Annotated in this window: 51 protein-coding genes and 5 tRNA genes (2 of these 56 running past the window's edge); 39 read left to right on the top strand and 17 right to left on the bottom strand. The window is 61.9% G+C overall.

The window, feature by feature from the left end:
• From alaS to mgtE, 8 genes are all read left to right on the top strand, one after another.
• Positions 1 to 1,280 carry the final stretch of an alanine--tRNA ligase gene (gene alaS, locus JYG36_RS19870; protein WP_045200177.1) on the top strand. It extends 1,339 nt beyond the left edge of the window, so only the last 1,280 of its 2,619 coding nucleotides appear in the window; its start codon lies beyond the left edge, outside the window; the stop codon is at positions 1,278 to 1,280.
• Positions 1,281 to 1,368: 88 nt separating this feature from the next.
• Positions 1,369 to 2,604, top strand: a complete 1,236-nt coding sequence (locus tag JYG36_RS19865; protein ID WP_010226665.1) for an aspartate kinase — start codon at positions 1,369 to 1,371, stop codon at positions 2,602 to 2,604.
• A gap of 185 nt (positions 2,605 to 2,789) precedes the next feature.
• Positions 2,790 to 2,978 carry a carbon storage regulator CsrA gene (gene csrA / locus JYG36_RS19860; protein WP_010226667.1) on the top strand — a complete coding sequence of 63 codons (189 nt, stop codon included), beginning with the start codon at positions 2,790 to 2,792 and terminating at the stop codon, positions 2,976 to 2,978.
• A gap of 72 nt (positions 2,979 to 3,050) precedes the next feature.
• A tRNA-Ser gene (locus JYG36_RS19855) sits at positions 3,051 to 3,141 on the top strand.
• Positions 3,142 to 3,249: 108 nt separating this feature from the next.
• A tRNA-Arg gene (locus JYG36_RS19850) sits at positions 3,250 to 3,326 on the top strand.
• A 77-nt stretch (positions 3,327 to 3,403) separates the two neighbouring features.
• Positions 3,404 to 3,480: transfer RNA gene (locus JYG36_RS19845), tRNA-Arg, on the top strand.
• A 76-nt stretch (positions 3,481 to 3,556) separates the two neighbouring features.
• Positions 3,557 to 3,633: transfer RNA gene (locus tag JYG36_RS19840), tRNA-Arg, on the top strand.
• Between the two features lie 387 nt (positions 3,634 to 4,020).
• Positions 4,021 to 5,463 carry a magnesium transporter gene (mgtE, locus tag JYG36_RS19835; protein WP_045200179.1) on the top strand — a complete coding sequence of 481 codons (1,443 nt, stop codon included), beginning with the start codon at positions 4,021 to 4,023 and terminating at the stop codon, positions 5,461 to 5,463.
• 53 nt (positions 5,464 to 5,516) lie between these two features.
• Here the strand turns inward: mgtE and JYG36_RS19830 are convergent, their stop codons facing one another.
• Together JYG36_RS19830 and JYG36_RS19825 are read right to left on the bottom strand one after the other, a co-directional pair.
• On the bottom strand, positions 5,517 to 6,824 hold the full coding sequence (locus JYG36_RS19830) for an NtaA/DmoA family FMN-dependent monooxygenase (protein WP_093385713.1): 1,308 nt from the start codon (positions 6,822 to 6,824) through the stop codon (positions 5,517 to 5,519).
• Between the two features lie 33 nt (positions 6,825 to 6,857).
• A complete protein-coding gene (locus JYG36_RS19825; RefSeq protein ID WP_213602074.1) occupies positions 6,858 to 8,945 on the bottom strand; it encodes a TonB-dependent receptor in 2,088 nt (695 codons plus the stop codon).
• Between the two features lie 182 nt (positions 8,946 to 9,127).
• Here JYG36_RS19825 and JYG36_RS19820 point away from each other — a divergent pair, with 182 nt between their 5' ends.
• Positions 9,128 to 9,919, top strand: a complete 792-nt coding sequence (locus tag JYG36_RS19820; protein ID WP_093387648.1) for an IclR family transcriptional regulator — start codon at positions 9,128 to 9,130, stop codon at positions 9,917 to 9,919.
• On the opposite strand, the gene JYG36_RS19815 is transcribed toward JYG36_RS19820, so the two are convergent.
• Entirely contained in the window at positions 9,907 to 10,701 is a 795-nt protein-coding gene (locus JYG36_RS19815) for an ABC transporter ATP-binding protein (protein WP_045200183.1), read from the bottom strand. The two genes, JYG36_RS19820 and JYG36_RS19815, sit on opposite strands and share 13 nt — an antisense overlap.
• Positions 10,702 to 10,858: 157 nt before the next feature.
• Between JYG36_RS19815 and fepB the strand changes: the two genes are divergently transcribed.
• From fepB to JYG36_RS19800, 3 genes are read left to right on the top strand one after another with little or no spacing between them, the layout of a single operon-like run.
• Positions 10,859 to 11,785 (top strand): Fe2+-enterobactin ABC transporter substrate-binding protein, encoded by a 927-nt coding sequence (gene fepB / locus JYG36_RS19810; protein WP_502937476.1) that lies wholly within the window; start codon positions 10,859 to 10,861, stop codon positions 11,783 to 11,785.
• A gap of 3 nt (positions 11,786 to 11,788) precedes the next feature.
• Positions 11,789 to 12,829, top strand: coding sequence for a FecCD family ABC transporter permease (locus JYG36_RS19805; RefSeq protein ID WP_249744367.1), 1,041 nt, complete (start codon positions 11,789 to 11,791; stop codon positions 12,827 to 12,829).
• Positions 12,826 to 13,854, top strand: coding sequence for a FecCD family ABC transporter permease (locus JYG36_RS19800; protein WP_195883354.1), 1,029 nt, complete (start codon positions 12,826 to 12,828; stop codon positions 13,852 to 13,854). Before JYG36_RS19805 ends, JYG36_RS19800 begins: the two co-directional genes overlap by 4 nt.
• 59 nt (positions 13,855 to 13,913) lie before the next feature.
• Here JYG36_RS19800 and JYG36_RS19795 read toward each other — a convergent pair whose 3' ends face one another.
• Positions 13,914 to 14,240 (bottom strand): Arc family DNA-binding protein, encoded by a 327-nt coding sequence (locus JYG36_RS19795; RefSeq protein ID WP_010226671.1) that lies wholly within the window; start codon positions 14,238 to 14,240, stop codon positions 13,914 to 13,916.
• Positions 14,241 to 14,354: 114 nt separating this feature from the next.
• Between JYG36_RS19795 and JYG36_RS19790 the strand changes: the two genes are divergently transcribed.
• On the top strand, positions 14,355 to 14,546 hold the full coding sequence (locus tag JYG36_RS19790) for a hypothetical protein (protein ID WP_213604506.1): 192 nt from the start codon (positions 14,355 to 14,357) through the stop codon (positions 14,544 to 14,546).
• A 36-nt stretch (positions 14,547 to 14,582) separates the two neighbouring features.
• On the top strand, positions 14,583 to 15,179 hold the full coding sequence (gene phnN / locus JYG36_RS19785; RefSeq protein WP_093385699.1) for a phosphonate metabolism protein/1,5-bisphosphokinase (PRPP-forming) PhnN: 597 nt from the start codon (positions 14,583 to 14,585) through the stop codon (positions 15,177 to 15,179).
• 3 nt (positions 15,180 to 15,182) lie between these two features.
• On the opposite strand, the gene JYG36_RS19780 is transcribed toward phnN, so the two are convergent.
• Complete coding sequence (locus JYG36_RS19780; protein WP_195883356.1) at positions 15,183 to 15,380, bottom strand: hypothetical protein; 198 nt, start codon at positions 15,378 to 15,380, stop codon at positions 15,183 to 15,185.
• Positions 15,381 to 15,673: 293 nt separating this feature from the next.
• Here JYG36_RS19780 and JYG36_RS19775 point away from each other — a divergent pair.
• Positions 15,674 to 15,750, top strand: a tRNA-Arg gene (locus JYG36_RS19775).
• A gap of 131 nt (positions 15,751 to 15,881) precedes the next feature.
• Positions 15,882 to 16,502: a DUF8453 domain-containing protein gene (locus JYG36_RS19770; RefSeq protein ID WP_213602073.1), complete on the top strand. Its 621-nt coding sequence runs from the start codon at positions 15,882 to 15,884 to the stop codon at positions 16,500 to 16,502.
• A 98-nt stretch (positions 16,503 to 16,600) separates the two neighbouring features.
• Here JYG36_RS19770 and JYG36_RS19765 read toward each other — a convergent pair whose 3' ends face one another.
• A complete protein-coding gene (locus JYG36_RS19765) occupies positions 16,601 to 16,825 on the bottom strand; it encodes a phage head closure protein (protein ID WP_195883358.1) in 225 nt (74 codons plus the stop codon).
• Positions 16,826 to 16,857: 32 nt separating this feature from the next.
• Here JYG36_RS19765 and JYG36_RS19760 point away from each other — a divergent pair, with 32 nt between their 5' ends.
• The gene (locus JYG36_RS19760; protein WP_213602071.1) at positions 16,858 to 17,235 is read left to right on the top strand and encodes a cytochrome c; all 378 of its coding nucleotides are present in this window, start codon (positions 16,858 to 16,860) and stop codon (positions 17,233 to 17,235) included.
• A gap of 40 nt (positions 17,236 to 17,275) precedes the next feature.
• Here JYG36_RS19760 and JYG36_RS19755 read toward each other — a convergent pair whose 3' ends face one another.
• Positions 17,276 to 18,298: an LLM class oxidoreductase gene (locus JYG36_RS19755; protein ID WP_213602069.1), complete on the bottom strand. Its 1,023-nt coding sequence runs from the start codon at positions 18,296 to 18,298 to the stop codon at positions 17,276 to 17,278.
• A gap of 21 nt (positions 18,299 to 18,319) precedes the next feature.
• Positions 18,320 to 18,946, bottom strand: coding sequence for a glutathione S-transferase family protein (locus JYG36_RS19750; protein WP_093385680.1), 627 nt, complete (start codon positions 18,944 to 18,946; stop codon positions 18,320 to 18,322).
• A 117-nt stretch (positions 18,947 to 19,063) separates the two neighbouring features.
• Here JYG36_RS19750 and JYG36_RS19745 point away from each other — a divergent pair, with 117 nt between their 5' ends.
• Positions 19,064 to 19,954: a LysR substrate-binding domain-containing protein gene (locus tag JYG36_RS19745; RefSeq protein WP_093385675.1), complete on the top strand. Its 891-nt coding sequence runs from the start codon at positions 19,064 to 19,066 to the stop codon at positions 19,952 to 19,954.
• On the opposite strand, the gene JYG36_RS19740 is transcribed toward JYG36_RS19745, so the two are convergent.
• Entirely contained in the window at positions 19,906 to 20,499 is a 594-nt protein-coding gene (locus JYG36_RS19740) for a hypothetical protein (RefSeq protein WP_176794287.1), read from the bottom strand. The genes JYG36_RS19745 and JYG36_RS19740 overlap by 49 nt on opposite strands.
• A gap of 237 nt (positions 20,500 to 20,736) precedes the next feature.
• On the opposite strand from JYG36_RS19740, the gene JYG36_RS19735 reads away from it, so the two are divergent.
• The gene (locus tag JYG36_RS19735; RefSeq protein ID WP_045200204.1) at positions 20,737 to 21,750 is read left to right on the top strand and encodes a sensor domain-containing diguanylate cyclase; all 1,014 of its coding nucleotides are present in this window, start codon (positions 20,737 to 20,739) and stop codon (positions 21,748 to 21,750) included.
• 55 nt (positions 21,751 to 21,805) lie between these two features.
• Here the strand turns inward: JYG36_RS19735 and lpdA are convergent, their stop codons facing one another.
• From lpdA to JYG36_RS19715, 4 genes are read right to left on the bottom strand one after another with little or no spacing between them, the layout of a single operon-like run.
• Positions 21,806 to 23,191, bottom strand: coding sequence for a dihydrolipoyl dehydrogenase (gene lpdA / locus JYG36_RS19730; RefSeq protein ID WP_213602067.1), 1,386 nt, complete (start codon positions 23,189 to 23,191; stop codon positions 21,806 to 21,808).
• A gap of 2 nt (positions 23,192 to 23,193) precedes the next feature.
• Positions 23,194 to 24,465, bottom strand: a complete 1,272-nt coding sequence (locus tag JYG36_RS19725) for a dihydrolipoamide acetyltransferase family protein (RefSeq protein ID WP_093385667.1) — start codon at positions 24,463 to 24,465, stop codon at positions 23,194 to 23,196.
• Positions 24,466 to 25,524: an alpha-ketoacid dehydrogenase subunit beta gene (locus tag JYG36_RS19720; RefSeq protein ID WP_045200208.1), complete on the bottom strand. Its 1,059-nt coding sequence runs from the start codon at positions 25,522 to 25,524 to the stop codon at positions 24,466 to 24,468.
• A gap of 1 nt (position 25,525) precedes the next feature.
• Positions 25,526 to 26,758 carry a 3-methyl-2-oxobutanoate dehydrogenase (2-methylpropanoyl-transferring) subunit alpha gene (locus tag JYG36_RS19715; protein ID WP_045200210.1) on the bottom strand — a complete coding sequence of 411 codons (1,233 nt, stop codon included), beginning with the start codon at positions 26,756 to 26,758 and terminating at the stop codon, positions 25,526 to 25,528.
• 201 nt (positions 26,759 to 26,959) lie between these two features.
• Here JYG36_RS19715 and bkdR point away from each other — a divergent pair, with 201 nt between their 5' ends.
• From bkdR to JYG36_RS19700, 3 genes are all read left to right on the top strand, one after another.
• Complete coding sequence (gene bkdR / locus JYG36_RS19710) at positions 26,960 to 27,445, top strand: Bkd operon transcriptional regulator BkdR (RefSeq protein ID WP_045189126.1); 486 nt, start codon at positions 26,960 to 26,962, stop codon at positions 27,443 to 27,445.
• 217 nt (positions 27,446 to 27,662) lie between these two features.
• Entirely contained in the window at positions 27,663 to 28,904 is a 1,242-nt protein-coding gene (locus JYG36_RS19705; protein WP_176794338.1) for a glutamine synthetase family protein, read from the top strand.
• A gap of 170 nt (positions 28,905 to 29,074) precedes the next feature.
• Positions 29,075 to 30,412, top strand: coding sequence for an MFS transporter (locus JYG36_RS19700; protein WP_045200559.1), 1,338 nt, complete (start codon positions 29,075 to 29,077; stop codon positions 30,410 to 30,412).
• 45 nt (positions 30,413 to 30,457) lie between these two features.
• Here the strand turns inward: JYG36_RS19700 and JYG36_RS19695 are convergent, their stop codons facing one another.
• From JYG36_RS19695 to flgA, 4 genes are all read right to left on the bottom strand, one after another.
• Positions 30,458 to 31,201 carry a flagellar brake protein gene (locus tag JYG36_RS19695; protein WP_045200217.1) on the bottom strand — a complete coding sequence of 248 codons (744 nt, stop codon included), beginning with the start codon at positions 31,199 to 31,201 and terminating at the stop codon, positions 30,458 to 30,460.
• 80 nt (positions 31,202 to 31,281) lie between these two features.
• A complete protein-coding gene (locus tag JYG36_RS19690) occupies positions 31,282 to 31,749 on the bottom strand; it encodes a flagella synthesis protein FlgN (protein ID WP_045200219.1) in 468 nt (155 codons plus the stop codon).
• 45 nt (positions 31,750 to 31,794) lie between these two features.
• A complete protein-coding gene (flgM, locus tag JYG36_RS19685; RefSeq protein ID WP_045200221.1) occupies positions 31,795 to 32,112 on the bottom strand; it encodes a flagellar biosynthesis anti-sigma factor FlgM in 318 nt (105 codons plus the stop codon).
• Positions 32,113 to 32,279: 167 nt separating this feature from the next.
• Positions 32,280 to 33,032, bottom strand: coding sequence for a flagellar basal body P-ring formation chaperone FlgA (gene flgA / locus JYG36_RS19680; protein WP_045200223.1), 753 nt, complete (start codon positions 33,030 to 33,032; stop codon positions 32,280 to 32,282).
• A 69-nt stretch (positions 33,033 to 33,101) separates the two neighbouring features.
• Between flgA and JYG36_RS19675 the strand changes: the two genes are divergently transcribed.
• The 17 genes from JYG36_RS19675 to JYG36_RS19595 all read left to right on the top strand — a co-directional run.
• The gene (locus JYG36_RS19675) at positions 33,102 to 34,031 is read left to right on the top strand and encodes a chemotaxis protein CheV (RefSeq protein ID WP_010224956.1); all 930 of its coding nucleotides are present in this window, start codon (positions 33,102 to 33,104) and stop codon (positions 34,029 to 34,031) included.
• A 52-nt stretch (positions 34,032 to 34,083) separates the two neighbouring features.
• The gene (gene cheR, locus JYG36_RS19670; protein ID WP_038996410.1) at positions 34,084 to 34,911 is read left to right on the top strand and encodes a protein-glutamate O-methyltransferase CheR; all 828 of its coding nucleotides are present in this window, start codon (positions 34,084 to 34,086) and stop codon (positions 34,909 to 34,911) included.
• Positions 34,912 to 35,131: 220 nt separating this feature from the next.
• Positions 35,132 to 35,539, top strand: a complete 408-nt coding sequence (flgB, locus tag JYG36_RS19665) for a flagellar basal body rod protein FlgB (protein ID WP_038996408.1) — start codon at positions 35,132 to 35,134, stop codon at positions 35,537 to 35,539.
• A gap of 3 nt (positions 35,540 to 35,542) precedes the next feature.
• Positions 35,543 to 35,986 (top strand): flagellar basal body rod protein FlgC, encoded by a 444-nt coding sequence (flgC, locus tag JYG36_RS19660; protein WP_045200230.1) that lies wholly within the window; start codon positions 35,543 to 35,545, stop codon positions 35,984 to 35,986.
• 15 nt (positions 35,987 to 36,001) lie between these two features.
• Positions 36,002 to 36,745 carry a flagellar hook assembly protein FlgD gene (gene flgD, locus JYG36_RS19655; RefSeq protein ID WP_045200232.1) on the top strand — a complete coding sequence of 248 codons (744 nt, stop codon included), beginning with the start codon at positions 36,002 to 36,004 and terminating at the stop codon, positions 36,743 to 36,745.
• Positions 36,746 to 36,775: 30 nt separating this feature from the next.
• The gene (flgE, locus tag JYG36_RS19650; RefSeq protein WP_045200234.1) at positions 36,776 to 38,101 is read left to right on the top strand and encodes a flagellar hook protein FlgE; all 1,326 of its coding nucleotides are present in this window, start codon (positions 36,776 to 36,778) and stop codon (positions 38,099 to 38,101) included.
• Positions 38,102 to 38,173: 72 nt separating this feature from the next.
• A complete protein-coding gene (locus JYG36_RS19645; RefSeq protein WP_213602066.1) occupies positions 38,174 to 38,362 on the top strand; it encodes a hypothetical protein in 189 nt (62 codons plus the stop codon).
• Positions 38,363 to 38,551: 189 nt separating this feature from the next.
• On the top strand, positions 38,552 to 39,292 hold the full coding sequence (locus JYG36_RS19640) for a flagellar basal body rod protein FlgF (RefSeq protein WP_045200237.1): 741 nt from the start codon (positions 38,552 to 38,554) through the stop codon (positions 39,290 to 39,292).
• A 45-nt stretch (positions 39,293 to 39,337) separates the two neighbouring features.
• Positions 39,338 to 40,123 (top strand): flagellar basal-body rod protein FlgG, encoded by a 786-nt coding sequence (gene flgG, locus JYG36_RS19635; RefSeq protein ID WP_045200246.1) that lies wholly within the window; start codon positions 39,338 to 39,340, stop codon positions 40,121 to 40,123.
• A gap of 54 nt (positions 40,124 to 40,177) precedes the next feature.
• Positions 40,178 to 40,873 carry a flagellar basal body L-ring protein FlgH gene (gene flgH, locus JYG36_RS19630; RefSeq protein WP_045200248.1) on the top strand — a complete coding sequence of 232 codons (696 nt, stop codon included), beginning with the start codon at positions 40,178 to 40,180 and terminating at the stop codon, positions 40,871 to 40,873.
• A 12-nt stretch (positions 40,874 to 40,885) separates the two neighbouring features.
• Positions 40,886 to 41,995, top strand: a complete 1,110-nt coding sequence (locus tag JYG36_RS19625) for a flagellar basal body P-ring protein FlgI (protein ID WP_010224970.1) — start codon at positions 40,886 to 40,888, stop codon at positions 41,993 to 41,995.
• An 11-nt stretch (positions 41,996 to 42,006) separates the two neighbouring features.
• On the top strand, positions 42,007 to 43,206 hold the full coding sequence (gene flgJ, locus JYG36_RS19620) for a flagellar assembly peptidoglycan hydrolase FlgJ (protein WP_045200250.1): 1,200 nt from the start codon (positions 42,007 to 42,009) through the stop codon (positions 43,204 to 43,206).
• A 10-nt stretch (positions 43,207 to 43,216) separates the two neighbouring features.
• Complete coding sequence (gene flgK / locus JYG36_RS19615; RefSeq protein WP_045200252.1) at positions 43,217 to 45,265, top strand: flagellar hook-associated protein FlgK; 2,049 nt, start codon at positions 43,217 to 43,219, stop codon at positions 45,263 to 45,265.
• A 13-nt stretch (positions 45,266 to 45,278) separates the two neighbouring features.
• Positions 45,279 to 46,853, top strand: coding sequence for a flagellar hook-associated protein 3 (locus JYG36_RS19610; RefSeq protein ID WP_093385639.1), 1,575 nt, complete (start codon positions 45,279 to 45,281; stop codon positions 46,851 to 46,853).
• A gap of 72 nt (positions 46,854 to 46,925) precedes the next feature.
• The gene (locus JYG36_RS19605) at positions 46,926 to 50,492 is read left to right on the top strand and encodes a glycosyltransferase (RefSeq protein ID WP_213602065.1); all 3,567 of its coding nucleotides are present in this window, start codon (positions 46,926 to 46,928) and stop codon (positions 50,490 to 50,492) included.
• 57 nt (positions 50,493 to 50,549) lie between these two features.
• Positions 50,550 to 53,345 carry a glycosyltransferase family 2 protein gene (locus tag JYG36_RS19600; protein ID WP_213602064.1) on the top strand — a complete coding sequence of 932 codons (2,796 nt, stop codon included), beginning with the start codon at positions 50,550 to 50,552 and terminating at the stop codon, positions 53,343 to 53,345.
• Between the two features lie 211 nt (positions 53,346 to 53,556).
• Positions 53,557 to 56,409: the 5' portion of a glycosyltransferase family 2 protein gene (locus JYG36_RS19595; RefSeq protein WP_213602063.1), read on the top strand. The gene runs 732 nt beyond the window's last position; only the first 2,853 of its 3,585 coding nucleotides appear in the window; its start codon is at positions 53,557 to 53,559; its stop codon lies beyond the right edge, outside the window.

Raw genomic sequence — 56,409 nt, 5'->3', positions numbered from 1 at the left:
AGGTCGACGTGGCCACCGAGTTCACCGGCTACAACGCCACCGAAGGCAGCGCCAGCATCGTTGCTCTTTATAAGGACGGCAAGGTTGTCGAGCAGCTGGGCGAAGGCGAGGAGGGCGTGGTCATCCTCGACCGCACGCCGTTCTACGCCGAGTCCGGTGGCCAGGTGGGCGACACCGGCTACCTGCAGGCCGACAACGTGCGCTTTGACGTGCGCGACACCACCAAGACCGGCGGCGCCTTCCTGCACCACGGTGTGGTGGCCAGCGGCACCCTGACTGTCGGCACCCAGGTGCAGACCCGGGTCGATGCCGACGTCCAGCACGCCACCTCGCTGAACCACTCTGCCACCCACCTGCTGCACGCTGCGCTGCGCCAGGTGCTGGGCGATCACGTACAACAGAAGGGCTCGCTGGTCGATAGCCAGCGCCTGCGCTTCGACTTCAGTCACTTCGAGGCGGTCAAGCCGGAGCAGCTCAAGGCCCTGGAAGACATCGTCAACCGCGAAGTGCGCAAGAACTCCGAGGTGAAAACCGAAGAGACCGATATCGAAACCGCCAAGCAGAAGGGCGCCATGGCGCTGTTCGGCGAGAAGTACGGCGACAGCGTGCGGGTGCTGAGCATGGGCGGCGATTTCTCCGTCGAGCTGTGCGGCGGTATCCACGCCAAGCGTACCGGTGATATCGGCCTGCTCAAGATCATCAGCGAAGGTGGCGTGGCCTCCGGCGTACGCCGGATCGAAGCAGTCACCGGCGCTGCCGCACTGGCTTACCTGAACGCTGCCGAAGAGCAGCTCAAGGAAGCCGCGCAACTGGTCAAGGGTAGCCGCGAAAACCTGATCGACAAGCTCTCGGCAGTGCTGGAGCGCAACCGCCAGCTGGAAAAACAGCTGGAGCAACTGCAGGCCAAGGCCGCCAGCGCTGCTGGTGACGACCTGTCCAGTGCAGCCGTCGAGGTCAAGGGCGTGAAAGTCCTGGCCGCGCGTCTGGATGGCCAGGATGGCAAGGCGCTGCTGGCGCTGGTCGATCAACTGAAGAACAAACTCGGCCGCGCAGTGATCCTGCTCGGCAGTGTCCATGAGGAAAAGGTCGTACTGGTTGCCGGTGTGACCAAAGACCTGACTGGCCAACTCAAAGCCGGTGATTTGATGAAGCAAGCCGCTGCCGCGGTGGGTGGCAAGGGCGGTGGTCGTCCGGACATGGCGCAAGGTGGTGGCGTAGACACCGCCGCGCTGGACAACGCGCTGGCCTTGACCGTGCCATTCGTGGAGCAGGGCGTTTAAGGCGTACATCGGCCCGCCGTCCAGTGGCGGGCCATGGCGTCGTTTGAATGTTTATTGGGTGCCCTTCATGGGCTGAGGCGGCTTTGAAATGGCGTTGATCGTACAGAAATTTGGTGGTACCTCGGTCGGCACAGTCGAGCGAATCGAGCAGGTTGCCGACAAGGTCAAGAAGTTCCGCGAAGCCGGCGATGACCTGGTGGTAGTACTGTCGGCGATGAGCGGCGAAACCAATCGCCTGATCGACCTGGCCAAGAAGATCAGCGATCAGCCGGTTCCGCGTGAACTGGATGTGATCGTCTCCACTGGCGAGCAGGTGACTATCGCCTTGCTGGCCATGGCCCTGATCAAACGTGGTATTCCGGCAGTGTCCTACACCGGTAACCAGGTGCGGATCCTCACCGACAGCGCGCACAACAAGGCGCGCATCCTGCAGATCGACGACCAGAAGATTCGTGGCGACCTCAAGGCCGGCCGCGTGGTGGTGGTTGCAGGTTTCCAGGGGGTCGACGAGCACGGCAACATCACCACCCTCGGTCGCGGTGGCTCCGACACCACCGGCGTGGCCCTGGCGGCAGCGCTCAAGGCGGACGAGTGCCAGATCTACACCGATGTCGATGGTGTCTACACCACCGACCCGCGCGTGGTGGCCCAGGCCCAGCGCCTGGACAAGATCACCTTCGAAGAGATGCTGGAAATGGCCAGCCTCGGTTCCAAGGTGCTGCAGATCCGCGCCGTCGAGTTCGCCGGCAAGTACAACGTCCCGCTGCGCGTGCTGCACAGCTTCCAGGAGGGTCCGGGTACCCTCATTACCATTGATGAAGAGGAATCCATGGAACAGCCGATCATTTCCGGCATCGCCTTCAATCGCGATGAAGCCAAGCTGACCATCCGTGGCGTACCGGATACCCCGGGCGTTGCTTTCAAGATCCTCGGCCCTATCAGTGCCGCGAACATCGAAGTCGACATGATCGTGCAGAACGTTTCGCACGATAACACCACCGACTTCACCTTCACCGTGCATCGCAACGACTACGACAAGGCCCACAAGGTCCTGGACAAGACCGCCGCCGAGCTCAACGCTCGCGAAGTGGTAGGTGACACCAACATCGCCAAGGTCTCGATCGTCGGCGTCGGCATGCGTTCCCACGCCGGTGTTGCCAGCCGCATGTTCGAAGCGCTGGCCAAGGAGAGCATCAACATCCAGATGATCTCCACCTCCGAGATCAAGGTCTCGGTGGTAATAGAAGAGAAGTACCTGGAGCTGGCAGTGCGCGCCCTGCACACCGCCTTCGAGCTGGACGCCCCTGCCCGACAGGGCGAGTAAGGCGGCTGCCTCTGGGGGCGCGGCCATGCCGCGCCCTTCGTGTTTCTGGCTGGCGTGAGAAATCTGTGCTTTTGCTCGCGCTAGTCAATACTTAGGCGTAGGTCAGCAGCCGTCACGGGTTGTAGGCTGAAGCCCTTTTTTTTGCAGACTGTTATCCCTGAACTGAATTGCGTGAGGAGAAAGCTATGTTGATTCTGACTCGTCGGTGCGCCGAGAGCCTGATCATTGGCGACGGCGAAATCACCGTGACCGTGCTCGGCGTCAAAGGAAACCAAGTGCGGATAGGGGTCAACGCCCCTAAAGAAGTGGCCGTCCACCGTGAGGAAATCTACCTGCGGATCAAGAAAGAGAAGGACGAAGAACCAACCCATTAATTTTTATCGAGTTTTTTTCAAAAAAGAGTTTGCAAACGGGGAAGGGTCTGGTTATTATACGCCCCGTGTTGCGGAGAGGTGGCCGAGTGGCCGAAGGCGCTCCCCTGCTAAGGGAGTATACCTCACAAGGGTATCGGGGGTTCGAATCCCCCCTTCTCCGCCATTATTCATGTAGGACGCTGTAATCTGCCTGAATCGCCTAAGTCGTTGAAATTAAACGAAAAAGTGGTTGGCAAAATGATTTAGCGGCCTATAATGCGCGGTAACAAATGCACTCATAGCTCAGCTGGATAGAGTACTCGGCTACGAACCGAGCGGTCGGAGGTTCGAATCCTCCTGAGTGCACCATACGACGAAGCGGTTTTCAACTTGAATGCTGCTTCAGCTGCAACCAGAGGTGATCTGGTCCATCAAGCGCCAACCCTGCACTCATAGCTCAGCTGGATAGAGTACTCGGCTACGAACCGAGCGGTCGGAGGTTCGAATCCTCCTGAGTGCACCATACACCGAAGCAGTTTTCAGTTTGAAAGTTGCTTTAGCTGTAACCAGAGGTGATCTGGTCCATCAAGCGCCAACCTGCACTCATAGCTCAGCTGGATAGAGTACTCGGCTACGAACCGAGCGGTCGGAGGTTCGAATCCTCCTGAGTGCACCATACAACAGAAAGCCCGCCTATCAAGGCGGGCTTTTTGCTTTCCGGCATTCATCTTCCGGTAAGGCGTGATGAATAGACTGTCATCGTTGCCGTGCCAGCCCCGCGCTATTTTATGCCGATCCCGATGTGTTTTTTTTCGCGCTACCGCCGTCGCACTGTTGCCTGCATACGTTGTCACAAGTATGTCTCGCAAACGATTGTTCTAGCCGCGATTTTTTCAGCACCCTGACAGCTCAAGCGGTGTATGATTGCGCCCGTCAGCCCCGCCGGGGCTTGTGGAATACCACCATGGACTTACCCAGTAGTTACTCAATAGCAAGTTTTGCCAATCAAGAATTGACTGATTGATCTCCCGGCGTGCTCCGCTGCTGGGAGTGGAGTTCGCCTATGACTGAAGTAGAAGTAAAAAAGACGCAAGAAAGCCTGCAGGATCGCCTGGCCCAGGTGGTCGAACTGCTGCAGCGTCAACGCGTGGTCGAAGACCTGACCCACCGTCAGGAAGGTCATCACCATGACCTGGTAGAAAACCTCGTTCACCGCCAGAACCTGGTCGAGCTGCAACGCAAGCTCGACGACCTGCACTCCGCCGACGTTGCCTACATTCTCGAAGCCTTGCCGCTGGACGATCGTCTGACCGTCTGGCAACTGGTCAAGGCCGAGCGCGACGGTGACATCCTCCTCGAAGTGTCCGACTCGGTCCGCGAGACCCTGATCGCCGACATGGACGATCACGAGCTGCTCGCCGCTGCCAAGGAAATGGACGCCGACGAACTGGCTGACCTGGCGCCCGAGCTGCCCCGTGACGTTGTCCACGAGCTGATGGAAAGCCTCGATGCCCAGCAGCGCGAACGCGTGCGTTCGGCCCTGAGCTACGACGAGGACCAGGTCGGTGCATTGATGGACTTCGAGATGGTCACCATCCGCGAAGACGTCAGCCTCGAAGTGGTATTGCGCTACCTGCGCCGGCTCAAGGAGCTGCCAGGCCACACCGACAAACTGTTCGTGGTCGATTACGACGGCATCCTCAAGGGCGTGCTGCCGATCAAGCGCTTGCTGGTCAACGACCCGGAGAAGAAAGTCGCCGAGGTCATGGCCAGCGATCCGGTGAGCTTCCACCCGGATGAAGACGCCTACGATGCCGCTCAGGCGTTCGAGCGTTACGACTTGATTTCCGCGCCGGTGGTGGACAAGAGCGATCGCCTGATCGGCCGTCTGACCATCGATGAAATGGTCGACCTGATTCGTGAAGAAAGCGAAAGCGAAGTGCTGAGCATGGCCGGTCTGCGCGAAGAAGAAGACATCTTCGCCTCGGTCTGGCGCTCGCTGCGCAACCGCTGGGCGTGGCTGGCAATCAATCTGATCACTGCCTTCGTCGCCTCGCGGGTGATCGGCCTGTTCGAAGGCTCGATCGAAAAACTGGTGGCACTGGCGGCGCTGATGCCGATCGTTGCCGGTATCGGCGGCAACTCCGGCAACCAGACCATCACCATGATCGTGCGCGCCATGGCCCTCGACCAGGTCAGCCCCGGCAACACCTCGCGGTTGATGCGCAAGGAGCTAGCGGTGTCGCTGATCAACGGCCTGATCTGGGGCGGAGTGATTGGTGTGGTTGCCTACCTGCTGTATGACAGCTGGTCGCTCGGCGTGGTCATGACCGGCGCCATGACCCTCAACTTGTTGCTGGCGGCGCTGATGGGGGTGTTGATCCCGATGACCCTGGTGCGCCTGGGCCGCGATCCGGCGATGGGCTCCAGCGTGATGATCACGGCGGTGACCGACAGTGGTGGCTTCTTCATCTTCCTGGGCCTTGCCACCATCTTCCTGCTCTGATTGAGCATCCGACAAAAAACACCCCTCGCGAGGGGTGTTTTTTTGCCGGGCGTTTATTGCTCGGTGAGGTGCTCGATAAAGGTCGAGCCGCTGTAGCACTCGCGGAACAACCCGGCCTGCACCAGGCGTGGCATCACCTGTTCAAGGAACAGGTGCACCGATTCCAGCGAGCCACCGGGCGCCGCGATGAAGCCATCGATGGCACCGGATGCAGCCCATTCGACAATACTCTCGACGGCATCGTCCACCGTACCGATCACCTGCCAGTGTGCAGCCGAGATCACCTCTGGGCGCAACAGTAACTCACTGACCCGCAGCGATTCACGTTCGATCAGGCGTCGCAGCAGGTTGGTGTGGGTACGGCTGCCAGGATTGCTCACGGGCGCAGGCAGGTCAGCGGCGGTGATCGGGCGGTCTTCTGGCCATTGGTTGAGGTCGAGCCCGGTCATCTCCTTGATCGAGGCAAACTTGCGCGGCTTGTCGATGCGCGCGTGGGTGCACATGAACAGCTCGCGGGCCTGTTCGCGGGTCTCGGCCAGGTACAGGCTCAGGCCGGGCAGCAGGCGAATGTCGGCCGGATCGCGGCCGTGTTTTTCAGCGCGGCGGGACAGGTCGTGACGCAGCTCGAGCGCAGCGTCGATATCCGGCGTGGGGGCGAATACCAGGTCGGCCACCGACGCGGCAAAGTCACGGCCCGAATCGGATGCGCCGGCTTGCACCAGCGGGATTCGGGTGTTGGCGTACACCGGCAGGTTGAGTGGGCCCTTGACCTTCAGGTGAGCGCCGTCGTGGTCGATCGGGCGAACCTGTGAGGCGTCGGCGTAACGGCCCGTGCTGCGATCCAGTTTCAGGGCGTCGCTGGGGAAGCTGTCCCACAGCTGATGAACCACCCGGGTGAACTCCGCAGCCCGCTGGTAACGCTCATCGGCACTGGGCATTGCCGTCAGGCCGAAATTCTCGTGGCCTTGCAGCGCGGTGACGATGTTCCAGCCGACCCGGCCCTTGCTGATCCAGTTCAAAGACTGCAACTGGCGGGCGACTACATAGGGCGGCAGGAAGGTGGTCGATACGGTCGAAACCAGGCCGATCTTCGAGGTGTGCTGGGCAACTGCGGCGAGCAGGATGCTCGGGTCGAGGCTGGCGAAGCCCGAGCCGCTTTCGAGCATCTCCGGCACCAAAGCATGAACATCGGGGCGAAAGACAAAGTCCAGGTGCGCAGCTTCTGCGCGCTTGGCCAGATCAATCGCAAACTCGGCGGTGAAAATACCTTCTATGTTGCTGTTCTCGCGCCGCCAGCCATCGCCGCTCAACCAGGTCGGTGCCAGTGACAGGCCAATGTGCAGGCGCTTGGGGGTACTCATCCTTGCAATTCTCCTTGTGGTCTTTTGATGGGCTCAGAACGCGCCCTTGACGCCGACGCCGACCATGCGCGGCAGGGTCATGCTCGCCTCGGTGCCGCCGATGCCGCGGTTCTGCTGCATATAGGTGGGCGAGCGGTCGTCGAACACGTTCTTCACGTAGCCGTACAGCTGCACCTGCTTGTTGAACTGGTAACTCATCCGCGCATCGGTGAGGGTGTAGGGCTTCACCGAGTAGGACGAGGTGTTGGCGGTGTCGGAGTAATAGCCATCCAGGTGACGGACCTGGACGTTGAGGTTGAGTTTGTCGGTGATGTCCCAGCTCGGGCCAAAGCTCAGGGTGTAACCGGGGGAGCGGGCAAACTCGTTGGCCTGGTAGTCGGCGTTGCTGGAGATCTTGTCGATGCGTGTACGCAAGGCGCCGGCACTGGCCTTGAGGGTCAGGTTGTCGAGCACACGGTAGTCGGCGCTCAGCTCCAGGCCATAGGCGTGGGCCTTTTCGGCGTTGATGGTGTAGGACTGGGCGACACCCGGGGAAATCACCACTGGGATGTTGTACTGAGCGTCCTTGAAGTCCATATAGAACAGGTTGCTGCTGAGGATCAGGCGGTCGTCGAGCAGGTTGGCGCGGCTGAACAGCTCATAGTTCCAGATCGACTCTTCCTTGAAGTACGCCCATTGCCGGGTGGTCAGATTGAGCGACACGCCACCGGGATTGTAACCGCGGCTGACCAGGGCGCCGACGGTCCAGTCCGGCGTCGCTGCGTAAGCCAGCGAGACCTTGGGCAGCAGGGCGGAGAAGGTTTTCTCGTAGTCCAGTGCCGTCGGTGCCAGCACCGAATTGCCCTGGCGCTCGATGTGATCCTGCTGAAAGCGCAGGCCGGTGCTCAGGGTCCAGCGCTCACTCAGGCGGTAGCTGAGTTCGCCGAAGATGCCGAGGTTCTCCTTGGTGTCATCGAAGGCCGAGAGCCCGCGCAGGTTCAGGGTTTCGTCGGTCTTGGTGTGGGCGTAGTAGATGCCACCCATGCCGCTTAGGGTATCCAGGGCGTCGCCGAAGGTGATGCGCGATTCGTTGGAGGCGTTTTTCTGCTTGATATCGGCGTCGCCTTCGCCGGCGATGCCGGTGAACCGCTGCACGTTGGACAGCGAGTATTGCGCCTGGTTGAACAGTTTGATGCCGTTGTCGAAGTCGTAGCTGACATCCACCACGCTGGTGTTGGTGTCCTGCTCCCAGCTGGGCATGGTGGTGGTGTCGTGGTCGAGCTTGTGCAAGGGCGCCGAGGCGGCCTCCTGGCTCGGGCGGTTGCTGTCGTTGTGCGCGAAGGTGTACTTGGCCTCAAGGCCCGGCAGCGACTCGGGCACCCACAGCAGCTTGGCCCGGGCGGTGACGGCGCGGAAGTTCTGGTCGGCCTTGCCGCGCTGGAACTTCGGGTTGTCGTAATCGATGAAAGTGTCGCGAGCCGAGTAGTCCACCGCCAGGCGGCCGGCCAGTTCGTTGCCCATCAACGGGCCGGAAACAGCCACCGAGCTGCGCTTGGCGTCATAACTGCCGACCTCGGTCTGGTAGGCAGCTTCGGGAGTGAAGGTCGGATCCTTGGTGTTGACGATGATCGCACCGGCAATCGCGTTGGCCCCTTGCGAGGTGGTCTGCGGGCCGCGGAACACTTCGATGCTGTCGATATCCCAGACCGAGGTGGCGCCGAAGAACATCTCGTTGTAATTCAGGTAATGGCCGTCAAGGTTGATTGTCGCCCGTGGCACGGTGCCGCCCCAGAACACGTTCTGGCCGTTGTTCGGGCCCTGGGTGTCCTGGCCGCGGATGATCGGCGCGCCGACCGAGTCGGTGTAGATCACGTTGGGCACATCATTGAGTACTTCGGCCACCGAGGCGCTGCCGGTCTTTTCCTTGTCGATCTCCTTGGCGGTCTTGATCGACACGGAGGAGGCGGTGTCCTTGAGTTCGCGTTCGAGCTTTTCACCGGTGACGATGATCGGCTCGAAAACAATGCCTGGCTTGCCGCCGTTAACCTCGGGTTGCCCGAATGCGTAGGGCGAAGCCAGCAATGTCGAGAGTGTGAACACACTAAAGCCTTGGCGCAGTGTGCGATGTGGATGTGCCTTCAAGATGCCCCCAAATGAGAATGATCCTCTTTCCCGTTCGAGGGTAGCACGGTGCTATTGCGTTCCTCAATAAAGAATTCATTCCACAAAATGGCAATAGGTGCGGGTTCAGGGAATCGGTATCATGGCCGCCAACAAGCGCGACCGTGCGCGCCGGCGAGGAGAGCGAAGAATTGAGCAACGAGATGACCGCCCTGGACGAAGAGGCGCAAGCAGCCCCGGAAAAGCGCTCCGGCACTATTCAGTCGGTGTCGATTGCGGTGCGTTTTCTCCAGGTACTGGCCAATGCCGAGAGTGAGTTGGCGCTGGGGGAGGTTGCCAGGCGCACCGCGACCGGTGGCTCGACCGCCCATCGATACCTGCAGAGCCTGGTCAAGGAAGGCCTGGCCAAGCAGGACCCGGCCAGCGGCCTCTACGACCTGGGGCCGGCAGCGCTGAACATCGGCATCAGCGCCTTGAAGCGCGTCGATGCGGTGGATATTGCCGCCCAGCACATGAAGACCCTGGCCCAACAGCATGCCGCCAGCGGCGGGGTGGCGATCTGGACCGACCGCGGCCCGACCCTGGTGCGCTGGTACCGCAGCGCCTACTTCTCGATCAACCCGCTGGCCCTGGGCGACATCCTGCCGATCGACAACACCGCGTGCGGCCTGGTGTTCCAGGCCTTCCTGCCCAAAGCTGTGATCGATGCCGCGCGCAAGCAGCAGCCCGCGCATTTTCGTGGCACGCCGCCTAACAAGGCGCTGCTCGATCAGGTGCGTAATGGCCGTTGGGCCGAGCTGACCAGCCATCTGCTCTCGAACGTCACCGGCCAGGCGGCGCCGGTGTTCGATGCGCAGCAGGAAATCGCCTGCGTAATGACCACGGTCACTGACCTTGGCCAGCTCAAGTCAGCAGAGGATCGCGACGCCCTGCACCGCGAAGCCGGCCTGGTCAACCAGGCCACCGGCGGGCGGATTTTCGATCAGCGCGGTTGAGCCTGGCGACCCTTGGGCACCACCAGCGGCGTGCCGCTGACGGGGTCAGCAATGATCACCGCCGGCAGGCCGAATACCTCTTGCACCAGCGCCTCGGTGAAAATCGCCCCGGGCGCGCCCTCGGCCAGCACCGCGCCATCGCGCATGGCGATCAGGTGCGTGGCATAGCGGCAGGCCTGGTTAAGATCGTGCAGCACCGCCACGATGGTTCGGCCCTGGCGATTGAGATCGCTGAGCAGTTCGAGCAATTCGATCTGGTGGGCGATGTCGAGAAAGGTGGTCGGTTCATCGAGCAGCAGGATCGGTGTTTCCTGCGCCAGCACCATGGCAATCCAGACCCGCTGGCGCTGGCCACCGGACAGCTCGTCCAGCGCCCGCTCGGCCAGCGCGCTGACCTGGGTGGCGGCCATGGCGGCGTTGACCGCCTGCTCATCGGCTGGCGACCATTGGCGCAAGAACGACTGATGGGGGAAGCGCCCGCGAGCCACCAGGTCGGCGACCGTGATGCCTTCCGGGGCCGTGGCGCTTTGCGGCAGCAGGCCGAGGCGCCGGGCAACCTCTTTGGCCGCAAGCGCGGTGATGCTTTTGCCGTCGAGCACCACACGACCATGGGCTGGGGCCAGCAGCCGCGATAAGGCTCGAAGCAGAGTGGATTTTCCGCAGGCATTGGGCCCGACGATCACCGTGAAAGAGCCGTCGGGAATGGCGATGGAGAGGTCGCTGGAGATGGTGCGCTGATCGTAACGCAGCGTCACGGCGTCAGCATGCAGGCGATGCGTCATGGGTAGCCTTTCCTTGCTGGCAGCTCGGCGGCGAGTATTGCATGTGCAGAATTAATTCTGCAATATGGAATGCGATTGCATCGCATCCACGTTTAGACGAGCCTGTGCCCGTTCTCGAACCCTTCCTGCCGCCCTTGTAGCAAAAGACCGATTGCCGATGAAAAAGCTCACCTTCGCGCCAATGCTTGCTGTTGCGGCGCTGATCCTGCTTGCCTGCAGCGCCGTTGGGTCGAGCCCGGCAAGCGCCGCCAGCGAGCCCGCCAAACCGCTGCGCATTGCTTCGACTTCGCCGAGTGTCACCGGCATCTTGCTGGCCATGGAGGCGCCACTGGTTGCCAGCGCGGCCACCACGCCGAGCCGGATGACCGACAGCAAGGGCTTTTTCAGCCAGTGGGCGGCGGTTGCGGATCAGCGCAAAGTCGAGGTGCTGTACCCCAACCTGGTGTTCGATATCGAGTCGGTGATCGGCGTCAATCCCGACCTGCTGGTACTGGTTGCCACTGGCGCCGATAGCGTCGTCCAGCACCAGGCCGAGCTTGAGGCCCAGGGCATCGCCACCGTCGTGGTCAATTATTCGAACCAGAGCTGGCAACAGATCGCTACCCGCCTTGGTCAGGCGGCGGGGCTGCAGGCGCAGGCAGCGGCGGCGATCAAGGATTTTGACGACTACACCGCACGCGCCGCTGCCACGATCAAAGCGCCCGTGGGCGGGGTGAGTATCGTCGGCTACAACATTGGTGGCAGTTATTCTGTTGGCCGTGCTTCCAGCCCGCAGGCCCGCTTGTTCACCGCGCTGGGGATCAAGGTCGCGAGCCTGCCGCCGGCCATGAGCGGTGAGGTCACTCGCGCCGTCGACTTCGAGTTCATTTCCCGCGAAAACCTTTCGGCTGCGATCACCGGTGAAAGCGTGTTCCTGCTGGGTGGCACCGATGCCGATGTACAGGCGTTTGTTGCCGACCCGCTGCTGGCCAACCTGCCGGCGGTGGTGCAGAAAAAGGTCTACGCGCTGGGCCCGACTTCGTTTCGTATCGACTACTACTCTGGCCGGCAGATGATCGATACCGTCGCCCGGCACCTGCGCTGAGTCATGGCGACTGCCGTGTTGCCCGCCATGGTTTTCAATCGCCAACGGCGCATGCGCTCATCGGGGCTGCTGTGCGGCCTGGGCGTGCTTGCGCTGGTCGCCGCCTGCAGCTTGCTGATCGGTTCGCGCAGCATCGCTCTTGGCGAAATCGCCGATGCCTTCTGGGCGTATGACCCACAGAACAATCAGCATCTGGTGATTCGCGAACTGCGTGTTCCGCGCACTCTGGTGGCGATTCTCGCAGGCCTGGCCCTGGGCGTGGCCGGGGCGCTGATGCAGGCGCTGACGCGTAACCCGCTGGCCGAACCCGGGCTGCTGGGCATCAACGCCGGTGCGGCGCTGGCAGTGATCATCGCTGTCACCCTGTTCAAGCTGGTGAGCATTGTCGAGTATGTCGGCTTTGCCTTTGCCGGCGCCGGGCTGGCCGGGGTTGCCGTGTTCGTCCTGGGCCAGGCCCACGAAACCGGGACCAATCCGGTGCGCCTGGTGCTGGCTGGGGCAGGCTTGTCGGTGATGCTGGTGTCGATCACTGGCATCATCCTGCTCAATGCTCCCCTTGAGGTATTCGACAGTTTTCGCAAATGGTCGGCAGGCTCGGTCGAAGGCAGCGGCTTGCAGACCCTTGGCGTGCTGGCGGTGGTCGTTGCAGTCGGGCTGGCGCTGGCCATCGCCATGGTCGGCAACCTCAATGCCATGGCCCTGGGCGCGGATCTTGGCCAGGCGCTCGGCGTCAATCTTCGCGCCACCTGGCTGCTCGCGTGCCTGGCAGTGATGTTGCTGGCCGGGGCAGCAACAGCGGCGGCCGGGCCGATTGGTTTCGTCGGCCTGCTCGCGCCGCACCTGGCCCGGCGGCTGGTGGGGCCTGATTACCGCTGGATCCTGCCGTATGCCGGGTTGTTGGCGGCGATCCTGCTGCTGGGCGCCGATGTGATCGGTAGGGTCGTGGCGGCGCCAGCGGAAGTCGCGGCCGGGATCATTGCCCTGTTGATCGGCGGACCGTTCTTCATCGTCATCGTGCGCAGGTTCCGGATGAGTCGGTCATGACGGGTGCGGTGCTGCGCCTGGGCAATTACTCGTTGCGTTGGCGGCCTCGGGTTGCGGTGGTGTGTGCGCTGTTGGCGCTACTGGCAGCAGGGCTGGCGATCATGTTGCTGGGCGTAGGTTCGTTGTCGCTGACACCAGGTCAGGTGTTTGACAGCCTGTTCGCAGGTGGTGGCAACCCGACCGCCGAGCGGATCGTTCAACGGGTTCGCTTGCCGCGGGTACTGACGGCGCTGCTGGTCGGCGGCGCGCTGGGCATGGCCGGTTCAATTTTCCAGTCGATCTCGCGCAACGCCCTCGGCTCACCGGATATCATCGGCTTTACCACCGGCGCTGCCAGCGGTGCCATCGTGCAGATCATCCTGTTTGATGCCGGCCCCCTGGGTACCTCGCTGGCGGCGGTGCTGGCGGGGGTGGGCACGGCCTTGCTGGTGTTCGTGCTGTCGATGCGCGGGCGCAGCACTGGTGGCTATCGCCTGGTGCTGGTGGGGATTGGCGTGGGGGCGATGCTCTCGGGGCTCAACACCGTACTGCTGGTGATGGGCGACCTTGACCGGGCGATGTCGGCGCAAATCTGGCTGGCCGGCTCGCTCAACACCCGGACCTGGTCTCACGTGCTGCCAGCAGCACTGGGTTTCATCGCCATCGTGCCCGTGGTGATTGGCCATGCGCGACACATCGACCTGTTGGAAATGGGCGATGACAGCGCCAGTCAGCTCGGCATTGCCCCGCAGCGTACGCGGCTGATCATGGTATTGGCGGCTGTGGGCTTGACCGCGATTGCCACGGCGGCAGCGGGCCCCATCGCCTTTGTCGCCCTGGCTGCCCCGCAACTGGCCAGGCGTCTGACCGCTGCACCAGAAGTGCCGCTGTTGTCTGGCGCGTTGATGGGCGCGGTGTTGTTGCTGGTGGCCGACCTGATCAGTCAGCGCCTGGCCTTCAATCTCAACCTGCCCATTGGCCTGACCACGGGTTTGCTCGGTGGTTTCTATCTGCTGTGGTTGTTGTCGCGCAGCAGGCGGGATTGAGCCAGGCAATAAAAAAGGCCAATGCACGGGCATTGGCCTTGAGTGATTGAGCCACGCAATCAGGAAGCGTCAGCTGCCATCTCGGCGTCATGGGCAATCAACGACACCAGCGCGTTTTGCTGGCGATGGGAAAGCTGGCGGAAACGTTGCAGCAGTTCGCGTTCGTGCAGGGACAGTTCCGGGCTGTCCAGACGCATGCTCAGTTCTTCACCCAGCGCACCTTCCTGAATAAGGCTCTGCTCCAGGCGAGCGATGATTTCCGAGTTCATGCTGCGGTGGTGGTTGCGCGCTACCTCGGCAATGCGCTCACGCATTCCGTCGGGGAGGCGGACGACGAATTTGTCAGCGGTGCGGCTTGAGTAAATAGCCTGTTTCATTGGGCGCATATAATTGACCGGTTTAGTTCAGGGGGAAGCGGTTCTCGAAATTGGCCGCACGATGTCACTACGACCATCCCGGCGTCAAAATGTTCAACCTGAATTGTGAATGAGGCGTGAATCATGCCTCATTGTCGCCGGTTCCTTGGCGTCAATTCTGTGACAAATATTGAACCGGATAAAGGCGTTTTGCCAGTACCAATTATCAGAAATGAGTACTGGTTTGAAAAGTTTTCATTTTCTCTTTTTCCGCGCCTGCAGACCTTCGTCGACAACGCCATGCATCAGGCAGAAAAGGCCATGGAAAGCGTCTAGAATGCGCGTGCTTTCCTACCATTGAGCATAGTGGCTATGCAGCATGACGCAAGCGCGACGCGGCGTACAGCGAACCCGGGTCGCCTGGTGTACCTGATGGGACCCTCGGGGGCCGGAAAAGATTCCCTTATCGATGCAGCGCGCGCTGAATTGCAGCGCCTGAACGTGCACATCGCCCGGCGGGTGATCACCCGCTCGGCCGAGGCCAAGGGTGAAGACGCCGTCGGTGTTTCCCTCGAAGAGTTCCAGCGCCTGAGCGCCGAGGGCGCCTTTGCCCTGCAGTGGCAGGCCAATGGCCTGGCCTATGGCATACCGGTGCAAATCGATGACTGGCTGGCTGCAGGGCACGCGGTTTTGGTCAATGGCTCGCGCGCGCATCTGCAGCAGGCGCGTGAACGCTATCCCGACCTGTTGCCGGTGCTGCTGCGGGTCGACCATCACGTACTGCGCCAGCGCCTGCTGGATCGCGGCCGGGAAACTGCGCAAGACATCGAACAGCGCCTGGCGCGGGCGCAGCAGGTGAGGGTAGAAGAAGGCGAGGTGCAAGTGCTGGACAACTCCAGCTCGCTGGACGAGGCGGTGCAGCGCTTGCTTGGGCTGTTGCGCGAACAGGGTGTGCCTGGCCTGGGTTGAAGCCTAGAACGCCAGCCGTTCGCTGCTTGCAAGCGGTGCGCTTTGCATTTGCGCAGCCTGTGCGCCGAACACGGCCAGTTGCGCTTTCATCGCCGGTGCCGCATGGGCTTGTGCCGCAGTGGCGATGCTGTCGGGTTGCACGACCAGGCCAACCAGGGCGGCCAGGGCCAGGGCATTGAGCAGAAGCAGGGTGCTGTTCATGGACATACTCCGCAAAGGCGGGGCGGGGCCCCGAGCCACGTGTCATGAACTAGACAATGCACACTGCATGCCAGCCTCTTTATCGTGATTTACCCTTTAAAATCAGAGGCTTAAGCTGGTTTTTTGTGCGCTTTTGCGTGCAATCTGCAATGATGGCTGACTGCCTCATTGCAGATTGCACGATCCGTTGAAAAACCCACAGGCAAAAAGCCCCACGGATGACATGACAAATGCCGGCCTGCTGGTTAACATGCACGCCGTCCTTGCCGCGCGACGCCCGTTGCCGGCTCTGTGTCTCAGTAGCTCAATTGGATAGAGCATCCCCCTCCTAAGGGGAAGGTTGGCAGTTCGAACCTGCCCTGGGACACCATATTTTACTGGGCATATCCTTCTTCGCCTGGGTTGACGCCCCTAGCAGTACCAGCAAAGTACCAGCACCTGAAACGCCGAATTTCTGTTAACTGCGGCGGGAGTAATAGGCTTTTTCTCAAGGAGCTTCAAATGGATTGGGCGTTTTGGCAGCCTCAGATCGTAGGGTTTGGGGGGCTTCTAGGCACTTTGGTAACTGCGGTTGCAACCTTTTTCTTGTGGCGAGTTACGCGAACGCTTGCGCGTGAAACTACCAGGATGGCAGAGGCGTCTAATCAGCCTCATGTTGTCGCAACGCTTAACTCGAACCGGTGGTCGACACGTCATTTTGACCTCAGTGTGGATAACACTGGTAACGCCCCTGCATACGATATAAAGGTATCCTTTTCGCCTCCCTTGCCAAATGGAGAGGCGAGAGATGCCGACAGAACGATCCCGTTCCAAAATGTGAGCGTGTTGAAGCCAGGGCAAGGCTTAAGCAGCTATGTCGCTGACTACAAATCATTGGAGAACAAGTCCTTCTTTGTTGAGATCTCTTGGCTGAAAAACTCTGCTGCGCCAGAGCGCCAAACTAATAGCTATACGCTGAATTTTGCGGATTTTGAAGGCATTGTCCGTATAGGCGAAGACCCTGTCGTAAAAATGTCGCGCCATCTAGAAAAGCTGGAAAAAGATCTTGCTCTGCTTGCTGAAGGGCGGCGTCATCTCCAAATCGATGTGCATAGCACTACAGCCAGTCAAGATGAGCATTGACCTGCTAACAATCATTAGTTTGGAGTGGAGAGGGTGTCCTCAAATCTGAGGACACTCCAAACGGGTCATCAAGTCCGAGTCGGGCGATTTGGTCTGTCTCACGCCTTCCCGGTCTTGCACATCAGCTCGATCCGCCGGCGGCGAGCATCCGGCAGCACGGCGGTGATCTCGTACACTTTCGCCCCTTCCCATATGCGCCAGCTCGACACCAGGTCGTCTCGGTACCGGATGCGAATGCGGAAGACGGTCTGTGACTGGGGCGCCTGAGTGGCCATGAACTCGCTGCCGCTGATGCTCTCGATATCGGCCCACTCCCGGCTCACTGGCTCCCAAGTGCGGATGAAAGCCCCTGAAAATGAAAAGACTAATCATCGCTGCGCTCGGGATTCTATCGTTGATTCAGGCATCCACGTCCTTGGCGGATAATGCCAATGGCAAACAGCTCTTTTTGCAACGATGCGCCATGTGCCATGGGGCAGACATCAAGGGGACCGGGCCCTTGGCGAACAAAAGCAACCCGCCCACCCCTGATCTGACCACCTCGGCATTCAAGAAACGCTTGAAAGACTACCCGAGCGTTATCGTCTCATCGGTAATACTTCGCCCCAACGGCGACTTGATCCCCAGGACATTACGAGAAAATGGTGTGAAGGTGGCGCCGTACGCTTGGCGAGTTCAGGATTTTCGCGATTTGAATCAATACATGAGTGCGGTGATTGGCAACACTCGATGATGCCTGGTGTCAGGCCGCAGCAACAGCTGCGGCCTGGGATCTACCAATCCTGGCGCAACGGCAACGGTCCTTCATGGGATGCAAATGACGGCAGCACTTCTTCTGCCAGCTCCTGAATCACCTCCGCCGCCGGGCGCTGGCAAAACTGAATGCCCAGTGCCGCATGATTGACCCCCGCATCCTGCCATTCCCCGAGCAGATCAATCAGCCCCTTGCGCCCGGTCCTCAGCACGTAGCCGCCCTGCATCGCCGTGCGCGGAAAATCGGGGTTGGCGTCCAGATCGATCCACTCGTTGGTCACGTGCGGGCGAAAGCCGCCGCCGGGAATGCTTTCGCGCCAGGCGCGGATTTTCTCGGCCAGGCGCCGGGGGCCAAGGATGTTTTCAGTCGCATCAGGAAAGGTCAGCCAGCCATCGGCCTGTTCGCCCAGCCACTGCATGGATTGGCGCGAGCTGCCGGTGACCAGCAGCGGGATGGCGCTGCCAACGGGCTTGGGCAGCAGTTGCGCGCCGCTCATTTGGCCGAGGGTTGATTCAATCGGGTGGTCGCCCTTGTGCAGCAGTTGGCGGAAATAGTTCACCGCCTCGGCAAAGCGTTCGCCGCGCTCGGCATGATCCAGACCGTAGGCGGGAAACTCCACCGGCCGATCCCCGGAAGCGATGCCCATCACCAGGCGCCCGCCTGACAGCTGGTCGATGGTGCAGGCGGCCTTGGCCAGGTCGATCGGGTGGCGCAAGGCGAAGATCGCGCTGCCCGTGGCCAGGGCGATGCGCCGGGTGTGCGCGGCCAGGTAGCTCAAGTAGGCAAAGGGGTCGAACAGCTGGCCGGCATCGCCGAAGTGCCGATCGTACAGTGGCACATCGCGCACCCAGACGCCGGCGAAGCCCAGGCGGTCGATGTCGCTGACCAGCGCGGCCTGGCCAGTGAGCACGGCCATGTCGCCGCGATAGAAACGCAGCGGCAGGAAGATCCCCAGGGTCAGGCGGTCGGCGGCGAACATGCGTCGATAGCCAGGGTGGTGGGCGAAGGCGTGGGCGCTGGCGCCGTTCAGGGTTGGGTTCATCGATTAATTCCTTTTAGTCCTTCAGGGGCCGGTTGCGGGGGCGGGCAGGCGGATGCCGCGCTGCACGGCAGGGCGTTGACTGACGCGTTCATGCCAGGCGCTCAGGTGTCGGTAGTGGCTGAAATCAAAGTCGATGATCCGGGCGATATGGGTCCAGCCGAAGGTGGCAATGTCGGCGATCGAGTAACTGCTGCCCGCCAGCCAGGGCCGGCCGGTCAGGCGCTGGTCGAGGGTGCTGAACACCTCTTCGCTCAGGCGCCGGTAGCGGGCGATGGCTTCGGGGCAGGGCTGTTCGGCGAACCGTTCGAAATGCACGCGCTGGCCCAAAATCGGCCCCATGCTCGCCGCGTGAAACTGCAACCAGGTGATGGCCGCCCAGCGTTCACGGGGGGAATCGGGCAGCAGGCGTGCGCTCTTGTCGGCCAGGTACAAAAGGATCGACGCTGACTCAAACAGAGTGATATCGCGCTCGGGATCAACCAGCACCGGAATGCGGCCATGAGGGTTGAGTGCGAGAAACTCAGGCAGGCGATGCTCGCCATGGTCGATCTGTACATGCTTGAGGGTGTAGGGCAGCCCCAGCTCTTCGAGGGCGATGGTGATCTTGAAGCCATTAGGTGAGCTATCGCTATACAGAATTAGCGGCATGGGCTTTCTCTTCAGGAGTGATCAGAGACGGGCTATGCTAGGCGCGCCGGGGCTGCTTGAAAAACGATCAATCCTGCGCTTTGACGATAGTTTTTCTAAACCATGGAGAGGGTGAAAATGGGCGCAGTTCTACCGTTGTTGGCATTGCGGGCCTTCACTGAAGCGGCCCGGCTGGGCAGCCTCAAGGCCGCCGCGGCGCACATGGGGGTTACGCCTGGGGCGGTCAGCCAGCAGGTGCGCCTGCTCGAGGAGCGCATGGGTGTGGTGCTGTTCGTGCGCGGTCGCCATGGCGTGCACCTTAGCGAAGCCGGTGCGCGGGTGTACCCGGGGCTGCTCAGGGGATTCGATCAGATCGAGGCGTCGCTGGCGTTGCTGGAGCAACTGGCGCCAGGCAAGGCTCTGACCATCAGCACCGTACCGTCGTTTGCCGCCTCCTGGCTGGTGCCGCGTTTAGGGCGCTTCAACGCCTTGCACCCGCAGATCGAAGTGCGCGTCGAGGCCTCGGCCAAGCTGGTGGATTTTCACCGCGAGCGCATTGACGTCGCCCTGCGCCATGGCCTGGGGCAGTATCCGGGGCTGGAGTCCGTGCGCCTGATGGCGCCGGTTTTGCTGCCGGTGGCCAGCCCGCAGTTGCTGGCCCAAGGGCCGGCCGTAAAACGGCCCGCCGATTGCCTGAAGTACCCGTTGTTGCACGATGCCGATCGCGCCGACTGGATGCTCTGGCTGCAGGCCCATGGCGTTGCCGAGGACCCGCGGGCAGCACGCGGTGCGAGTTTCGAGGATGACCTGCTGTTACTGCGTGCCGCGGCTGCAGGCCAGGGCATCGCCCTGGTGCAGGACACCCACGCGGCTGAAGACCTGGCCAGCGGCAAGCTGCAGCTGGCCCTCGACAAACCCTGGCCAGCGCGTTTTGCCTACTACCTGGTGTGCCGTCAGGACGCCTTGCGGCGCCCCGAGGTTCAGGCCTTCGCCGATTGGGTCAGGGCCGAGGCTGACGCCAGGTCCTGATCCTTTGCGTCATCGCTGCCGCCCTGGGTGGCGGTCAGGTTGGCCACCAGCTTGGCTGACATCGCCGGGCCTTGCAGTTCGGAGTTCAGGCTGGCCAGCGACTCAAGCTCGGTCTGCTTTTTCATCTGCTCGGCAATCTTGCGCTCGATCTTGTCCTTTTCCGCCGGCGGCAGGGCTTCGAACTCTTCCTGGCTGATGCCCAGCTCATTGAGCAGCTTGAGCTTGATCTTCTCTGCCGGGCTCAGGGCCATGTACTCGCGAAATTGCTGGGCAGCGCTCTTGCCGGTTTCGCTGGCGCTGATTGTGGCTTGCTCGCGCATGTCCACGTCGGGGTTCTGCAGTTGCACCTTGAGCTTGGCGAAGGCTTCCTCGCGGGCGTCTTCGGCACTTTGCTGGGAGGTGTTGGCCTGGCTTTGCTGCTGGCGGTTGGCACTGCTGGTTGGCACCGGCGGGCGGAACTGGGCCTGTTCGGCGGCGGCTTCGGCCACGCCACGGGTCGGGTTGATGACTGGCGTGTGGACGCCGAGGGCATTGATGCTACTCACCTGATCACTCTCCTTGATGGATGCAAGTTGACCTTCGATCGATGGCAAGTCTTGTGCCAGCTCTGCTGACAGGCTTACGCGCTAGTATATTCAGGGGGTGGCGCTGTACGGCGGCTGGTGAATCGGCGCATGCTTTGCCCCGAAGAGGTAAACCCTTGCCGTCAGCGGCAAGTCATTTCAAACCGGCAGCACCAACATCCGGCTGGGGCGTAGTTGCCTGGACAAGGGAGATCGTCCATGACTCAAACGTCAGACACACCACCATTGAAGGCCCCGCTGGGCGACTTCAGGGAAGAACAGTTGCACACCCTGCTGGACCTGATCAGCGACGGTATCTGGGACTGGAATGCCAATACCGGCTACGTCTACCGCAACCCCGGATGGTACCGGATGCTCGGCTACCCCAGCCACTCGCTGGACAACACCGTACTGACCTGGGAAGGCGTGATCCACCCCGAGGACTACCCGCGGGTGATGAGCCATTTCGAGGACTACATCAGCGACCGCTCCGACCAGTACCGCATCGAGTACCGTTGCCGTTGCCAGGACGGCAACTTCCTGTGGATCGAGGACAGCGGTCACATCATTGAGCGCAACCCGGATGGTTCGGTGGCGCGGATGCTCGGCGCTCATCGCAATATCGACGATGGCAAGCGCCTGGTCGAGCAACTGCAGCTGGAAAACCTGTCGCTGGAAGCGCAGATCGCCGAGCGCACCCGCGAGCTGTCGTGGGTCAACCAGCAACTGCAGCGCCAGCTCGACGAGAACCGCGACCTGGCCGAACGCGATGCGCTGACCCTGGTGGCCAACCGTTACCGCCTGGAAAAGGTCCTGCAGCAAGAGTGCGAGCGGGCACGGCGGTTTCGCCAGCCGCTGGCGCTGATTGTCATGGATATCGACGACTTCAAGCCGATCAACGATCAGTATGGCCATGCCCAGGGTGACCAGGCGCTGATCGCATCGGTTGAGCGGATCAAGGTTTGCCTGCGTGCCGGTGACTTGCTGGCACGCTGGGGCGGTGATGAGTTCGTGGCAGTGCTGCCGGGCACCCAGCGCGAAGAGGCATTGCAACTGGCGCGGCAGATTCGCCAGGCGCTGGAGCAGGCGCCGCCGGTGGGCGAGCGATTGCTGACCATGAGTTATGGCGTGGTCGAATGGCTGGAGGGTGAAGGGCAAGCGCAATTGCTGGGCCGCGCGGACCAGGCGCTGTACCGGGCCAAGGCGGCCGGCAAGGATGAGATCGGTGAATGAAAAAGGACCCGCTGCACGGGGCAGCGGGTCAAATCGGCCTCAGCCGCTTCAGTGTCTACAGATGCAGGGCGTGACCCAGGGCGCGTAGCGCCGCTTCCTGCACCGCCTCACCCAGGGTCGGGTGAGCGTGGATGGTACCGGCCACATCTTCCAGGCAAGCGCCCATCTCCAGTGACTGGGCAAAGGCTGTGGACAGTTCCGAGACGCCCACGCCAACCGCTTGCCAGCCAAGGATCAGGTGGTTGTCACGACGGGCGACCACGCGCACGAAGCCGCTTTTCGATTCCAGGGTCATGGCCCGGCCGTTGGCGGCGAACGGGAACTGCGTGACGATGCAGTCCAGGCCCTCCTGCTTGACCTGTTCCGGGGTCTTGCCGACGACCACCAGTTCCGGGTCGGTGAAGCACACCGCGGCAATCGCGGCCGGCTCGAAGCGCCGCGATTTGCCGGCAATGAGTTCGGCAACCATCTCACCCTGGGCCATGGCCCGGTGGGCGAGCATCGGTTCACCGCTGATATCGCCGATGGCCCAGACGTTGAGCATGCTGGTCTGGCATTGCTCGTCGATGGCCACCGCCGAGCCGTTCATCTTCAGCGCCAGGCTTTCCAGGTTGAAGCCCTGGGTACGTGGCTTGCGGCCGACCGCGACCAGCACCTGGTCGGTGCTCAGTTGCAGCAGTTCGCCTTCGGGCGTGCGCACCTGCAAGGCCTGGTGGCCGGCATCGAAGCCTTCGACGCTGTGCTTGAGGTAGAGCTTGATCCCCAGCTTCTTGATCGACTCGGCCACCGGCGCGGTCAGTTCGCTGTCGTAGGTCGGCAGGATGCGCTCGCGGGCTTCGACCACGCTGACCTCGACGCCGAGCTTGCGGTAGGCGATGCCCAGCTCCAGGCCGATGTAACCACCGCCGACCACGGTCAGGTGCTTGGGCAGGGTTTTCGGGGCCAGAGCTTCAGTGGAGGAGATGATCGGGCCGCCCAATGGCAGCATCGGCAGTTCAACGCTGCTGGAACCGGTGGCCAGCAACAGGTGTTCGCACTGGATGCGCTGGCCGTCGACCTCGACGTGCTTGCCGTCGAGAATTTTTGCCCAGCCATGGATCACCTTGACCCCGTGCTTTTTCAGCAGGGCGGCGACGCCGCTGGTCAGGCGATCGACGATACCGTCTTTCCAGGCCACGCTCTGGGTGATGTCCAGGCTCGGTGGCGAGACCTTGATGCCCAGGTTCGACTGCTGGCTGTGCTGCTGGGTCTGGTGGAACTGCTCGGCGACGTGAATCAGCGCCTTGGACGGAATGCAGCCGATGTTCAGGCAGGTGCCACCCAGGGCCTGGCCTTCGACCAGTACCGTGGGAATGCCCAGCTGGCCGGCGCGAATGGCGGCGACGTAGCCGCCGGGGCCGCCGCCGATGATCAGCAGGGTAGTGTTGAGCGTCTGTTGCATGGTCACTCCACAAACAGGCTGGCAGGTTGTTCGAGCAGGCCGCGGATGGCCTGGATGAAGAGTGCCGCGTCCATGCCGTCGACCACCCGGTGATCGAACGAGCTGGAGAGGTTCATCATCTTGCGAATGACGATCTGGCCATTGATGACCATCGGCCGTTCAACCATGCGGTTGACCCCGACAATCGCCACTTCCGGGGTGTTGACCACCGGCGTCGAGACGATGCCGCCAAGGGCGCCTAGGCTGGTCAGGGTGATGGTCGAGCCTGACAGTTCTTCACGGCTGGCCTTGTTGCCGCGGGCGGCATTGGCCAGGCGCACGATCTCGCCGGCGTTGCTCCACAGGCTGCCGGCTTCGGCGTGGCGCAGCACCGGCACCATCAGGCCGTTGTCGCCCTGGGTGGCGATGCCGACATGCACTGCGCCGTGGCGGGTGATGACCTGGCCTTCATCGTCGTAGGTGGCGTTGATCTGCGGGAACTCGCGCAGGGCAACGACCATGGCGCGCACCAGGAATGGCAGCAGGGTCAGCTTGCCACGGCTGTCACCCCACTTCTTGTTCAAGTGCAGGCGCAGCTCTTCAAGGGCGGTGACGTCGATTTCCTCGACGTAGCTGAAGTGGGCGACGCGGCGCTTGGCATCCTGCATGCGTTGGGCGATCTTGCGGCGCAGGCCGATCACCGGGATCTGCTCGCTGTCGCTGCGTTTGGCATAACCGCCAGGGGCACTCTGGGTGCGGGTGGCCGGTTGCGTCAGGAAGGCGTCGAGGTCGTCGTGCAGGATGCGCCCGGCCGGGCCGCTGCCGTGTACGTAGCGCAACTCGATACCAGCGTCCAGCGCGCGCTTGCGCACGGCAGGCGAGGCCAGTGGGCGGTCGTGAGCTTGGCGCGGGACGATGGCGGCGGGCTGGTGGGCCGAGGCTGCGGGGGCAGCAACGGGTGCTGGTGCAGCAGGTTTCGGCTCGGGTTCAGGGGCCTTGGCGGTGACTGCGGGGGCCTCTTCGCGGGGCAAGCCCGCTCCTACGTTGCCGGCGCCTTCTACTTCGATGCGGATCAGCTCACTGCCGACCGCCATGACTTCACCGGGCTGGCCGCCCAGGGCCAGGACCTTGCCGCTGACCGGCGAAGGGATTTCGACGGTGGCCTTGTCGGTCATGACATCGGCCACGACCTGATCTTCTGTGACGGTGTCGCCAACTTTGACGAACCATTCCACCAGTTCAACTTGTGCGATACCTTCACCGATATCCGGCATCTTGATGACGTGCGTGCCCATTCAGACCTCCATGACCCGTTTCAATGCCGCGCCCACTCGTGAAGGGCCGGGGAAATACGCCCACTCCTGCGCGTGCGGGTAGGGGGTATCCCAGCCGGTGACGCGTTCGATCGGGGCTTCGAGGTGATGGAAGCAATGTTCCTGGACCAGCGCGATCAGCTCGGCGCCAAAACCGCAGGTGCGCGTGGCTTCATGCACCACCACACAGCGGCCGGTCTTTTTCACCGAGGCGACGATGGTTTCCAGGTCCAGCGGCCACAGGCTGCGCAGGTCGATGACTTCGGCGTCGACGCCGGTTTCTTCAGCGGCCACCTGCGAGACATAGACGGTGGTGCCGTAGGTCAGCACGGTGACATCCTTGCCCGGGCGGGTGATCGCCGCCTTGTCCAGCGGTACGGTGTAGTAGCCATCCGGCACGGCGCTGGCCGGGTGTTTCGACCACGGCGTTACCGGGCGGTCGTGGTGGCCGTCGAACGGGCCGTTGTACAGGCGCTTGGGCTCGAGGAAAATCACCGGGTCGTCGTTCTCGATCGAGGCGATCAGCAGGCCCTTGGCGTCATAGGGGTTGGACGGCATCACGGTGCGCAGGCCGCAGACCTGGGTGAACATCGCCTCGGGGCTCTGGCTGTGCGTCTGGCCGCCGTAGATACCACCACCGCAAGGCATGCGCAGGGTCAGCGGGGCGACGAACTCGCCGGCCGAGCGATAGCGCAGGCGGGCCATTTCCGAAACGATCTGGTCGGAGGCCGGGTAGAAGTAGTCGGCGAACTGGATTTCCACCACCGGGCGCAGGCCGTAGGCACCCATGCCCACGGCGGTGCCGACGATGCCGCTTTCGGAGATCGGTGCATCGAACACCCGCGACTTGCCGTACTTGGTCTGCAGGCCTTCGGTGCAACGGAACACGCCACCGAAGTAGCCGACGTCCTGGCCATAGACGACTACGTCTTCATCGCGCTCTAGCATGATGTCCATGGCCGAGCGCAGGGCCTGGATCATGGTCATGGTGGTGGTCGCCATGGCGGTTTCCAACTGGATTGAAGTGTTGTGATCGTTCATGTCAGATCCCCAGTTCCTGGCGCTGCCGGCGCAGGTGCTCCGGCATCTCCTTGTAGACATCCTCGAACATCGACGCCGGGCTTGGCATCTGGCCACCGGCCAGGGTGCCGTACTGTTCGGCTTCTTTCTGCGCCTTGATGATCTCGGCTTCGAGCTCGGCGCTGACCGCCTGGTGCTCTTCCTCGGACCAGTGACCGATGGCGATCAGGTGCTGTTTGAGGCGGGCGATCGGGTCGCCCAGGGGGAAGTGACTCCAGTCGTCGGCCGGGCGGTACTTGGACGGATCGTCCGAGGTCGAGTGCGGGCCGGCGCGGTAGGTGACCCATTCGATCAGCGTCGGACCCAGGCCGCGGCGGGCGCGTTCGGCGGCCCAGCGTGAAGCGGCGTAGACAGCGATGAAGTCGTTGCCGTCGACACGCAAGGAGGCAATGCCACAACCTACGCCACGCCCGGCGAAGGTGGTCGACTCACCGCCGGCAATGGCCTGGAAGGTCGAGATCGCCCACTGGTTGTTGACCACGTTGAGGATCACCGGCGCGCGGTAGACGTGGGCGAAGGTCAGGGCGGTGTGGAAATCAGATTCGGCGGTGGCGCCGTCACCGATCCAGGCCGAGGCGATCTTGGTATCGCCCTTGATGGCCGAAGCCATGGCCCAGCCGACCGCCTGGACGAACTGGGTCGCCAGGTTGCCGCTGATGGTGAAGAAGCCGGCTTCGCGCACCGAGTACATGATCGGCAACTGGCGCCCCTTGAGCGGATCGCGCTCGTTGGACAGCAGCTGGCAGATCATCTCTACCAGCGACACGTCGCGGGCCATGAGGATGCTTTGCTGGCGGTAGGTGGGAAAGCACATGTCGCTGCGGTTCAGGGCCATGGCCTGGCCGCTGCCGATGGCTTCTTCACCCAGGCTCTGCATGTAGAACGACATCTTCTTCTGCCGCTGGGCTACCACCATGCGGCTGTCGAACAGCCGGGTCTTGAGCATGGTGCGCATGCCCTGGCGCAGGACTTCGGGGCTGACGTCCTCGGCCCAGGGGCCCAGGGCATTGCCCTTGTCATCCAGCACCCGGATCAGGCTAGAGGAGATGTCCGCGGTATCGGCGGCTTCTACATCGACGGGAGGTTTACGAACCTGACCGGCATCGGTCAGACGCAGGTAGGAGAAATCAGTCTGGCAGCCTGGCCGGCCTGTAGGCTCGGGCACATGCAAACGCAGGGGGGCGTACTCGTTCATGCTTTTTTACGCTCGCTCTGTCTTGTGTTTTTGTTGAGCTTTGAAGCGGTCGCTGCTGACACCCGGCTTGTGACCAGGGAGTCAGTCTTGTCCTACATGATATTCCGGCGCCTGAAGAATATTTTTCTCAACTTCGTTGCCTTTGCCTCGGCTAGCGGATAAACATTCCTTATAAAGACAAAAAACAGGTGATTTTCTCTCATGCGCAAACTGGATCGTACGGATATCGGCATTCTCAACAGCCTCCAGGAAAATGCCCGTATCACCAACGCCGAGCTGGCGCGCTCGGTGAATCTCTCGCCAACCCCCTGCTTCAACCGGGTCAAGGCCATGGAGGAACTTGGGGTGATTCGCCAGCAGGTGACCTTGCTGGCGCCGGAGGTGCTGGGCCTGGATGTCAACGTGTTCATCCATGTCAGCCTGGAGAAACAGGTCGAGCAATCGCTGCATCGCTTCGAAGAAGAAATCGCCGAGCGCCCGGAGGTCATGGAGTGCTACCTGATGACCGGTGACCCGGATTACCTGCTGCGCGTGCTGTTGCCCAGCATCCAGGCCCTGGAGCGTTTTCTCGACTACCTGACCCGTCTGCCGGGGGTGGCCAACATCCGTTCGAGTTTTGCCTTGAAGCAGGTGCGCTACAAAACCGCGCTGCCGCTGCCAGCCAATGGCCTGACCCTGCCAGGTTAGTCCGTGTAGATAATTACGATCACATCGTCCGTTTGGCGCTTGAAATTTCGAACGGCCGGTGCCTATGTTGTAGCCGTCGCCGTTCCCGGCATGCGAAAACAACAAGGATAGAGTCATGACGACCAATGGCCAAAACTCTCTCGCCGAGCGATTGACGGGCATTGATGAGATCGAGTGCATTACCCCGGATCTCAATGGTGTACCGCGCGGCAAGGTGATGACCGCTGAAGGCTTTGTTGAAGGCCGGCGCCTGCAGATGGCCCGCGGTGTGCTGCTGCAATGCATCATGGGCGGGTACCCGGCGGCGCGTTTCTATGGCAGCGACGACGGCGACCTGGCGCTGGTCGCCGACCCGCAGCATATCTATCGCCTGCCCTGGAGCGACGAGCCACGGGCCCTGGCGATTTGCGATGCGCTCGAGCTTAGCGGTGAAAGCTCCGGGCTCTCCAGTCGAGGCCTGCTCAAGGCGGTTATTGCCCGTTACGCCGCCCGTGGCCTGGCGCCGGTGGTGGCGACGGAACTCGAGTTTTTTGTCTTCGCCCCCAACAGCGATCCCGACCAGCCGTTTTTGCCGCCGCTGGGCAAGGATGGTCGGCGCGAAGAAGGTCATTCGGCGTTCAGTGTCAGTTCCAACAACGGCCTGCGCCCGTTCTTCAGCGAGGTCTATCGCTGCATGGCGGCACTGGGCCTGCCGCGCGATACCTTCATGCACGAAATGGGCGTCAGCCAGTTCGAGATCAACCTGCTGCACGGCGATCCGCTGTTGCTGGCCGACCAGACCCTGCTGTTCAAGCACCTGCTCAAGGAAGTCGCGCTCAAGCATGGCCTGACCGTGGTGTGCATGGCCAAGCCACTGGCGCATACGCCGGGCAGTTCCATGCACATTCACCAGAGCGTGGTGGCGGTGGAGGGCGGGGGCAATGTCTTCAGCGATGCCGAGGGCAAGCCGACCCCGGCGTTCTATCACTTCATTGGCGGCCAGCAGGCGTGCATGGCCGACTTCACCGCCTTGTTCGCGCCGAACGTGAACTCCTACCAGCGCCTTTGCCACCCCTACGCATCACCGAACAATGCCTGCTGGTCCGAAGACAACCGCGCCGCCGGCCTGCGCATTCCGGCCAGCTCGCCAGTGGCGCGACGGGTCGAAAACCGCTTGCCAGGCGCCGATACCAACCCTTACCTGGCAATTGCCGCCAGTCTCGCCGCGGGGCTTTATGGCATCGAGCAGCAACTCGAACCGACGCCGGCGATCCAGGGCGAATTCGAGGTGCCGGATCATTTGAGCCTGCCATGTACCTTGCATGCGGCCCTGGAGCGTCTGAAGCGTAGCGAACTTGCGCGGGAACTGTTCGGCAAGGAGTTCATCGAAGGCTACATCGCCACCAAGACCCTGGAGCTGACCAGCTTCTTCGATGAGATCACCCCGTGGGAGCGCCGCGTGCTGGCCGCGCAGGCATAACCGGCGAGGCGTTTTTGCCGGGGCAATCGCTCAGTTTCAAGGCAGGTGGCAGCGGTGTTGGTAAACACCCTGGCACCTGTTTTTTTATCTGCATCAACTGCAAGGCGGTTATTTTCACTTATGCTTTCAAGCAGTTTTTCCACCAGCTCAAGGAGCCGTTCGGGACGCTGATGCGACAGATCTGGAAGTCTTTTCGCGCGCTGTATTTCGCTGCGCTGATGATGTTGATCGGCTCCGGCTTGTTGAGTACCTACCTGGCCTTGCGCCTGGCTGCCGATCATGTCGACAGCCTCTGGGTTGGTGCGCTGATGGCCGCCAACTATTTCGGCCTGGCCCTGGGCGGCAAGATCGGCCACCGGCTGATTGCCCGGGTCGGGCATATCCGTGCCTATGCCACCTGCGCCGGCATTGTCGGCGCGGCGGTGCTCGGCCATGGCCTGGTCAGCTGGTTGCCGGCCTGGGTGCTGCTGCGGGTCATCGTCGGCCTGGGGATGATGTGCCAGTACATGGTCATCGAAAGCTGGCTCAACGAGCAGGCCGACGCCAAGCAGCGAGGCGCGGTGTTCAGTGGCTACATGATTGCCTCGTACCTGGGCCTGGTGCTCGGCCAGTTGATCCTGGTGGCGCACCCGCAGCTGGGCCTTGAACTGCTGATGCTGGTCGCCATGTGCTTTGCCCTGTGCCTGGTGCCGGTGGCACTCACCCGACGGATTCACCCGGCGCCATTGCGGCCGGCACCGATGGAGCCGCGCTTCTTTATCAAGCGGGTGCCGCAGTCGCTGAGTACGGTGCTGGGAGCCGGCCTGATCGTCGGCTCGTTCTACGGCCTGGCGCCGCTGTATGCGTCCAAGCAGGGGCTGAGCACCGAGCAGGTCGGTCTGTTCATGGGCTGCTGCATTTTCGCCGGGCTGCTGGTGCAGTGGCCGCTGGGCTGGTTATCTGATCGCTACGATCGGGCCTTGCTGATTCGTAGCGTTGCCGTGGGCCTGGCGATTGTTGCCCTGCCGCTGGCGATCATGCCATCAGTGCCGCTGGAGGTATTGTTTGTCGCAGGCTTTGCCGTGTCGCTGCTGCAGTTCTGCCTGTATCCGCTGGCGGTGGCGTTTTCCAACGACCACGTCGAGGGCGAACGGCGGGTGTCGCTGACGGCGATGCTGCTGGTGACCTATGGCGTGGGTGCGAGTATCGGGCCGCTGGTGGCCGGGGTGTTGATGAAGGTGCTGGGCAACCAGATGCTCTATGCCTTCTTCGTTTTCTTTGCCCTGGTGCTGGTCTGGCGGATCCGCCCGAAAGCGGTGACCGGTTTGCACCAGGTCGACGATGCGCCGCTGCATCACGTGGCCATGCCGGCGGCAGGTTCACCGTTGTCGGCAGCGCTGGACCCACGGGTTGACGAGCAGGTGGTGCAGGATCAGATGCAGACGCCGGTGGCGGCTGAAGATACCGAGGCGCAGGAGGGGGATGACGCAGAGGTTGTGGCTGAAGAGGTCAAGCCGACACAGGTGTGATGCCATCGCGGGGCCCGTGGGAGCGGGCCCCGCGATGGGGTCGACTCAGTAGTCGTCTTTATCGAAGCGCCGTGCTTCACGCTGCAGCTGGTAAACGAAGGTTTCCACCTTGCGCTGCATCTGCCCGTTGAGGTTGTGAAAGCGCACGCCGGCGAAGGTGGCGTTGATGCGCTCTTCGAAATGCAGATGACGCAACTCGACCTCGACCTGGGACAAACCCAGCGGTGCACCGCTGGCGAACTTCTCGTAAACCTGGCCCAATTGCAGGCGCTCTTCGACATTGCCTTCAAAGCGCAGCTTGCAGCCGGTTGCGGAAATATCCAGCAACTTGCCGCGCAGCGCGCCGTTGCCCTTGAGTTTTTCGCCGTCAAGCACGACGTCCACCAGCTGGGTCAGCTTCAGCGCTGCACGAAAGGCATTGCGGCGCTGGTGGTAGGCGACTTCGGTAGGCAGGGTGCCGCGGTAGCAGCGATGGCCATCTTCCTCGACAATGCTCAACGGTGTGTTGCATTCCCAGGCGATACGCACGCCATCATGAAAGCCTTCAACGCGAAATGGTTCGCCATTCTGCAGATAGCGTTCGCCGTCACGAGGGATCATTTCATCAAGCGCCAGGCGATTGCCTTCGCGGTCGACCTCGACCACATAGCTTTGAAAACGCTGGCTGCGTTCGTGGAAAGTGATGATCAGCGGGTCATGGCTCTCTTGCAGCGACCGCAAGTTGGCGGCAATTTCCAAAGGAGTAGTGAGCACCTTCGGAGGCTGCGGAGCTTCTGCTTCATTGAACACGGTTAATCATTCTCCAGGCAAAAACGTCACACGCAAGTTACGGCATTTTGCCAGTATGTTCCGTGCCTTGATACAGGGAATCAAGCCTGGCTCAACGCCCGCGGCTTGGCGAGGGGGGAGGTGGCCCCGCGGCTGTCATAGAGCGACGGTGCTTCGCCGCCCATGAGGATTCTGATCTGGTTGGCGGTAGTGCTCTGCTGGATCTGGATCGAGCGGCCGTTGCGCTCGTTGACCGCCTGGCAGTCAGCCAGCAGTTGGCCAAGCACATCCAGTTGTTGCAGCAGCAGGTCACCGAAAGAGGAGTTGCTGGCCAGTTGGGCGACACCTTCGCGGTCCTGGGACAGGCCCAGGCCGGCAAGCAGTTCACTGCGCTGGCGGCCATGCTGATCGAGCAGGATCACCAGCGACTGCTTGCGCGCCAGGATGTTTTCCAGCAGCGGCATGTCGCGGCCGTGCAGGGCAACGTTCTCGGTCTGCAGCAATTCGAGCAGTTCTTGCGCTGGAGCAATATCGTTTTCGATCAGTTGCAGCAGAGTAGTGTCGTGCATGGCTGGCTCTTTGGTTCAAGCGTCCTGAAGTCAGCGCGCCAGGGGCTAGCGCTGGGCTTCGAAATTAAGCAGTTTGCTGGCGACGCGGTTGCTGTCGACCTGGTAGCTGCCGTCGGCGATAGCCTGTTTCAACTCGGCCACCCGGGCGCTGTTGACAATCGGCTGGTCGCGCAGCTTGTCGCTGACCTTTTGCAACTGCTGGGCCTCGTGGCTGAGGTGTACGGTTTCCCCGCTGGCGCTGCTTTCAGCAACGCTGCCGGCCTTGGCCGAAGCTGCGCTGGCGGTGCTTTCCTGGCTGCTGCCAGTGCGCACGCCGCCGGCAACCGACGGGGAATTATTCAAACGACTGAAGTCGATGACCATGATCAGAAAACCTCTGGGTGTTTGGACGCTTGCCTTGTTTTCGGCCAACCCGAAAGAAACTTTAGGCGCAAATGCTCAAAGGCGTGCGCGGCCGGTTCGGGGCATCCAATGGACACAGTTTAGGAAAAGCAGTTCCTGATCGCCAGCATTGATATTGATTCAGCGCTCTACATGGCCACTTCCACCTGACCCGGCCCGGTCACCCTGGCCTTGACCACCCGCTTGGAGTTGAGGTTGCGCACGCGGATCTGTTCGCTCAGGCCGCCCTTGCTCAGCGCTTCGCCTGGCATGCGCACAGCCAGGCTGCCGCTGCGAGCGGTGATCACCACCTGGTCGCCTTTGCGCACCACTTCGGCCTGCTCCAGGTGCTGGGGGGTGAGGACCTGATCCATGACCGTTGGTCGGATAACCTTGAGCCCCACCGCCTGGTCGAGGCTGGCGAGAAAACCCTGGTTGAGCATGCCTACGTCGCGTTCGCGCAGGGCGACGTCCTGTTCGCCGACGACGCTGTCGCGCTTGAGCGGACGGACCACGGTCACCACGTTGCGAAAAAGACGTACCTGGGCGGGCACGAACACCGTCCACGGTGAGCTGCCGTCGCAGCGAACCCGCACGGTCACGCGGCCCAGCGGCTGCGCCGGGCTCTCCAGCGAAGCGCCCAGTTGCTGGTCGCACAGTGGCATGCGCAGGCGCGGGTCGAGGTTGTTGACCTGGATCTCGTAGCGGCCTTCGGTCTGGCTGGTGGCCAGGTAGTCTTCTACGGTGAATTCAAGAAACCCTTGGGTGACACCGATAAGCTGTTCAGGCAAGGTGAAAGCGTCAGCCAGAGTTCGAACGCCAGGGGCCGCGAGGCACAGCGCAGCAAGGAAGCCGGGCAGGTGGCGGGTCAGGCGTCGGAAAAATGTCGTTTTCATGTTCATACGATTAAAAAAAGCAAAGCGCGTGCCGACTGGGTACGAAGCTCGAAGCGTTTGGTGAAGGAGTCTGGCATGGCTGGTGTAATGGATTCGGTGAACCAGCGCACGCAACTGGTAGGGCAAAACCGCCTGGAGCTGCTGTTGTTCCGTCTCAATGGCGAGCAGCTCTACGGCATCAACGTGTTCAAGGTAAGGGAAGTGCTGCAGTGTCCGAACCTGACCGTTATGCCCAAATCCAGCCCCGTCGTGCGCGGTGTCGCGAATATTCGTGGGGCAACCATCCCGATCCTCGATCTGGCGATGGCGACCGGGATGCCCGGTCTGAGTGAAGAAACCAGCAAGAGTTTCGTCATCATCACCGAGTACAACACCAAGACCCAGGGGTTTCTGGTGCATTCGGTGGAGCGCATCGTCAACATGAACTGGGAGGAGATCCATCCACCACCCAAGGGCACTGGGCGCGATCACTACCTGACGGCGGTGACCCGGGTTGACAACAAAATGGTCGAAATCATCGACGTGGAGAAAATCCTCGCCGAAGTGGCGCCGACCTCCGAGGCGATCTCCGCCGGTGTGGTCGATGCCGAAGTGCAGGACAAGGCAGTGATGCTGCGAGTGCTGACGGTCGATGACTCGTCGGTGGCACGCAAGCAGGTCAGCCGTTGCCTGCAGACCGTTGGCGTCGAAGTGGTGGCGCTCAACGACGGTCGCCAGGCGCTCGACTACCTGCGCAAGCTGGTCGACGAGGGCAAGCGGCCGGAGGAAGAATTCCTGATGATGATCTCCGACATCGAGATGCCGGAGATGGACGGCTACACCCTGACCGCCGAGATTCGCAGCGACCCGCGCATGCAAAAGTTGCACATCATCCTGCATACTTCGCTTTCCGGGGTGTTCAACCAGGCGATGGTCAAGAAGGTCGGTGCTGATGACTTCCTGGCCAAATTCCGCCCGGACGACCTCGCCCAGCGCGTTGTTGATCGGATCAAGGCCACGCACTAACGGCCGGGGGCCTTTGCCCCTGGCGGTACATACGATTTAAGAGGCGGCATCATTGTCTACGGGTAATTTGGATTTCGAACAGTTCCGGGTCTTCCTGGAAAAAGCCTGTGGCATCCTGCTGGGCGAAAATAAGCAATACCTGGTCTCCAGCCGTCTCAACAAGCTGATGGAACAGCAGGGCATCAAGTCCCTGGGCGAACTGGTGCAGCGTATCCAGAGTCAGCCGCGCAGCGGTTTGCGCGAGCAGGTGGTCGATGCCATGACCACCAACGAAACCCTCTGGTTTCGCGACACCTATCCGTTCGAAGTGCTGAAGAACAAGGTTTTGCCCGAGCAGATCAAGGCCAACCCTGGCCAGCGCCTGCGGATCTGGTCGGCCGCCTGCTCGTCGGGCCAGGAGCCGTACTCGATCTCCATGGCCATCGACGAGTTCGAACGCAGCAACATCGGCCAGTTGAAGATGGGCGCACAGATCGTCGCCACCGACCTCTCCGGCTCGATGCTGACCAACTGCAAGACCGGCGAGTACGACAGCCTGGCCATTGCCCGCGGCCTGTCCCAGGAGCGCCTGCAGCGCTACTTTGATGTCAAGGGGCCGGGGCGCTGGGCGGTCAAGGCGCCGATCCGCAGCCGTGTCGAGTTCCGCTCGTTCAACCTGCTGGACAGCTATGCGAGCCTGGGCAAGTTCGACATCGTGTTCTGTCGCAACGTGCTGATCTACTTCTCGGCCCAGGTCAAGAAGGACATCCTGCTGCGTATTCATGGCACGCTCAAGCCGGGAGGCTACCTGTTCCTGGGTGCCTCTGAAGCGCTCAACGGCTTGCCGGATCACTACCAGATGGTCCAGTGCAGCCCGGGGATCATCTACCAGGCCAAGTAGGCTTTAGCGGCAAGCTTCAAGCGGCAAGAAAGAGAGCCGCTCGCGCGCCGCCTGGCTTTTTCTTGCCGCTTGAAGCTTGCCGCTTGCCGCTCTTTTGCCACTTTTCTGGCATTGCCGCTGGCGGCAAACTCCTCAAAGCCCCGTATTTACGGGGTTTTGTTTTTTGGCATGGCTCTTGCTCTGACACAGTCAACGAAAAACCTTCGAAGGTTTCCACGACATGAGCATCAGCTTCGACAAAGCGCTCGGCATCCACGAAAAGGCATTGGGCTTTCGCGCCCAGCGTGCCGAGGTGCTGGCCAACAACATCGCCAACGCCGACACGCCCAACTACAAGGCGCGCGACATGGACTTCGCTTCGGTGCTGGCGGCGCAGGCCGAGCAGACCAGCAAGGGCCATTTCGCACTGGATCGTACCAACGCCCGGCACATCGAGGCCGAAGGCCTGAGCATGGGCGACGAGACCTTGCAGTACCGCACGCCGATGCAGCCGTCGATCGACCAGAACACCGTCGATGCCCAGCTCGAGCAATCGAGCTATGCGGAAAACGCCGTGGGTTTCCAGGCCAGCTTCACGCTGCTCAACAGTAAATTCAAAGGGCTGGTATCGGCCCTGCGCGGAGAGTAAGTCATGTCCCTCGCCAGTGTCTTCAACATTGCCGGTAGCGGCATGAGCGCCCAGACCACGCGTCTGAATACCGTCGCTTCGAACATCGCCAACGCCGAGACCGTCTCGTCGAGCATCGACCAGACCTACCGCGCCCGTCACCCGGTATTCGCCACCACCTTCCAGCAGGCCCAGGCCGGCGTCAGCCAGTCGCTGTTCCAGGATCAGGACGCTGCCGGCCAGGGTGTGCAGGTGCTCGGCGTGGTCGAGGACCAGAGCAACCTTGAGGCGCGCTACGAGCCGAACCATCCGGCGGCGAACAAGGACGGCTACGTCTACTACCCGAACGTCAACGTGGTGGAAGAGATGGCTGACATGATCTCCGCCAGCCGCTCGTTCCAGACCAACGCCGAGCTGATGAACACGGCCAAATCCATGATGCAGAAGGTCCTGACCCTGGGTCAGTGATAAAGGACTAAGCCAATGGCAAGTGTTAATGACCCAACAGCCGGCGTAAGCCTGAACGACGTCATCAAGGCGTCGGGCAAGAAAAACAGCGAAACCAGCGCCAACAGCGCCGCCGGTATCGCCTCGGCCACCAACAGCAAGACCGGCGCCAACAAGCAGGCGCTGGGCAAGGACGCGTTCCTGCAGTTGCTGGTGACCCAGATGCAGCACCAGAACCCGCTCGATCCGCAGGATAACAGCGAATTCGTGGCCCAGCTGGCGCAGTTCAGCAGCCTGGAAGGCATCACCTCGCTGAACGAGTCGGTGACCGCGATTTCCGGCAACTACAAGTCCTCGCAGGCACTGCAGGCCTCGTCGCTGGTCGGTCGCTCGGTGATCGCCCAGACCGACAAGGCCGTGGTCGACACCACCAAGAGCTTCAACGGTTCGGTGGTGGTCCCGCAGGCGCTCAGCAATGCCACCGTCACCATTACCGACAAGGATGGCAAGCTGGTCAAGACCATCGACATGGGGGCGCAGAAGGCTGGCAATGCCGCTTTCGTCTGGGACGGTACCAACGACAAGGGCGAGAAAGTCGACCCGGGTACCTACACCTTTGCCGCCAAGACCACCGTCGAAGGCAAGCAGCTGGACATGTACACCATGCTGCCGGCCACCGTCAGCAGCGTCACCATCAGTCAGACTGGCGGCGAGATGATGCTCAATCTCGCCGGCCTGGGCAGTATTGCCCTGTCCAAAGTCCAAACCATCGGTATATAGAGCCGGCTAACGCGGCACAAGGAGTGAAAGATGTCATTCAATATCGGCCTTAGCGGTCTCTATGCAGCCAACAAGCAACTGGACGTGACCGGCAACAACATCGCCAACGTCGCCACCACCGGTTTCAAATCGTCGCGCGCAGAATTCGCCGACGTCTACTCGGCCAACAAGCTCGGCGTCGGTACCAACAACATCGGTAACGGTGTGCGCCTGGCCGCGGTATCGCAGCAGTTCACCAATGGCGATATCACCAACACCGGCAACGTGCTGGACATGGGCATCCAGGGTCAGGGCTTCTTCGTGCTGAGCGACAACGGTGCGCTCAGCTACACCCGTGCCGGTGCCTTCCAGACCAACAAGGACAACTATGTCGTCACTGCTGACGGCCTGCGCCTGCGCGGCTACGGCGTTGATGAAAACGGCAAGATCATCAATGGCGTGCTGACTGACCTTAAGATCGACACCTCGGCGCTGGCGCCCAAGAGCACCACCGCGATCGATCAGGGCCTGAACCTGAACTCGTCGGACAAGGTCATTCCGGCGACCACCACCTTCAGCCCGACCGACGAAAACAGCTGGAACAAGACCTTCGCCACCAAGATCTACGACAGCCAGGGTAACGAGCACGTCATGGATCAGTACTACGTCAAGACCGGGACCAATACCTGGAAGTCGTACACCCTGATCGATGGCCGCAACCCGCTGAACCCTGCCGAAGAGCCGCCAAAGGCGCTGGAAGGCACCATCGTGTTCAACTCCGACGGTAGCGTCAAGAGCATGACTGCCGGCGCTGCGGGCTCGGGCTACGAAGTGGTCAACAAGGTCTTCAAGCTGACCGGCTGGATTCCTGCCGAGGTGACCAACGCCAGTGCCAAGCCACCGGTCTGGGGTTCCAACGGTTCGGCTGCCAATGCTGGCGGTATCGCCATCGACATGACCGACACCACCTCGTACAACACCCCGACCACGCGCCTGTCGCAAAGCCAGGACGGTTACGCTACCGGTATCCTGTCGAGCCTGAGCATCGACTCCAGCGGCGTGATGTTCGCAAGCTTCAGCAACCAGCAGTCGCGTGCCATCGGCCAGGTCGCGATTGCCAGTTTCGCCAACGAGCAAGGCCTGCAGCCTATGGGTGGTACTCGCTGGACCGAAACCTACTCCTCGGGTATCCCGGGTATCGATGCACCGAAAACCGGTACCCTGGGCGCCATCGCTTCCAACTCGCTGGAGGCGTCCAACGTCAACCTGACCAACGAGCTGGTCGAGCTGATCAAGGCGCAGAGCAACTACCAGGCTAACGCCAAGACCATCTCGACCCAGAGCACCATCATGCAGACCATCATCCAGATGGCCTGATGCGGGTGTAAGGTAGTTGGTATAAACAGACCCCTTTCTCGGAAGGGGTCTTGTATTTCGGGGGTATCGATCATGTTGCAGCGATGGCTGCTGGCGCTGTTTGCCGTGCTGTTGATGAGCCAGGTCCGGGCCGATGCCGCGCCCTGGTATCGCTGGGAAAGCCAGGTCACCGGGCGCCTGGTGTGCGCGCAGTTTTCCCCGGGCGAGGGCTGGAAGCGTTTTGCCGGTCCTTTCAATAACGCGGCCTGCCGCGAGTACTAAGCTTGCCGCTAGCGGCAAACCGGCGCCGTAATTTCGACGGCGCTTTCTCCATGCGAGTCTTCGCGCAGCGCTGAAACCCTTGTTCTATTGGGCTTTTGGGTCTTTTGCAAAAGTTGGTTTGAAACTTGCTACAGGCACTGCAGAGCAGCGGCGGACGGCAAGTGTTCGCCAGCGCAGCGGAGGATGACTGTGGACAAGATGCTATACGTGGCCATGACCGGCGCCAGCCAGAATGCGCTGGCGCAAAAGGCCCATGCCAACAACCTGGCGAACATTTCCACCAGCGGTTTTCAGCGCGACCTGGAGCAGGCGCGTTCGATGCCGGTGTTTGGTGACAGCTTTCCGGCGCGGGCCTACGCCATGACCGAGCGCCCGGCCACCGATTTCAGCCCGGGCTCGATGCAAGAGACCGGCCGTGACCTGGATATCGCCATCGGCGGCGACGGCTTCATTGCCGTACAGGCTCCGGATGGCAGTGAAGCCTATGTGCGCACCGCCAGCCTCAACATTGACGGCCTGGGTGTGCTGCGCGCCGGCAACGGCATGCCGGTGATGGGCAATGGCGGGCCGATTGCCGTGCCGCCAGAGCAGAAGGTCGAGATCGGCCAGGATGGCACCATCAGCATCCGCGCCATGGGCGAAGGCCCGCGGGTCATGGCCGAGGTCGACCGCATCAAGCTGGTCAATCCGGACCTCAAGACCATGACCAAGGGCCTGGACGGCATGATCCACACCAAGAGCGGCCAGCCCGCGCCTGCCGACGCCAACGTCCAGGTGGTTTCCGGTTTCCTGGAGTCAAGCAACGTCAATGCGGTCGAGGAAATGACCTCGGTGCTGGCGCTGTCCCGTCAATTCGAACTGCACATCAAGATGATGACCACGGCCAAGGAAGGCGACGAAGCCATGGCTCGGGTTTTGCAGATCGGCTAATTACACAGACGTAGCGCCGTAAAACAGGCGCGCGAGGAGAACAGCATGCTTCCGGCTCTTTGGGTCAGTAAAACCGGTTTGTCCGCCCAGGACACCAACCTGACGACCATTTCCAACAACCTGGCCAACGTCTCGACCACCGGCTTCAAACGTGATCGCGCCGAGTTTCAGGACCTGCTCTACCAGATCAAGCGTCAGCCAGGCGCCCAGTCGACCCAGGACAGCGAGCTGCCGTCGGGTCTGCAAGTGGGTACCGGTGTGCGCATTGTCGGCACCCAGAAAAACTTCAGCACCGGCAGCCTGCAGACCACCGAGAACCCGCTGGACATGGCGGTCAACGGTCGTGGCTTCTTCCAGATCCTGCAGCCGGACGGCACGGTTTCGTACACCCGCGACGGTACCTTCCACCTGAACTCCGACGGCCAGATCGTCACCGCCAACGGCTTTGCCCTGGAGCCTGCGATTGTCGTGCCGCCAGAGGCGCAGACCTTCACCGTTGGCCAGGACGGCACCGTGTCGATCACCACTGCTGGCAACCCGGCGGCGCAGATCATCGGCAACATCCAGACCGCCGACTTCATCAACCCGGCCGGCCTGCAGGCCATGGGCGGCAACCTGTTCCTGGAAACCGCCGCCAGCGGCGCGCCGCAGATCGGTACCCCGGGCCTCAACGGTTTTGGCGTGATGCAGCAGCAAACCCTGGAAAACTCCAACGTCAGCACCGTTGAAGAGCTGGTCAACATGATCACCACCCAGCGGGCCTACGAAATGAACTCCAAGGTCATTTCCACCGCCGACCAGATGCTCTCGTACGTTACCCAGAACCTGTAAGTGAAGTCTTCGAGGTCGCTTGAACGGCGCCTGTTACACCGTGAGGTCAGAGTCATGAGTCGTTTGTTATCCGTGCTTGCCCTGAGTGGGATCGCCTTGCTGGCCGGCTGCGTCGCGCCGACGCCCAAGCCCAACGATCCTTACTACGCGCCGGTATTGCCGCGCACGCCATTGCCGGCGGCGGCCAACAACGGCTCGATCTACCAGGCCGGTTTCGACCAGAACCTGTACAGCGACCGCAAGGCTTTCAGGGTGGGTGACATCATCACCATTACCCTCAACGAGCGCACCCAGGCGAGCAAGAACGCCAACTCGCAGATTGCCAAGAACAGCAAGGCCGATATCGGCCTGACCTCGTTGTTTGGCGGTGGCTTGACCACCAATAATCCATTTGGTGATGGCGATCTGAGCCTCAGTGCCGGCTACAGCGGCGACCGTGCAACCAAGGGCGACAGCAAGGCGGCTCAGGGCAATACCCTGACCGGCTCGATCACTGTCACCGTGGCCGACGTGTTGCCCAACGGCATCATTGCCGTGCGCGGCGAGAAGTGGCTGACCCTCAACACCGGTGATGAGCTGGTACGTATCGCCGGGATGATCCGTGCCGATGACATCGCCACCGACAACACCGTGCCTTCTACCCGTGTTGCCGATGCGCGCATCACCTATTCGGGTACCGGCTCGTTTGCCGACGCCAGCCAGCCTGGTTGGTTTGACCGGTTCTTCATCAGCCCGCTTTGGCCTTTCTAGGTTCGGATGACCATGTTCAACTTCAAGCAGCTGATTGCCGCTACGATTCTGCTGTCCACTGCGTTCGCCGTGCAGGCCGAGCGTCTGAAGGACATCGCCAGCATTTCCGGCGTGCGCACCAACCAGCTGATCGGCTACGGCCTGGTGGTGGGGCTCAACGGCACGGGTGACCAGACCACCCAGACGCCGTTCACCCTGCAGACCTTCAACAACATGCTCTCGCAGTTCGGCATCAAGGTGCCGCCAGGCTCGGGCAACGTGCAGCTGAAAAACGTTGCCGCGGTGTCGGTGCATGCCGACCTGCCGGCGTTCGCCAAGCCGGGGCAGGTGGTGGATATCACCGTCTCCTCGATCGGCAACTCCAAGAGCCTGCGCGGCGGCAGCCTGCTGATGACTCCGCTCAAGGGTATCGATGGCAACGTCTACGCCATTGCCCAGGGCAACCTGGTGGTCGGCGGTTTCGATGCCGAAGGCCGCGACGGCTCGAAGATTACCGTCAACGTGCCGTCGGCCGGTCGCATCCCCGGTGGTGCTTCGGTCGAGCGCGCCGTGCCCAGTGGTTTCAACCAGGGCAACAGCCTGACCCTGAACCTTAATCGCCCGGACTTCACCACCGCCAAGCGCATCGTCGACAAGGTCAACGAGCTGCTCGGCCCGGGTGTGGCCCAGGCCCTGGACGGTGGTTCGGTACGGGTTACCGCGCCGCTCGATCCAAGCCAGCGGGTCGACTACCTGTCGATTCTCGAGAACCTTGAGATCGATCCGGGCCAGGCTGTGGCCAAGGTCATCATCAATTCGCGTACCGGTACCATCGTCATTGGCCAGAACGTCAAGGTGTCGCCGGCGGCGGTCACCCACGGCAGCCTGACCGTGACCATTACCGAAGACCCGATCGTCAGCCAGCCGGGGCCGTTCTCCAATGGCGAGACTGCCGTGGTGCCGCGCTCACGGGTCAATGCCGAGCAGGAAGCCAAGCCGATGTTCAAGTTCGGCCCCGGTACCACCCTGGATGAAATCGTCCGTGCGGTGAACCAGGTGGGCGCTGCGCCCGGTGACCTGATGGCGATCCTCGAAGCCCTGAAACAGGCCGGCGCCCTGCAAGCCGACCTGATCGTGATCTGAGGGGGCTGGCCATGGATATGCCTAAAAGTGCTTTCAATGCCGCCGACAGTGGTGCCTACACCGACCTCAATCGCCTGAACTCGCTGAAGGTTGGTGATCGCGACAGCGATGCCAACCTGCGCAAGGTGGCCCAGGAATTCGAGTCGCTGTTTCTCAACGAGATGCTCAAGTCGATGCGCTCGGCCAGCGATGTGCTGGCCAAGGACAACCCGCTCAACACCGAGACCACCAAGCAGTACCAGCAGATGTACGACCAGCAGCTGGCGGTGAGCATGTCCCGCGAGGGCGGCGGTATCGGCCTGCAGGAAGTGCTGATGCGCCAGCTGTCCAAGCAGAAGGCCAGCGCTGCGAGCAACAACAGCCCGTTCCCGCGCGTGGATATCCAGCAGCGGCCGTTGTGGGCAAGCAAGGTTGCCGAGCCTGCGCGCAGCGAAGAAACCGCCGTCACCCGCAACGACATGGCGGCGCTCAACTCGCGGCGCCTGGCGCTGCCGGGCAAACTCACCGATCGCCTGCTGGCCGGCATCGTGCCGTCCGCCGGTGCCGTCGCTGCCACCACCAACACCGCAGCCTTGCCGCAACGCACCACGGCCATGACCGATGCCGTGGTCAAGGGTGACTGGCAGTCGGCACAGAGCTTTGCCGCGCCGGGTTCGATGCGCATTTATGGCCGCGCCGTGGCCCAGCCGCCGCTGGCGCCGGCCAAGCGCGCATTCGGCTCGTCGGATGAATTCGTTGCCACCATGCTGCCAATGGCCGAGCAGGCTGCCAAGCGCATCGGTATCGATCCGCGCTACCTGGTGGCCCAGGCGGCGCTGGAAACCGGTTGGGGCAAATCGGTCATGCGCCAGGCCGATGGCAGCAGCAGTCACAACCTGTTTGGCATCAAGGCTACCGGCAACTGGCAGGGCGGCCAGGCGCGGGCGATCACCAGCGAGTTTCGTGACGGTCAGTTCGTCAAGGAGACCGCGGCGTTCCGTTCCTACGACTCCTACCAGGACAGCTTCCATGACCTGGTCAGCCTGCTACAGAACAACGCCCGCTATAAAGAAGCGGTCAAGGCTGCCGATAAACCGGAACAGTTTGTACGCGAGCTGCAGAAAGCCGGATACGCAACCGACCCGGATTACGCGAGCAAGATTTCGCAGATCGCCAAACAGATGAAATCGTACGAAAGCTACGCAGCGATTGGCACTACAACGAAACTATAAGGTTTGAACCATGGCGAGTTTGATCAACATCGGGATGTCGGGGCTCAACGCCAACCAGGCGGGCCTGCACACCACGGGTAACAACATTGCCAATGCCGATGTTGCCGGTTATTCGCGCCAGCAGAATGTGCAGCGGTCCAACGGCGCGCAGCAGGTTGGCGGTGTGTTCATCGGCACCGGCACGACCCTCTCCGATGTGCGTCGGGTGTACAACGCCTACCTTGAAAACCAGTTGCGTACCACCACCTCGCTGAGCAGCGATGCCGCCTCGTACCTGAAGCAGGTCGGGCCGATCGACCAGATGCTGTCGGGCGCCGACACGGGTATCACGGGTGCCTTGAAGAGCTTCTTCAGTGCCTTGCAGAGCGCTGCTGCCAAGCCCAATGAAGATGCCTCGCGTCAGCTGCTGCTGACCAGCGCGCAATCGCTGAGCAAGCGCTTCAACACCATCGCCAGCCAGCTCAACGAGCAGAACAGCAACATCAATGGCAACCTCGCTTCGATGGCCGACCAGGTCAACAAGCTGACGGCAACCATTGCCCAGTACAACGATCAGATCTCCAAGGTGGCGGTGGTGCAGGGCACCCCCAACGACCTGCTCGATCAGCGCAACGAGGCGGTACGTCAGCTCTCCGAGCTGGTCGGTACCCAGGTGGTCGAGCGCGAAGGCAACCTCGATATCTACCTGGAAAACGGCCAGCCGCTGGTGTTGGGTAAAACCACCAACAACCTCGAGACCGCGCCGAGCAAGACCGACCCGACCCGATTTGTCGTGCAGCTCAACCGTGGCAGCACCACCATGGACGTTACCTCGAGCCTTCGCGGTGGCGAGATCGGCGGCCTGCTGCGCTATCGCAGCGAAGTGCTCGACCCGTCGCTGAACGAGCTGGGGCGCGTGGCCCTGGTCATGGCCGACCGGATCAACAGCCAGCTGGCCCAGGGTATCGACAAGAACGGCGAGTTCGGCGCGGCCCTGTTCAACAACATCAACAGCCCCGAACTGATCAGCCAGCGCAGCATTGCCCAGGCGGGCAACAGCGCAGGCTCCGGCAACCTCGATGTGACCATCAAGGACACCGGCAAGCTGAGCACCAGCGACTATCAGGTGACCTTCACCAGCGCCACGGGTTACAGCGTCAAGAAGCTGCCGGAGGGCAGCGTGGTCGGTTCCTATGATCTCAATGACGATCCGGCACCGGTCATCGACGGTTTCAGCCTCAACCTCAATGGCGGCGCGCTGCAGGCCGGTGACACCTTCAAGATCACCCCGACACGTAATGCCGCGACCAACCTGGACACCGTCCTTACCGACCCCAAGCGCCTGGCGCTGGCATCGCCGCTGACGTCTACCAGTGGTGCCGGCAACCAGGGCACCGGGATCATCGGACAGCCCAACCTGACCTCGACCCTGGACATCTACGACCCGGCCCAGCGCCTGGATCTGCAGAATGGCCTGAAGTACTCGACCCCGGTCAAGCTGGTGTTCGGTGACGAAAAGGCCAACCCGCAGACCTACAAGCTGCTCGATGCCAAGGGCGGTACCCTGGGTAGCGGCACCATTATTCCCGGTCAGGAAAACAAACTGCAGTTCTCGGTGCCGATGGTCGATTCCACCGGCGCGCCGATCAAGGATGCCAGCGGCAACCAGAAGTCCTTCACCTTCGAGATGAGCGTCTCGGGTGCACCCAAGCAGGGTGATAACTACACCATCGGCATGACCGGCTCGGGTTCGGACAACAACCGCAACGGCCAGGCGCTGATCGACCTGCAGACCAAAGGTACGGTTGAAGTCGGCGCCAACGGCAAGGGCATCAGCCTCACCGACGCCTATGGCAAGCTGGTGGAAAACGTCGGCGGCAAGACCGCCCAGGCGCAGATGGACGTCGACTCTACCGGCGCCCTGCATGAGTCGGCCCGGGGCGCACGCGATTCGCTGTCGGGCGTACAGCTCGACGAAGAAGCCGGCAACCTGATCAAGTACCAGCAGTACTACACGGCCTCGTCGCAAATCATCAAAGCGGCGCAGGAAATTTTCTCCACGCTGATCAACGCCCTTTAAGGAGTGGTAGACCGTGCGTATTTCTACTTCCCAGTTTTACGAAACCAGCTCCGCGAACTATCAGCGCAACTTTTCCAACGTGGTCAAGACCGGCCAGCAGGCCAGCGACAACATTCGTGTGCGTACCGCTGCCGATGATCCGGTAGGGGCTGCGCGCCTGCTGCAACTGCAACAGCAGAGCAACCTGATCGACCAGTACGATGGCAACATCACCAACGTGCGCAACAGCCTGGGCACCTCCGAGTCGACCCTCAACGGCATTACCAACATCCTGGCGCGGGTCAAGGAACTGGCCATCAGCGCCGGCAGCGGTGGCTACACCGACGCCGACCGCAAGGCCGATGCCCAGGAACTGACCCAGCTCGAAGAGCAGCTCTACAGCCTGATGAACAGCCGTGACGAGAACGGCAAATACCTGTTCTCCGGCTCCCGTGGCGACACCCCGCCCTACGTGCGTAATGCCGATGGTACCTACACCTACCAGGGCGACCAGAGCACCCTGAGCCTGCAGGTCGGTGACATGCTCACCATGGCTACCAACGAGAGTGGCTACAGTGTGTTCGAACAGGCGCTGAACACCAGCCGCAGCCAGACCAAGCTGACCTCGCCGGCCGTGGATGACGGCCGTGTCAGTCTGTCCAATGGCCAGGTCTCCGGCAGCACCCAGTACAACGATCGTTTCCGTGGTGGCGAGCCGTACACCATCACCTTCACCAGCAGCACGCAGTTCAAGATCACTGACGCAGCCAACAACGACGTGACCCTGGAAGCCACCGGTGAAGGCGCCTTCGACCCGAAAAAGCCGGCCAACATCACCTTCCGTGGTGTCGAGATGCGCCTGGACATCAACCTGACGGATGCCGACAAGGCCAACCCGGACGCGGTCATCGCCGGTCACAGCTTCTCGCTAAGCTCCAAACCCGACGAAGTCAGTGGCTCGCGCAGCGCCGGCAATACCTCGTCATCGCAGATCACCGGAGCCAAGATTACCGACCAGACGGCGTACCACAATGCCTTTCCTGGCGGTGGCGCGATCATCAAGTTCACCAGTGCCTCGGCCTATGAAGTGTATGCCCAGCCAATGGGGCCGGATGCGCGCCCGGTGGCCACTGGCAACCTGACCGGTACCCCGGCGACCAAGGCCAATATTGCCGGTGTCGACTTCGACTTCTCGGCAGTGCCGGCTAGCGGCGACCAGTTCTCGGTCAAGGTCGATACCCATCAGACCCAGAATATCCTCGACACCATCTCGGAGTTTCGCAAGGCGCTTGAATTGCCGGTCGACAACAACCTGGCGGCGCGGCAGAAATACCAGGGGGCTTTGCAGTCGGCCATCGGTAACCTGGAAAGCGGCGCCAACAAGGTTGCCGAGGCGATCAGCTCAATCGGTGCCCGGGGTGCCGCCCTGGACGTCCAGGCCGATACCAACGAAAGCCTGAAGATGGCCAATACCAAGACCCAGAGTTCGATCCGCGACGCCGATCCGGCCGATGTGCTGATCCGCCTGAACCTGCAGCAGACAATGCTGCAGGCGTCGCAATTGGCGTTCACCAAGATCTCCTCGCTGAGCCTGTTCAACCGGCTCTGATACATCTTTGCGCAACATCACCGGGTGATGCCCCTGCCGGCATCACCCGGAACCCTCTCCAGGCCTACCACTATGATCGAACAACCCCTCGTCAGCATCGCCATTCCTGCCTTCAACCCCGAGTTCTTCAGTCGCGCGCTGCTCAGTGCCATCTCCCAGAGCTACACCAACCTCGAGGTCATCGTTTGCGACGACAGTCAGGGGGACGAGATCAAGGCCATTTTCGATGAGAGGGTTGCGCAGGCAAGCTGCGAACTGCGCTATTCGCGCAACCCCGCGACCCTGGGCTTTGCCGGTAACCTGCTGCAATGCCTGGAGCACTCCCGGGGCGAGTTCGTCAAGTTTCTTTGTGACGACGACTGGTTGATCGAAAACTGCATCGAGCAACAGGCGCGGATCATGGCCGATTGCCCCGAGGTCAACATGGTGGTCAACCACCGGCTGATCTGCGCGGCGGACGAGACGCTGTTGCCGCCGCGGCCGGCCAACTGCGTGATTGCCCCTTGCAGCGCGATCCTCAACGGCGGTGACATGCTCGATGCGGTCACCAGCAAGGTTCCCAACCTGTTTGGCGGCATCAGTCACATGCTCATGCGCCGGGCTGCGGTAGAGCAGTACCTGCCGCAGTTGGTGCAGCAGGGCGCAGGGTTCGTTGCGCGCCTGGACATGGCGCTGTACATGTGCCTGTTGCGCCGTGGGCACCTGGCCTACCTGTCTAACATGCTCAGTATCGAGCGGGTCCATGCCGGACGTCTGAGCCATCAGGCCGGCATCACCCTTGCACACAAGACCGAGAGCGAATGGTTGCAGCAGATGCTCGCCGCCAACACCGGCGAAGCGCCGCCGGCCACCGGCTGGATTCGCTACGTGGCGCTTGAGGATTTTCGCCCAGGCGAGACGCTGGAGTGGGACGAATATGAACTGACCCGGTTGTACGCCGGGCAGATGGGCCACTATCAGCAGCAAGTCGGTACCCACAGCCTGAGCTTTGCCGAGCTCTATGCCGAGTGGCTTGAGTGCCGCACTTTGTCGCCCGCGCAGATCAGCCTGCTGCCCAAACGGATCGAGCAATGGCCACGACAACCGCGCATCGTTGCTGTGGTGTTCGATCCACAGGGCGAGGCGATGCCGTTGAAGTCGACACTCGACAGCCTGGCCGCCCAGTCTTATGCGCCGCATCAGGTCTGGGTGCTTGGCACTCAAGAGCCGCCTGCGAGTGATGCGGGTGTCGAGTACAGCGCTTTGCGTGGCAATGGTTTTGAACAGCTCAATGCGCGGATCGCCAGGGCTGAATCGGCAGACTGGGTGTTGCTGCTACGCGCCGGTGATCGTCTGCATCCTCATGCCCTGGTGATCATGGCCGAGCGCCTGGCCTTGCACACGGACCGGTTGTGCCTGTACACCGATGAGGGCAGTGACGATAACCTGCAGGTTGGCCAGCCGATCTTCAAACCCGACTTCAACCTCGATCTGATGCGCAGCTTCCCCTACGTCGGACGAATGCTGGCCTTCGAGCGGACCCGGCTGTTGGAGCTGGGCGGCTTCACGGCTGATTATGACGTCCTGGCGCCGCAAGATCTGCTCTGGCGGATGGTTGAAAGCCATGGTTTGCAGGTGGTCGAGCACGTCGCCGAACTGCTGGTGCAAAGTCAGTACAGCTATTCCAGCTGGCAGTCCGAGCCGGCCTGCCTGGCCCAGGCACCACGCGTATTGCAGGCGCACCTGCAGCGCCTGGGTATCGAGGCCGAGCTGGTATCGGCCGAAAACAGCATGTTGACCCGAGTGCTGTACCAGCACGCTGATACGCCCGCGGTGTCGATCATCATCGTGGCCGGGCAAGACCTGCAGGCGCTTCGGCGTTGTGTCGAATCGATTTTCGAACACACCGCCTACCGCAACTATGAAGTACTGATCGCCACCAAGGGTGACGAGCCTCAGGATCTGCAGTCCTGGCTTGCTGCGATGCGGCAACTGGGCAGCGATCAGTTGCACATTGTCCAGTCCGAGGACAGCGCCGGGCAGCAACTGATCAACCAGGCCGCCGAGCAGGCGCGAGGCAGCTATCTGTTGCTGGTCGACCCTGGCTGCCTGATGTTCGATGGCCAGTGGCTGAGCGAATTGATGCGCCAGGGCCAGCGTCCGGAAGTCGGCATTGTCGGTCCGAAGATGTGTAGCAGCGCCGGCATGGTGGTCAATGCCGGGCTGCTGCTGGGTGTGCATGGCCTGGCGGGAAGCCCGTTCTACGGTCAGCCGGTCGATGCCGGTGGTTACATGAACCGCTTGCTTGCGGTACAGAACCTCAGCGCTGTCAGCGCCCATTGCCTGCTGGTGCGGCGCGACCTGTTCGATGCGCTGGGTGGTCTGGATGTCCAGGCATTCAGCGTTGAGTTGCTCGACGCCGATTTCTGCCTGCGTGCGCGTGAGCAGGGTTACCTGGTGGTCTGGACACCGTTTTCGATGGTGGCGCGCCTGCCAGTCGAGCAGGTTGTCGACACCAAGGCGATAGAACGGGACCAACGCGCCTTCTACCAGCGCTGGCTGCCCCTGGTGGCCAACGATCCGGCCTACAACCGCAACCTTAGCCTGAAGCTGTCCAGCTACAATCTGGAACCGGGTTTGCGTAGTGGTTGGGACCCGTTCATCAGCCGGCCATTGCCCTATGTGCTGGCGTTGCCGGTCAACACCACGGCGGTTGGGCATTACCGGGTGGTGCAGCCATTTACCGAGCTGGAGCGGGCCGGCTGGATCCAGGGTCAGCTGGATTACGCCACGCCCAACACTATCGAAATGGAGCGTTGCAAGCCGGACTCGATCATCCTGCAGTGCCGTTACATGGCCAGTACCATTCGGGATATCGAGCGGGTCAAAACCTTTTCCAGTGCGCGGCGAATCTACGAGATCGACGACTACATCATCGACGTGCCGAAAAAGAATGCGCACAGCCGCAACATGCCGCAGAACATGCGCGAACTGGTGAGCCGCGGCATTTCCCTGTGCGACCGTGTGGTGGTGTCGACCCAGCCGCTGGCTGATGCGCTGTCGAGCATGCACCATGATATCCGGGTGGTGCCGAACATGCTGGCGATGCACATGTGGAGCGACCTCAAGAGTCATCGACAAACCACCCTCAAGCCGCGTGTCGGCTGGGCTGGGGGCACCAGCCATCAAGGTGACCTGGAGCTGCTGGCCGAGGTGGTCCGGGAGCTTGCCGACGAGGTCGACTGGGTGTTCTTTGGTATGTGCCCGGAGGTGCTCAGGCCCTACGTCAAGGAGTACCACACCGGCATTGCCATGTCGCTCTATCCGCAGAAGCTGGCGAGCCTGAACCTGGATCTGGCGCTGGCACCGCTGGAAACCAACCTCTTTAACGACTGCAAGAGCAACCTGCGCTTGCTCGAGTATGGCGCCTGCGGCTTCCCCGTGGTGTGTTCCGATACCAAGGCTTATCAGGGCTACCTGCCTTGTACGCGGGTGGCCGGCAACTCGACGCAGGCCTGGCTGGAAGCGATCCGCATGCATCTGGACGATCCCCAGGCCAGTTATCGCCTGGGCGATGCCCTGCGCGAAGTGGTGCTGCGCGACTTCATGCTGACACCCGACAAGCTTCAGCACTGGGCTAACGCCTGGTTGGCCGATTAACGACAGTGGCCGGCCTTGATGCTGGCCATGACAGATAACATGAGAACTAGGTGCACTATGGGCGAACAAGCAATCGGTTGTGCAGCGCTGCTGGATGACGTCACCGTCGTCTTGCTGGGTCAGGACGAGCCTGGCTATTCAGGGCGCGCCGCTCACTATTACCAGGCGCGCTTTGCACACCTGCAGACACTCGCAGCGCCGGCGTCGCAAACGTCGGTCGGTGACTGGTCCGAGCAGGTGCTGCAGACCCTGGAGCAGGTCGATACCGCGTTTGCGGTGCTGACCCTGGAGTGTGATTTCCTCCTGACCGATGGCATCGCTGCGGCGGTGGAAGCCTTGCAAGGCGACGCCGATTACGTAATGGCTCAAGGTTACTCGCTGGGTTACCAGCCTGGTAATGGCGACGTGGACTACTACAAGATCGGCTCTGCGCCCAAGGCTCAGTTGCATGCCAGCAACGCCCTGGGGCGTATTGCCGTGCATGCCGAGTACGGTTTGCAGGCGTGGCGGGCAGTGATCAGGACCGAGGTGTTGAAAACCGCGGTGCGCAGCGTGCCGGCGAACCTGTCGTTCGATAGCTGGTGTGTGGCGGTTTCCTATGGGCTGCTGGCCCAGGGCGCATCGCGGCTGCTGGCGCACACCAGTGCGATGGTCGAGTACCGTCCCTGGAGTCTTTCCGAGCAGGCTCGCGAAGAGTTGCTGAGCCAGGCTGTGCGCCAGCTCCAGCACTGGGATGGCGAGCAGGCAGCGGTATTTGCCAGTGCCAGGGGCTTCGAAGTCCTCAATGCCTTCGTGCGCAATACCCACTCGCGCTGTGAGGCGCCATTGCTGTTCACTTCGCGCTGGGACAGCCTGTCGTCCGAACCACAAGTGACGTTCGAGCCAACCCAGTTTGTCGATATGCCGTACTACAACGGCAGCGTGTTCGGTCAGTTGCGCTCGAGCGAGTTCATGGTCCATGCCTGGCCCGCCGGACAGCTTCACAGCCGGGCGCTGGAAGGTACCTGGGTACGGCAGCAAGCATTGCTTGCCGAGCATCCCAACGATACCGCCGAGAGCCTCATGGCCCGCTACTGGCAGGCCTTTGCACTGGGTGTGTTCAACCCGCAGGTTTGCCAGCGCCTGCTGGCAGGCCTGGGCGAGCAGGACCAGGGGCTGCGCCGCGACCTTGGCACCTGGCTGGAGCAGCTCCAATTGCTGCCGGCTACCGCTGTGCAGACGCAGCTGGCGAGCACGCCTTCGGGCAAGGTGCTGGCGGCAATCGCTGCGGCCACCCCGGACAGCGCCGCCCGCGAGCGCATTTTTGCCCACCTGGGGAAAACCCCGGCGCCGCAGACAGCCTTTGTGGTGATCGATCTTGCGGACGATAACGCAGGTTTGCAGGATACCTTCGACAGCCTGGTCGCCAGCGGTTTGCGCAACTTCAAGATTGTCGTGCTCAAGGCCGGCGAACTGCCGGCCATCACCACGGCCCGGGATGCCCTGCACTTTATCAAGGTTACGCCGGTCAACATGGTTGCGCACCTGAACCAGGTGGTACGCCAGCTTTCCAGCGAATGGCTGCTGATGTTGCAGGCGGGCGATGTACTGGCTACCGGCGGCTTGTTGCGTTTGCAGATCGAGCTGTCCGGTGCCCAGGGGTGCCAGGCGATCTCTGCCAACGAAGTTCAGCGCGACAGCGACGGGCGCCTGCTCAGCGTCGTACGTCCTGGTTGCGACCTGGACCTGCTGCGCAGTCGTCCTGACCTGATGGCCCGGCATTGGCTGGTGCGTCGCCAGGCCGTTGTCGACCTGGGCGGTTACAGCGAAGACTGTGCGCAAGCGCTGGAATTCGATCTGCTCCTGCGTCTGGTCGAAGCCAGCGGTATCAGCGGCATGGCCCACCTGGACGAGTACCTGGTGATCGGCCAGCAAGCGCCGGAGTCGATGGCTGGTCAAGCCCTGACCACCCTCAAGCGTCATTTGAACGTGCTGGGTTACCGTGGCCAGGTCAACGAAAGTACCGACGGTACCTTCCAGGTTGACTTCCGTCATCCGCAGACCCCGCAAGTGAGCATTGTGCTGGTTGCCGATTCCGATCTCGAGCAGCTCAAAGTAAGCCTGGCAAGCGTGGTCCAGCGTACTCGCTATGCCCGTTACGAGGTGATCGTCACCTGCGAGGCGGCCAATGCCGAGGCGGTAGCCGCAGGCCTTGCCACGGTGCAGGGGCTGGGATCGCGGGTGCGCTTGTTTGCCTGTGAGTCGTCGGTGCGGGTACAGATGGTCAACCAGGCTGCGGCCCAGGCCCAGGGGCAGTACCTGGTGCTGATGTCGAGCCGCAGCGAGGTGGTGTCGCCGGCCTGGATCGAATCCCTGCTCAACCAGGCTCAGCGCCCTGAGGTGGGTGTTGTCGGTTGCCAGATGTTCGATCGCGATGGCGTCATCAGTCATGCCGGTTACGAGCTGCTCGGCAGTGGCCTGGTACGCAATGCCCGGCAGGGTGCTTCGCGTGTGCGAGTGACATTGCCCGGGCTGGAAGCGGTAAGAGGTTGCCAGGCGGTGTCGGCCGACTGCCTGATGGTGGGCAAGGCGTTGTTCGAGCAGTGTGCCGGGCTGGATGAACAGCTTGCGGGTGGTGCCGATGTCGACCTGTGCCTGAAGGCTGCACAAGCCGGTTTGCTGGCGATCTGCGTACCCCATGCGCAAGTGCTTAACCTCGCAGTGCCATTGCCTGCGCGGGAACAGTGCCAAGCGCTGGTCCAGCGCTGGCCGGCAGCCTTCAGCACCCGTGTTGTAGTCGATGTCGAGCATGGCGTTGACGTTTCGCGTGTAGTAGTGGCCGGTGGCAACGGCGTGCTGGAGTGGTTGCCTTAACAGGCCTCTGGCGCGAAATATGCAGAGCCGGGCGCAATGCCCGGCTTTTTCATGCCTGCGATTCGCTAAGCCCCCGTGTCTACAGCCTTGTGTTCCTGCACTGGCAGGGGGTCGATGGCAGATTATTGACAGTTCGCCTCGCAGGCCACCGCCGTTGCCTGGGCAACCTGTCCTTGGCTGTCGGGTTTCCAACCAATTCTGGAGTTTGAAGATGTCGAATACCCTGGGCGTTGATGGGTATAGGCTTGAGCAGGCGATGGCTCGCTTGCAGCTGATCTATACCAAGCCGGCGCATCCCTACTATATTGCGGCGCCGGATTACCGGGAGACGTCTTCAGGAGTCTGCACGCTTCATTACCTGTGCCACGCGTTGAACCTGAGCGGCCGCGAGGCCTATATTTGCGGCGGCAAGGTGGTCAACCCCGAGCTGAAAACGCCACTGCTCGACCAGGCGACCGCCGATCGCCATATCGCCAGCGGCAAGGTGCCCATTACGGTCTATCCGGAAGTCACCAGCGGCAACCCGCTCAGCGGCAAAGTAGTCGCACGCTACCTGTTGAACGTCGAGGGCTTCCTGACGGGCAGGGCGATGGAGGAAGAGCCGGACGATCTGCTGTTCTATTACGATGCGCGGATCGCCGCCAAGAAGGGGGTCAGTGTCGCCGACCTGCTGTGCTTCCCGATTATCGATATCTCGCTGTTCAATGCACCTGATCCTAGCGTGCCTCGCCAGGGGCATTACCTGTATCAGAACCGGCATCCTCTGGATCAGGTGGACTATGCCTCGCTGCCTGCAGGCATTCGCCTGCTCAGTGTTGCCAACCCGCTGTCGCTGGTTGAACTGGCCAAGGTCCTGCGCAGTGCCGAAGTGCTGTACAGCTATGAATGGTCGATGACCTGTGCCATTGCTGTGCTATGCGGTTGCCCGGTGATCTTCATGGCCGGGCACAGCGTCGATCAGGTGTTTCTCGACGGTATCTTCTTCGGCAGGCAAGGTTTTGCCTTGTCGGATGAAACCGATGCGCTGGAGGTTGCCCGTGCCGGGGTGCAGGGGGCCTTGCAGCGTTACGTCGCGGTCACCGAGCCGTTCTGGCAGCAGCTGGATGTCTTCATTGAAAAAACCCAGGCGGCAGCGCAACAGCAGGCACTGGCGGACAAGCAAGGCATGCTGGCCTGGCTCGAGCAGCGCTGCCCCGAAGAACCGCAACGCGCGGCATTGATGCAGCGCCTGGCCAGCGGCCGCGCGCCGATGCTGGGCGTGCTGGTGCTGGGTAGTGACGACGCTGATCAGGCGTTGATGCGTACCCTTGAGAGCCTTGCTCCCGATCAGTGCCTTTATCGCCACCTGCAGGTGGTGACCCTCGGGGCTGCGTCGCCAGCGTCAGACGTGCCGGGTTTATCGGTGCACCACCGGCCGTGCCAGGCAGCGCAGCGTAGCGAGGTCATCAACCGGGTCGTGGCCGACAGCGGCTGCGACTGGTTCATGGTGGTCGAGGCGGGGGTCGAGTTCACCCCTGGCGGTTTGTTGCTGGTGGCCCTGGAGCTTGCCAATGCAGCCGATGCCTGTGTTGCCGCCTACGCTGACGAAGCCATGCGCATGGGCAACGGCTCGTTGGGTATTTCGCTTCGGCCAGACCTGAACCTTGATCTGCTTTTGAGCCTGCCGGCCAGTGTCTCGCCGCACTGGCTGTTGCGAAGTAGCGAGTTCCTGGCGCAAGGCGGCTTCGATACCGGCTGTGGCCAGGCGTTCGAGCTGGAGTACCAGCTGCGCCTGGTCGAGCAGCGCGGCTTGAGTGGTATCGAGCATATCAGTGAGCCGCTGTTGGTCAGCGAAGCGTTGCGCTTCGCTGACTGTGCCAGCGAGCGGGAGGTGGTAGGGCGTCATCTCAAGGCCCGGGGCTATGCTCAGGCGCACGTCGATTCGCACCTGCCTGGCCACTATCGACTGGACTATGGGCATGCCGATCAGCCCATGGTGAGCATTGTGATTTTGCTCGATGGTGCCCTCGAACAGTTCCAGCGCTGCATTGAGGCGCTGTTGCAGCACACCGACTACCCCTGCTACGAGGTCCTGTTGCTCGATCCGGGAAGTGACGAACCGCAAGTGCGCCAATGGTTGCAGGGGATCGAGCAAATCGGTGGCGATCAGTTGCGGGTGCTGTCTTTTGCCCAGGGCCAGTGCCCGGCACTGTTGCGCAATGACGCAGGGCGACTGGCGCGCGGTGAGTACCTGCTGTGGCTGGATGCGACAGCGGCGCCGATTGCCAAGGGCTGGTTGCAGCAGTTGCTCAATCACGCCCAGCGTCCGGAGGTCGCAGCCGTGGGCGCCAAGCTGCTGTCGATGAACGGCAGGATTCACCACGCTGGGCTGGTTCTGGGCTTGCGCGGGCCGGTGGGACGGGTATTTGCCGGCTACGCTCACAGCGACTCCGGCTACATGCAGCGGCTCACGGTCGATCAGAATTACTCGGCGCTCAGCGGTGAATGCCTGATGGTACGCCGCGACCTGTTTGTCGAGGCCGGCGGGTTTGACGAGGCGCCTGCACTGGCGCGCTGGATGGACGTCGATCTGTGCTTGCGCCTGCGCCAGGCCGGTTACCTCAACGTCTGGACGCCTCATGCACAACTGTTGATCGACAGGCCGGCAATGGCCGATGCCAGTGTGGAAGAAGAGGACGCCCTGTATGCGCGCTGGTTGCCGGTGCTGGCCCATGATCCGGCCTACAACCGCCATCTGTCACTGGCCCATGCCGGTGGCTTCAAGGTCGCCAGCCTGCAGTCGACCTGGCAGCCGCCACAGGGGCAGCGAGAGATGCCGGTGCTGGTGGTCCATCCGCTTGATCAGGGTGAACTGGGCTATTCGCGGGTAGTGCGTCCATTCAATGGCTTGAAGGCTGCCGGTTACATCGATGGCCGGGTGTCGCCGGGGTTGACGCCCCTGGTCGAGCTGGAGCGCCTGGCAGCGGATGTAGTGGTGTTCCAGGGTGGGCTGGATGCACCGCGCCTTGAAGTCATGCGGCGGATTCAGGCGTTCTCGCGTGCCTTTACGGTTCTGGAGCTGAGC

Origin of the sequence: Pseudomonas sp. SORT22 (genome assembly GCF_018417635.1) — a bacterium.
In the GTDB taxonomy this organism is placed as follows: domain Bacteria; phylum Pseudomonadota; class Gammaproteobacteria; order Pseudomonadales; family Pseudomonadaceae; genus Aquipseudomonas.
The sequence above is the reverse complement of the archived record's forward strand: the minus strand, read 5'-3'. Positions and strand labels throughout refer to the sequence as shown.

What these genes read in the sequence shown, in the direction of transcription:
- JYG36_RS19865 (WP_010226665.1), top strand. Translation starts at nt 1,369, where the DNA reads ATGGCGTTGATCGTACAGAAATTTGGTGGTACCTCGGTCGGCACAGTC.
- csrA (WP_010226667.1), top strand. Translation starts at nt 2,790, where the DNA reads ATGTTGATTCTGACTCGTCGGTGCGCCGAGAGCCTGATCATTGGCGAC.
- mgtE (WP_045200179.1), top strand. Translation starts at nt 4,021, where the DNA reads ATGACTGAAGTAGAAGTAAAAAAGACGCAAGAAAGCCTGCAGGATCGC.
- JYG36_RS19830 (WP_093385713.1), bottom strand. Translation starts at nt 6,824, where the DNA reads ATGAGTACCCCCAAGCGCCTGCACATTGGCCTGTCACTGGCACCGACC.
- JYG36_RS19820 (WP_093387648.1), top strand. Translation starts at nt 9,128, where the DNA reads ATGACCGCCCTGGACGAAGAGGCGCAAGCAGCCCCGGAAAAGCGCTCC.
- JYG36_RS19815 (WP_045200183.1), bottom strand. Translation starts at nt 10,701, where the DNA reads ATGACGCATCGCCTGCATGCTGACGCCGTGACGCTGCGTTACGATCAG.
- fepB (WP_502937476.1), top strand. Translation starts at nt 10,859, where the DNA reads ATGAAAAAGCTCACCTTCGCGCCAATGCTTGCTGTTGCGGCGCTGATC.
- JYG36_RS19805 (WP_249744367.1), top strand. Translation starts at nt 11,789, where the DNA reads ATGGCGACTGCCGTGTTGCCCGCCATGGTTTTCAATCGCCAACGGCGC.
- JYG36_RS19800 (WP_195883354.1), top strand. Translation starts at nt 12,826, where the DNA reads ATGACGGGTGCGGTGCTGCGCCTGGGCAATTACTCGTTGCGTTGGCGG.
- JYG36_RS19795 (WP_010226671.1), bottom strand. Translation starts at nt 14,240, where the DNA reads ATGCGCCCAATGAAACAGGCTATTTACTCAAGCCGCACCGCTGACAAA.
- JYG36_RS19790 (WP_213604506.1), top strand. Translation starts at nt 14,355, where the DNA reads ATGCCTCATTGTCGCCGGTTCCTTGGCGTCAATTCTGTGACAAATATT.
- phnN (WP_093385699.1), top strand. Translation starts at nt 14,583, where the DNA reads ATGCAGCATGACGCAAGCGCGACGCGGCGTACAGCGAACCCGGGTCGC.
- JYG36_RS19780 (WP_195883356.1), bottom strand. Translation starts at nt 15,380, where the DNA reads ATGAACAGCACCCTGCTTCTGCTCAATGCCCTGGCCCTGGCCGCCCTG.
- JYG36_RS19770 (WP_213602073.1), top strand. Translation starts at nt 15,882, where the DNA reads ATGGATTGGGCGTTTTGGCAGCCTCAGATCGTAGGGTTTGGGGGGCTT.
- JYG36_RS19760 (WP_213602071.1), top strand. Translation starts at nt 16,858, where the DNA reads ATGAAAAGACTAATCATCGCTGCGCTCGGGATTCTATCGTTGATTCAG.
- JYG36_RS19755 (WP_213602069.1), bottom strand. Translation starts at nt 18,298, where the DNA reads ATGAACCCAACCCTGAACGGCGCCAGCGCCCACGCCTTCGCCCACCAC.
- JYG36_RS19750 (WP_093385680.1), bottom strand. Translation starts at nt 18,946, where the DNA reads ATGCCGCTAATTCTGTATAGCGATAGCTCACCTAATGGCTTCAAGATC.
- JYG36_RS19745 (WP_093385675.1), top strand. Translation starts at nt 19,064, where the DNA reads ATGGGCGCAGTTCTACCGTTGTTGGCATTGCGGGCCTTCACTGAAGCG.
- JYG36_RS19735 (WP_045200204.1), top strand. Translation starts at nt 20,737, where the DNA reads ATGACTCAAACGTCAGACACACCACCATTGAAGGCCCCGCTGGGCGAC.
- lpdA (WP_213602067.1), bottom strand. Translation starts at nt 23,191, where the DNA reads ATGCAACAGACGCTCAACACTACCCTGCTGATCATCGGCGGCGGCCCC.
- JYG36_RS19725 (WP_093385667.1), bottom strand. Translation starts at nt 24,465, where the DNA reads ATGGGCACGCACGTCATCAAGATGCCGGATATCGGTGAAGGTATCGCA.
- JYG36_RS19720 (WP_045200208.1), bottom strand. Translation starts at nt 25,524, where the DNA reads ATGAACGATCACAACACTTCAATCCAGTTGGAAACCGCCATGGCGACC.
- JYG36_RS19715 (WP_045200210.1), bottom strand. Translation starts at nt 26,758, where the DNA reads ATGAACGAGTACGCCCCCCTGCGTTTGCATGTGCCCGAGCCTACAGGC.
- bkdR (WP_045189126.1), top strand. Translation starts at nt 26,960, where the DNA reads ATGCGCAAACTGGATCGTACGGATATCGGCATTCTCAACAGCCTCCAG.
- JYG36_RS19705 (WP_176794338.1), top strand. Translation starts at nt 27,663, where the DNA reads ATGACCGCTGAAGGCTTTGTTGAAGGCCGGCGCCTGCAGATGGCCCGC.
- JYG36_RS19700 (WP_045200559.1), top strand. Translation starts at nt 29,075, where the DNA reads ATGCGACAGATCTGGAAGTCTTTTCGCGCGCTGTATTTCGCTGCGCTG.
- JYG36_RS19690 (WP_045200219.1), bottom strand. Translation starts at nt 31,749, where the DNA reads ATGCACGACACTACTCTGCTGCAACTGATCGAAAACGATATTGCTCCA.
- flgM (WP_045200221.1), bottom strand. Translation starts at nt 32,112, where the DNA reads ATGGTCATCGACTTCAGTCGTTTGAATAATTCCCCGTCGGTTGCCGGC.
- flgA (WP_045200223.1), bottom strand. Translation starts at nt 33,032, where the DNA reads ATGAACATGAAAACGACATTTTTCCGACGCCTGACCCGCCACCTGCCC.
- JYG36_RS19675 (WP_010224956.1), top strand. Translation starts at nt 33,102, where the DNA reads ATGGCTGGTGTAATGGATTCGGTGAACCAGCGCACGCAACTGGTAGGG.
- flgB (WP_038996408.1), top strand. Translation starts at nt 35,132, where the DNA reads ATGAGCATCAGCTTCGACAAAGCGCTCGGCATCCACGAAAAGGCATTG.
- flgC (WP_045200230.1), top strand. Translation starts at nt 35,543, where the DNA reads ATGTCCCTCGCCAGTGTCTTCAACATTGCCGGTAGCGGCATGAGCGCC.
- flgD (WP_045200232.1), top strand. Translation starts at nt 36,002, where the DNA reads ATGGCAAGTGTTAATGACCCAACAGCCGGCGTAAGCCTGAACGACGTC.
- flgE (WP_045200234.1), top strand. Translation starts at nt 36,776, where the DNA reads ATGTCATTCAATATCGGCCTTAGCGGTCTCTATGCAGCCAACAAGCAA.
- JYG36_RS19645 (WP_213602066.1), top strand. Translation starts at nt 38,174, where the DNA reads ATGTTGCAGCGATGGCTGCTGGCGCTGTTTGCCGTGCTGTTGATGAGC.
- flgG (WP_045200246.1), top strand. Translation starts at nt 39,338, where the DNA reads ATGCTTCCGGCTCTTTGGGTCAGTAAAACCGGTTTGTCCGCCCAGGAC.
- flgH (WP_045200248.1), top strand. Translation starts at nt 40,178, where the DNA reads ATGAGTCGTTTGTTATCCGTGCTTGCCCTGAGTGGGATCGCCTTGCTG.
- JYG36_RS19625 (WP_010224970.1), top strand. Translation starts at nt 40,886, where the DNA reads ATGTTCAACTTCAAGCAGCTGATTGCCGCTACGATTCTGCTGTCCACT.
- flgJ (WP_045200250.1), top strand. Translation starts at nt 42,007, where the DNA reads ATGGATATGCCTAAAAGTGCTTTCAATGCCGCCGACAGTGGTGCCTAC.
- flgK (WP_045200252.1), top strand. Translation starts at nt 43,217, where the DNA reads ATGGCGAGTTTGATCAACATCGGGATGTCGGGGCTCAACGCCAACCAG.
- JYG36_RS19605 (WP_213602065.1), top strand. Translation starts at nt 46,926, where the DNA reads ATGATCGAACAACCCCTCGTCAGCATCGCCATTCCTGCCTTCAACCCC.
- JYG36_RS19600 (WP_213602064.1), top strand. Translation starts at nt 50,550, where the DNA reads ATGGGCGAACAAGCAATCGGTTGTGCAGCGCTGCTGGATGACGTCACC.